Source organism: Pedobacter sp. ok626 (assembly GCF_900100435.1).
Classification (GTDB): Bacteria; Bacteroidota; Bacteroidia; order Sphingobacteriales; family Sphingobacteriaceae; genus Pedobacter.
The window spans coordinates 1-57671 of the sequence record NZ_FNEX01000020.1 but is presented as its reverse complement, the minus strand read 5'-3'; the positions used below and the strand labels follow the sequence as shown (position 1 = coordinate 57671).

Genomic DNA, 57671 nt, shown 5'->3' with positions numbered 1-57671 from the left:
AAAAGGGTATAAGCATTTTTTAAGGACGAAAAGATATTGGCCATAGTAAACTGTTTAAAATAGAACAGTTTAAATCGGTTTTTGTTGGCCAAAAACCGACATTAGCAAACAACTACCTCAAGTTAAACAGGTTATCTACCCCCAATAATTTGCGGGAAGTAAACCCTTCACCATAGGTAGCACCAACGGTTTTACCAAATTCTCTGGCACGACCAATCACACTTTCAAAAAACTCCGGCGAGGAAATATAAGTATCAGGCTCATCCAGTTCAGGATTGAAAAACTGAGTCTTAAATGCTTTAATCGCGGCTATTTTAGTTTCAAAATAAGGGGTAATGTCGATGATTACATCAGGCTTGATATAGCGATCCTGAATATATTGCAATACCAATCTTGGTCGCCATGCCTCTTGCTCAACACCATCAATTTGAGTACTTACTTTAGACAGGCCCGACAAAAAGCAGGCATCATTGGCCAGATCTCCTGCCTTGCCATGATCAGGATGTCTGTCATGTAATGCATTAGTTAACACTAGCTCTGGTTGATATTTGCGAATCATTTTAACCACCTCTAATTGATGTGCTTCGTTATTTTCAAAAAAGCCATCTCTAAATCTCAGGTTTGCACGCGCATGTAAGCCCATGATTACTGCCGAATCAGCAGCCTCCTGATCACGCATTTCTGCCGATCCGCGAGTTCCTAACTCACCTCTTGTGAAATCAATTATTCCAACTTTCTTTCCTAACGCGATATGCTTTACAATAGTTCCAGAGCATCCCAGCTCTGCATCGTCCGGGTGGACGGCAAGTACCAATATATCTAACTTCATACAATCTTTAAGAATTAATTAACCGTTGTATTTTCTTCTTTACTTTGGAAGAAATCGGCTTTGTAAATGGGAAAAAGTAATCGACAACTTCTCCATTTTTATTAATGAGGTATTTATGAAAATTCCACCTTGGTGTGGATGTTTGTGTCAGGAATTTAAATAAAGGATGGGCATATTCGCCACGCACCATGATTTTTTCAAATACAGGAAACTGAACGCCAAAGTTCACTTCACAAAAAGTAGTTATGGCAGCGCCCTCCAAAGGCTCCTGTCTGCCAAAATCATTTGATGGAAAACCTAGAATTTCAAAATGTTCTGTTTCAATTTCATCTCTTAACTGCTGCAGTTCCTTTAATTGGGGTGCAAAACCACACCCGGATGCAATGTTAACAACAAGTAATACTTTGTTTTTATAGTCGGAAAGCTTCTTTTCAGTTCCATTAATGAGCTTCACCTTAAATTGATGCACGCTTTTAGATTGGTCAGACATAGTTTTATTGATAAAACCCTGAAGAAATGATAATAGACTCAATGTCTCTATCCTCTTGCGGGCTGTATGTACTTTTCAGGTTATGGCCTACTACTCTCGCTACAGATTGGTAGACAAACGCAGTAACACCACCTTTTGTTTCCTTTATAATATCGTAAGTGGTTCTGCCCACCTCACGGTCTATTAATTTAGTTAAGATTTGTCCTTGAGTAATGGTCAGTTCTTTGATCTCTCGATTAAACATTTCCTTAATCTCTTTATCGCATTGTTTAACGAGTTTCTTTTGTTCTTTTTTGTCGCCAGTTACCGCAAGATCCCGCTCCAGTTGCTCATATCTTCTTTTAGCAAATAAGGCATAAGGCATCACTTTCATCACATTGTAACGTAAGCGGTTAAAAGCTGCCTGATCTGCGGCAGATTTGAAGATCCTGGTACCATAGATAATTACCTCATTTAACGGGATCCAAGGGATCATTTCGCCATCTACATTGGTTGAAGCTACCCTTATGGTATCATTTTTTCCCATTACCGGCATTTTGACAGGCAGGGGGCTTACCTGCGCTTTAACAGAAGCGCCTGTAATCATGACAATTAAAGGAATAAACAACCTATAAAAATTCATAAATTTATAACTCCTTCAAAGTTAGGCCTAATTTTATATTTTTGTTCCATTACTAATCTAATATACCCATTTAACCATAAATTGATATATTTTTTACGTAAATAATACAAAGATCCAAGCCTGATTGCAATGATCTTGCAACTATAAATACTTGTCTTATGGATTATTTTATACATTCATAAATGTCAGCATATGACAAACATTTATTTGGTAGAATTATTGTATATTAAAGGAATAACGAAAATATGATGAAACCATTATGTATAATGGCTTTATCGCATTAAAAAGAGAAAGAGGAGACCAATGAAAAACGCATTAGTGATAGATTTAGAAGCGGAAAAACAAGAGATACTGAAAAGATACCGTGCCCTTTTGCGTGCCTGTAAACCAACCATGCAACGTGGTGATAAAAAGGAGATTAGAAAGGCTTTTGACATGGCACTGGAAAGCCATAAAAACATGCGACGCAAATCAGGAGAACCTTATATCTACCATCCAATTGCTGTAGCACAAATTGCTGCAGAAGAAATTGGACTGGGAACCACATCAATCGTTTGTGCCCTGTTGCATGATGTGGTAGAGGACACTGACATTACTTTAGAGGATATTGAACGCGAGTTTGGTAAGAAAACCGCCAAAATTATTGATGGACTGACCAAAATATCTGGTGTTTTTGACTACAACAGCTCCTTACAGGCAGAGAATTTCAGAAAAATGCTGCTTACCCTTGCTGATGATGTTAGGGTAATTCTAATCAAACTCGCGGATCGCTTGCATAACATGCGTACCATGGATTTTATGCCAAGGCAAAAACAACTTAAGATTGCTTCGGAAACCATTTACCTGTATGCTCCCCTGGCCCATCGTTTGGGTCTATATACCATTAAATCTGAACTGGAAGATCTCTCGATGAAATATCTGGAGCCAGATACCTATAAATACATTGCCACCCAACTTAATGAGAAAAAAGCGGAAAGAACGCTATTTATCAAAAGGTTTGTGGAACCAATAAATGAAATTCTGGCCGAACAGGGACTAACGGCTGATATTTATGGTCGCCCGAAATCCATTCATTCGATATGGAATAAGATGAAAAGCAAAAACATTCCTTTCGAGGAGGTGTATGATCTTTTTGCGATCAGAATTATATTGGACAGTCCACCTGAGAATGAAAAAGCCGACTGTTGGAAAGCCTATTCAATTGTAACCGATCTTTATCGCCCTAACCCCGATCGTTTGCGCGACTGGGTATCCTCGCCAAAAGGAAACGGCTATGAGTCGCTACACACGACCGTAATGGGCCCTAAAGGACAATGGGTTGAAGTACAGATTCGTACACAACGCATGAATGAAATTGCTGAAAAAGGTTTTGCTGCACACTGGAAATATAAAGAGTCAAGTAACGACAATGGTCTGGATCAATGGATCATGAAAGTGAGGGAAATGCTAAACAACCCAGAAGCCAATGCATTAGACTTTCTGGATGATTTTAAAATGAACCTCTTCTCGGATGAGATCTTCATTTTCACGCCTAAGGGTGCATTACTCCAACTGCCTCTTGGTGCAACGGCTTTAGATTTTGCTTTTGAGATTCACACGGATGTAGGTGCAAAATGTATTGGTGCAAAAGTGAACCATAAGCTGGTTCCTTTATCGTACAAACTACAAAATGGCGACCAGGTAGAGATCATTACTTCCAGCAAGCAGTCGCCTAAGGAAGATTGGCTAAACATTGTGGTGACGGCCAAAGCGAAGTCTAAAATCAAATCTTCCCTAAAAGAAGAAAAGCGGAAAGTTGCCGAGATCGGTAAGGAAACACTGGAGCGTAAAATGAAGTCGCTCAAGATTACCTACAATACCGACAATTTAAATAAGCTGAGCTACTTCTTTAAATTGCCTTCGACTCAGGAGCTCTTCATTGCGGTTGCAAAAGGGAAGATCGAGTTAAAAGACTTGAAAGATTACCTGGCCAGCGAAAAAGAAATAGAAAACCGCGGTGCCGAAAAAAGCGACAATCAGCAAATTGACGCCTTATTGAACAAGGTAAAAGGTCCGGAATCAGACATTTTATTAATTGGTGAGGATCTTCAAAAAATCGATTACACCTTAGCCGCCTGTTGTAACCCTATTCCGGGCGACGATGTTTTTGGCTTTGTAACAGTTAATGAAGGCATAAAAATACACCGGACCAATTGTCCGAACGCTGCACAGTTGATGGCCAATTATGGTTACCGTGTAGTGAAAGCCAAGTGGAACAGACAAAAAGAGCTGACCTTCTTAACCGGATTGCATATTATCGGTATTGACGATGTTGGTTTAATCAACAACATTACTAAAGTTATATCAAACGATTTTAAGGTAAATATGCGTTCTATAACTGTAGATACGGATAATGGTATTTTTGACGGTTCGATAATGATCTTTGTAAATGACAAAGAACATCTGGATAACCTGATTAAAAATCTGTTAGAAGTAAAAGGTGTAACGGGCGTTACCCGTTTTGATGCCTAAAAATAACAATAAATGGTACCGTTTATATAAAAAATTGATACCTTTGAAAGGAGTTTAAAAACTATGTCGACAAATCACAACAGCGAGTTGGTTAGGAAAATATTCGAAGCCTACCTCGAAAATAAAAATCTGAGGAAAACACCGGAGCGTTTTGCCATCTTAGAAGAAATTTACTCAAGAGATGACCATTTCGATGTAGAGACCCTCTACATCCACATGAAAAATCAAAAATATCGTGTGAGCAGGGCTACGGTGTACAATACATTAGAGTTATTGGTTTCATGTGACCTGGTTACCAAACATCAATTTGGTAAAAACATGGCTCAGTTTGAAAAGTCTTACGGCTATCATCAGCACGACCATATTATCTGCATTGATTGCGCAAAAGTTGTAGAGTTCTGCGACCCACGCATCCAACAGATACAAAGTATGGTTGGTGAGCTATTGAAATTTGAGATCAAACACCACTCTTTAAATCTTTATGGCGTTTGTTTCGATTGTGCGGCTAAAGCTGCAATGAACAATCAGAATGCTGACATAAAACATGCAAGTTAACCAATATAATATTTCCATTTTTAAATTTAAATAATGACGCAAGTAGACGTGCTTCTGGGCCTACAATGGGGCGATGAAGGCAAGGGAAAAATTGTTGATGTACTAAGTCCACAATATGATTTGATAGCTCGTTTTCAAGGCGGTCCGAATGCCGGCCATACTTTAGAGTTTGATGGCAAAAAATTCGTTTTAAATACTATACCATCAGGTATCTTTAATGAAAAAACAATGAACCTGATTGGAAATGGTGTGGTAATTGATCCCATCATTTTAAAAAGGGAATTAGATAACCTGAAAAAAGCTGGTCATGATCCTGTTGCTAAAGGCAAACTGGTAATTGCCCGTAAAGCACACCTTATTTTACCTACTCACCAGTTGTTAGATGCAGCAAATGAGCAAAAAATGGGTAAAGATAAAATTGGTTCTACGTTAAAAGGAATTGGCCCAACTTATATGGACAAAACCGGTCGTAATGGACTAAGAGTTGGGGATACTACCCTACCTGATTTCAAAGACCGTTACAATAAACTGGTAGAGAAACACAAAGAAATCCTTTCTCATTACGAGTTTGAATATGATCTTACTGAAAAGGAAGCTGCTTTCTTTGAGGCGATTGAATTCATCAAAACTATACCTCATGTAGATAGTGAGCACTATGTAAATGGTTTCCTTAAAGAAGGCAAAAAGGTATTGGCTGAAGGTGCACAAGGTACATTATTAGATATCGATTTTGGTTCTTATCCTTTTGTAACTTCCTCAAACACAACTACTGCTGGTGCATGTACTGGTTTAGGTATTGCGCCTAATAAAATCGGTCATGTTTACGGTATCTTCAAAGCTTATTGCACTCGTGTTGGTGGTGGTCCTTTCCCTACTGAACTGGATGATGAGGTTGGAGAAAACCTACGTCAGGTTGGTCACGAATTTGGTGCAACTACAGGCCGTGCCCGTCGTTGTGGATGGATTGACCTTCCAGCATTAAAATATGCAATCATGTTGAACGGTGTTACTGAACTGATCATGATGAAAGCAGACGTATTGGACGGTTTTGACACCATCTATGCCTGCACACATTATGAGCACAATGGTGAGACTATCGATTATATGCCATACGACATCATTACTGTTAAACCGACTCCGGTATTGAAAGCAATTGATGGTTGGAAAACTGATGTAACCAAAGTAAACAAAGTAGCAGACATTCCTGCTAAGCTTGCTGACTACATCGCTTTCCTTGAAAAAGAACTTGAAGTTCCTGTTAAATTCCTTTCTGTTGGACCAGACAGGGTTCAAACATTGGAATTAAACTAAGGTTTTTATTCTATTGAAAAAGGGTGGTATGCTGAATAAGTTTACCACCCTTTTTTACTATTAACTCCCTTGTATAAATAAATGCGCTACATTTGCGCAAATTAAAATGAGAGTTCCGGATCTACCATCGTTTAAACAAAAAGCCTTAAAATGGGCCGCTGCCGCTGAGGTATGCTGTGTGCTCGATTCCAATGACTACACAGATCGCTACAGTAAATTTGATCTGCTACTGGCTGTAGGGACTAAAGAAGTACTAAATACCAATTCGACTCATAAATTTGATGATCTAAAGGCTTTTTATGATCAACATCAGACATGGATGTTTGGTTTGTTGAGCTATGAGCTAAAGAACGATGTAGAACAGCTGGAATCTGCTAACCCCGACGGACTCCAGTTTCCTGAGTTATTTTTCTTTATTCCCCAATACCTACTTATTATTAAAGGTGATGAGGTAGAAGTATTAATCGGTGGAATCGAGGTGATGGGTGCCATCGACCAATTTAACCAGGAAATTGAAATAAATAAGACCCGTATCAACATACAAAACAGAATCTCAAAGGAAGTATACCTTAAGACTGTCGAAACCCTACAACAGCATATTGTTCGTGGTGACATTTATGAGATTAACTTTTGCCAGGAATTCTTTGCCGAGCATGCTGTTATTGATCCTATTGAGATTTACACGCAACTTTGTAAGCTCTCTCCTACTCCATTTGCCGGGTTCTTTAAAATAAAGGACCAGTACATCCTTTCGGCCAGTCCAGAGAGGTATTTATGCAAAAGAGGAAACAAGTTAATTTCTCAGCCTATTAAAGGCACAGCCAAGCGTAATGCAGACCCAGCAGCTGATTTACAAATCAAAAACGACCTGAGGTTAAATGCTAAAGAACAGGCCGAAAATGTAATGATAGTAGACCTGGTAAGAAATGACCTGACCAAAACAGCAGTAAGCGGCAGTGTTAAAGTTGAGGAACTTTTTGGAATCTATGGCTTTCCACAAGTATACCAGATGATATCAACCATCAGCTGTGAGCTAAATCCGGATATTCATTTCATAGATGCGATAAGACATACTTTCCCGATGGGCTCTATGACTGGCGCGCCTAAGATAAAAGCGATGCAACTGATAGAAGCCTATGAATTTAGCAAACGTGGCGCCTACTCAGGTGCATTTGGGTACATTACTCCTGAAGCCGACTTTGATTTCAATGTGGTCATCCGCAGCATCTTGTATGATGCCGCTAAAGAATACCTATCCTTTCAGGTTGGCGGGGCAATTACCTATGCTGCTAATGCACGTGCTGAGTATGAAGAATGCAAGCTGAAAGCCTCCGCTATTATCCAAACTTTGAAGCAATAAAAAAGGCCACCATAATTGGTAGCCTATATTTATAATTTCAATCTTTTTTAAGGTTTATAAAACTTCATTGCTTCTGGTATATCCCTTTGTATTTGGGCAATACGTGTCGCGTCACTTGGGTGAGTACTTAAAAACTCAGCAGGTTTCTGACTGCCAGCTGAAGCACTAGCCATTCTTTGCCAGAAAGCAGTTGCATTATTAGGATTATAACCAGCCATAGCCATAAAGATCAAACCCAGTTTATCCGCTTCCAACTCCTGATTACGTGAATACTTAAGCATTACTAATGGTGTACCTACTCCATACAATGTATTGAATACGCCCTGCGATTTAGGATTGTTTGACAAAAGTCCAGCACCTAAAGCGCCGATACCTTGAGAAGCCATCTCTTGCGACATACGTTCTGCACTATGTCCCGCAATAGCATGCGCAATCTCGTGCCCCATTACTGTAGCTAAACCTGCATCATCCTTAGTAACAGGTAGAATCCCGGTATAGACAACTATTTTCCCCCCCGGCATACACCAGGCATTCAGTTCTTTACTATCAACAAGGTTTACCTCCCATTTGTAATCCTTGATCAGATTACCATAGTTATTATTGTTCATATAGGTTTTTACAGCAACAATAAGCTTGTTGCCAATCATTTTAACCCTTGATGCCTGTGCATTAGATGCAGGCAATACAGCATTCTTATTTTCGGTCAGGAAGGTGCTATAAGCTTGAAATGCCATTGGCAAAACCTGATCATCACTTACCAGGTTCAATCTGCTACGTCCAGTTAGAGGAACTGTAGAGCAGGATGAGAAGGCCAACCCTATTACGGTTACACCTACAATGAGTATTCTTTTCATAAGTTTTAGTTTAATTCGTTTTCTTCTTAAACAGGTATACTTTGGATTCTTTGCCTTTTAATAGTCTCTCCAGATTTTTTTGATGTGTTACCAAAATGAGCACACAAACGCACATACCGTATAAAACCTCAGATTTTATTGATGAATGTAATAGGAACACAATGCTCAACGGGAAGGTAAAACCAGCACATATTGAGCTTAATGATACATATTTTGTAATCAATAGCACCGTCACAAACACCAGAACACAAAGCATTGCTGCTGGGAAGTTAACTGCCAAAATCATTCCAAAAAGTGTAGCCACACCTTTACCTCCTCTAAAACCGGCAAATATTGGGAACAAATGGCCCATAACAGCCGTAACACCTAATGCTAGTTCGTAATTAACAAATTGCGCAGAATTTTGTGGACCAGTAACGGACAGTCCTATAAAATAGGCCAATTTGGTTGCGGTGTATCCTTTTGCGATATCTATGGTCATCACGGCAATACCGGCTTTTTTACCCAAAACCCTAAAGGTATTGGTCGCACCAGCATTTCCACTTCCATACTCTCGTACATCAACACCATAAAATGCCTGCCCCAGCCAAACCGCTGTAGGTATAGAACCAAATAAATAGGCTAAAATAACCGCCGAAATAGAATAGATAGAAATCATAACCTAATAGGCTTTTAAACTCATGTCTAAACTCTTAACAGAATGCGTTAATGCGCCCATAGATATATAATCTACGCCACAAGCTGCATATTCTGTTACATTTTCTTCTGTAATACCGCCAGACGCTTCTGTAATATACTGTTTATTGATCTTATTAACTGCTAATTTCAGATCACTGAAACTAAAGTTATCAAGCATGATCCTGTCTACATGACCCGTTAGGAGTACCTGATCAAGTTCTGCAAGATCCCTTACTTCTATTTCGATAGCTAATTGTTTGTTCTTATCCTTTAGATATTGATTAGCCGCATTGATGGCATTAGCAATTCCACCAGCATAATCAACATGATTGTCTTTAATCAGGATCATATCGTATAAACCAATTCTATGGTTTACTCCGCCGCCAATGCGTACTGCCCATTTTTCTAAATACCTTAAACCTGGTGTGGTTTTACGGGTATCCAACAATTGGGTATGGTAGCCTGAAAGCATTTTCACAATATGATTGGTCTTGGTTGCAATACCGCTCATCCGTTGCATACAATTTAACACTAAGCGTTCTGCAAGCAGGATGGATTGAGAATTCCCTGAAACGGTTAAAGCAATATCCCCCACCTTAACTTCAGCGCCGTCATTAATAAATACTTCGGTAGTTAGGTTTGCATCTACTTGTTTAAAAATTTCGACTGCAAGTTCCACACCTGCGATGATGCCCACTTCTTTAATCAGCAGTTTTGCTTTGCCTTGTGCATCGGCAGGGATGGTAGAAAGAGAGGTATGATCGCCGTCGCCTAAATCTTCGGCAATAGCATTTTTTATAAATTGGTCTATGAGTTGTTTATCCAAAATTAATATTTAAACCCAAAAATAGCATTTTTACTATTATTTATCAGGCTCTATCCTTAATTCTGTAATAAAAAAAGCATTTGATGATTTTTTTAAGGTGATGGAGACTCTAAATTTCCCATTCTTAGTAACCAGAGAAAGTATGCCAAACCTGAAATTTGGGTTGGTATTGATGAGGTGAATAACTGATGATTTAATTGGCGGATTCTTAGTGAAAAAATTTCTTAAGATTTGCTCTGCCTGAGCTTTAGAGTATACATCTTCGTCGTCGATGACGATTAATTCTACAGATGAAGCGAAATTTGCGGCAATCTCTTTTGCATTTCCTGCCTTAAAATGTGCAGATAAATTATCTATAATATCGCCTTGGAGCGTATAAGAGGAAGGGAATTGAGTAAAAAAAACAAATAAAAAAAGTAAGGGCTTCATCATCTCTTTATAGCTAAACGAAGGAGTCCGCATAAATTATGCCATTAATAGATCATAAAAAAGAAATTGGTTCTAAAAAAAGCCGTAATAGACTTATATTTGCTAAGTTCAATAATACATTAAAACAAAGCGAACCACGAATGAACAACAAAAAAGTAGTACTACTAATTCTTGATGGCTGGGGATATGGAAAACAAGATAGCTCTGATGCAGCTTATGCAGCCAACACCCCGTTTTTTGATTCCTTAATCCAAAATTATCCAAACTCAAAACTTGAAGCGTCTGGTGAAGCCGTAGGTTTACCGGCTGGACAAATGGGCAACTCTGAAGTTGGCCACATGAACCTGGGCGCCGGCAGAATTGTATATCAGGAATTGGGAAGGATCAATAAAGCGATCAGCGACAGAACGCTTCATCAAAATCCTGTACTACTTGATGCTTTCAATTATGCGAAAGCCAACAATAAGTCGGTTCATTTTATTGGATTGGCTTCTGATGGTGGTGTTCATGCCCACATCAACCACCTAAAGGCTTTGTGTGATGCGGCAACTGAACAAGGATTGAAAGATGTATTTGTCCATGCCTTTATGGATGGAAGAGATACTGATCCAAACTCGGGCCTTAATTTTATCAAAGATCTTGATCATCACCTGGAAAGTACTTCTGCTAAAATTGCCAGTTTAATTGGCCGTTATTATGCAATGGACAGGGATAGTCGCTGGGAAAGAGTTAAACAAGCATACGACTTGCTAACTAAAGGTGTTGGACAATCAACAAGTGATCCCGCCACAGCTATTGAACAATCTTACAAAGACGGAATAACCGACGAATTTATAAAACCTATAGTAGTTACTCAAGATAACGGCGCACCAGTTGCCACCATACAATCGGGTGATGTGGTTATTTGCTTTAACTATAGAACAGATCGTGGTAGAGAAATCACAGCTGTACTCACCCAAAATGATTATCCTGATTTTGGTATGCACAAGCTCCCTCTTTATTATGTAACCATGACTACTTACGATGAGAATTTCGAAAACGTAAAGGTGATGTTTACAAAAGACGATCTTTCGGAAACCTTAGGTGAGGTGCTCGAAAAACACCATAAAAACCAAATCCGAATCGCTGAAACGGAGAAATACCCACACGTAACGTTCTTCTTCTCTGGAGGCCGCGAACAGGTATTTGAAAACGAGAAAAGGATTATGATCCCTTCTCCAAAAGTTGCGACTTATGATTTGCAACCAGAAATGAGTGCTGCCGGAATTACGGAAGCGATTTGCAAAGAACTGGAAACCGGATGGCCTGATTTTGTATGTTTGAACTTTGCCAATCCAGACATGGTTGGACATACGGGTGTTTTTGACGCTGTTGTTAAAGCAGTTGAAACTGCAGACAGCTGCGCACAAATTGTAGTGAACAAAGGAATTGAAAATGGATATTCGTTTATCATCCTGGCCGACCATGGTAATTCGGAGTATATGATAAATAACGACGGATCAGTTAACACAGCTCATACCACTAATTTGGTGCCTTGCATTTTAATTGATAAAGATTATACAAGTGTAGCAGATGGTAAACTTGGCGACATCGCTCCTACCATCCTGAGCATAATGGACATTCCTAAACCGGCAATTATGACCGGTAATAGCTTGGTATAATGAGAAAAACCTTTTGGCTATTGGGTATCGTTTTGATTTTTTACAGCTGCAATCCTGCTGTAAAAAATCAAAATGATGCTTTAAATTACTTCGATATTAAAGGTTATTTTAAAAAGGAAGCGTCGCGACTGAATAAGCGTAATCCTTTGCTAACGAAAACTGTGGAGGTGAACGGTGCTAGCGAAACCAAGAAGATCCATATACCAGACTGGGAAAAAGAGCTTTCTATCTTTTCTGAGTCAGAAATTAACAGAAATGCATGGAAGGGTTTGTTTAGCATCAATACTACCAATACACAAGAACTTTACACCTCGGACAATAAAAAAGTACCGGTAAAGGAGGTCTCGATCACCAAAAGAGATGGTCGTGTAGCTAGTATCCGGATCCTGATAAAAAACAGCAATATGCTTTACAGTTCGACTGATACGCTTACTTATTATCCTGATAGTCTATATCGGATCAATAAAAAACAGCACATTAAGCTGATGGCAGAAAAGAATTACAGTATTACCGGAAGGCTTAAATAAAAAAAGGATGTTCAAACGAACATCCTTTTTTTATAACTACTGCGAAATCTACCGAATTATTTCAAACTGGTAATTTGTGCTTTTACGTAGTCAATTAGGGACAGAATATCTTTACGTTGAGGTTGAACTAATAAAACCTTTTGAAAATCAGCAACAGAATTATTAAATAAAGTTACACAACCTGTTTTTTCTGCTTTGGTTTTAATTTTATAAGATTTATAAATCGCGTAATCTTTATACGCCAGTGCCCTATTTTGTAACAACTGAGCATCCTCTTCCCCATTGATCTCTATAGCTTTTGTGAAATCTTTAATGGCAGCCTGATAAAAACTATCACGCATATTGTTTAAAGATTCCTTAGGATCATTTGCTACATTTAGCCTGGCCTTACCGCGGTAGTAATAGGCTGAATAATCTGAAGGTTTTACAGTAATCAAACGACTGTAAGTATCTATAGAGTTTTCAAAATCACCACACTGAAAATAAGAGTATCCCAACATTTTCAACACGTTAGCGTTATTAGGACTCTTTGTATCTGCCTTTTCAAGCTGATTCACGGCGCCTTTATAATCTCCCTTCATCATGGCCTGCATGCCTAATTTATCATAGCCACTATTTTGTGCAAAAGTGGTGGTTGCAGAAAAAACAAATAACAATAAGACTGTTTGCTTGAAGTAGTTCATTAACTTTTATTTAAAAAATAAATATATTTAAAAGGTTAGACATAGACAACTATCATACCATTTGCAAATATCTAACTTAAACGCTAAATAATTCAAATTATGATTTAATAATTAATTATTATTGAGGCATGACTTTTTAACAGGGAAATGCCGCCAATTTCGTTTTGGCACAGGAGTTGAAAATATCCCTATATCATACAATTAATAATTTTTAAACGACATGCTGTCAGATTGTCGTTTTTATTTAAGAAAGACTTATTTTAATGAGTAAAAGAGATCAATTCGATTTTAGCAACGCACTACCCATCATAAATGAAGATACTGAATTCTTTCCGTTGATGTCTCAACAAGATGAAGATGAGATGAACAATGAAGAAACTCCAGAAATTCTACCAATTCTTCCACTTAGGAATACTGTACTTTTCCCGGGTGTAGTAATCCCTATTACTGTAGGTAGAGATAAATCCATAAAACTAATCAAAGAGGCTTATAAGGGCGACAGAATCATTGGTGTTGTTTCTCAACGCGATGTTTCTATCGAAGATCCAACATTCGAGGAATTGAATAGTGTAGGTACGGTAGCGCATATTATCAAAATGCTGCAAATGCCTGATGGCAATATTACTGTAATTATACAGGGCAAGCAACGCTTCCGGGTATTAGAAGAGGTACAGTCTGAGCCATATATTAAAGTAAGTATCAGCAAATTCGAGGAGTCCAAATTTAAAGCTGATAAAGAATTTAAAGCCTTGGTAGCCTCTATTAAGGAAATGTCCAGTCAGATCATCCAGTTATCACCTAATATTCCAAGTGAAGCGGGTATCGCGCTTAAAAACATAGAAAGCACTTCTTTCCTGATCAACTTCATCTCTTCAAACATGAATGCAGATGTTGCTGATAAGCAAAAAATGCTGGAAATGACAAATTTGCGCGAACGTGCAATGATGGTAATGGAGTTGTTGACGCTTGAACTTCAAATGCTTGAGCTGAAGAATCAAATTCAGAGCAAAGTACGTGTAGATCTTGATAAACAACAAAGAGATTATTTCTTAAACCAGCAGCTAAAAACTATTCAGGAAGAACTAGGTGGCAACTCATCAGACCTGGAATATGAAGCGCTGGAAACCCGCGCGAAGAAGAAAAAATGGGGACCTTTAGTTGCGACGCACTTTAATAAAGAACTAGAGAAATTGGGTCGAATGAACCCTGCTGCACCTGATTATTCGGTACAGATCAACTATCTGGAACTACTATTAGACTTGCCTTGGAATGATTTTACCAAAGACAATTTCGACTTAAAACGCGCACAACGTGTACTTGATAAAGATCATTTTGGATTAGAAAAAGTAAAACAGCGTATTATAGAATATTTAGCGGTGCTAAAATTAAAACGCGATATGAAAGCCCCTATCCTTTGTTTGGTAGGCCCTCCGGGAGTTGGTAAAACCTCTTTAGGAAAATCCATTGCCAAAGCACTAAACCGCAAATACGTACGTATGGCGTTGGGCGGTATCAGAGATGAGGCTGAAATCCGTGGTCATAGAAAAACTTATATCGGCGCTATGCCGGGCCGTATCATTCAATCCATCAAAAAAGCAGGTGCTGCCAATCCAGTTTTTGTACTGGATGAGATTGATAAAGTAGGAGCTGACTTTAGAGGCGATCCTTCTTCTGCATTGCTTGAGGTATTAGATCCAGAACAAAATAGTGCGTTTAATGATCATTATGTAGAAGCTGATTATGACTTGTCTCATGTTTTATTTATAGCCACTGCCAACTCACTAAGCTCTATCCAACCGGCCTTGTTAGACCGTATGGAGATTATTGAAGTAAATGGTTATACGATTGAGGAGAAGATAGAAATTGCTAAAAAATACCTTTTACCTAAGCAAAAGGATATACACGGCATAAAGAACAAGGATATTGCTTTAAAAAGCTCCTTAATTGAAAAAGTAATTGAGGATTATACCAGAGAATCTGGTGTACGTGGATTGGAGAAAAAGATTGGATCGCTGGTAAGAGGTGTAGCTACTAAAATTGCTATGGAAGAAACCTATGATCCAAACCTGACTAATGATGACGTAGAACGTATTTTAGGCGCTCCAATATACGACAAAGACTTATATGAAGGCAATGAAGTTGCTGGTGTGGTAACTGGTTTAGCCTGGACATCTGTAGGTGGTGATATCCTATTTATTGAAGCTAGCTTAAGTCCGGGTAAAGGAAAATTAACCCTTACAGGAAATCTGGGTGAGGTGATGAAGGAGTCGGCTGTTATTGCACTTGCTTACTTACGTGCTCATGCTGATACTTTTGGTATTGAATACGCACTATTTGATCAGTTTGATGTACATGTTCACGTTCCTGCAGGTGCTACGCCTAAAGATGGCCCTTCGGCAGGTATAACGATGCTTACTGCGCTAACCTCAGCCTTTACTCAACGTAAAGTAAAATCTAACCTGGCCATGACTGGTGAGATTACACTTAGAGGTAAGGTATTACCTGTGGGTGGTATCAAAGAAAAAATACTTGCTGCTAAGCGTGCAAACATAAAAGATATCATTTTATGTAAATCAAACAGGAAGGATATTCTAGAAATCAAAGAAAGCTACATCAAGGATCTTAATTTCCATTATGTTACAGAAATGAAAGAGGTGATTGAATTGGCTTTGACTAAAGAGAAAGTGAAAAATCCTCAGAATCTGAGCATTAAATTAAGATCGGAAGAAAAATAATTCTTTTTACTATTATTGTTCCCTAATCAAACAACAAATTAATGAAAAGGATTTTATTATTAATGCTCTTGGGGATGTGTGCCTTATCAAACTCGGCAGAAGCTCAGGAAAGTACTTCAAGAGCGCAAAATGTATTTGTAGAAATTGGTGGCCAGGGAATCCTGTTCTCCGCCAATTACGATACGCGCTTTGGCAATAGACGCGATGGTCTGGGCGGAAGGGTAGGTATCGGATATGTAGCTATTGACGGTACCAGTGTAACCACTATACCAGTTTCGCTGAATTATCTGCTTGGAAAAGGAAAAAACTTTTTTGAGATCGGCTTGGGAACAACTTATGGCTCTGCAAAGCTTGGTGACGACTTCTTGTCTGATGATGACAATAACGAATCAGGAAGTGCTTTTATTGGTACCATGAGTTTCATGTACCGGTTACAACCGGTTGATTCAGGGTTCGCGCTACGGGCAGGTTTCACACCTGTTTTTACCAGCAACTACTTTATTCCTTATTATGTAGGAGTAAGTCTTGGCTACACATTTTAAGTATTCATATAAAACAGCATAAAAACTTCGGTACATTTACCGGAGTTTTTCTTTTTTAAATACGTCAAATGATCTCCAAAAAAATATTTTTCGCACTGTTGGGTACCTGTCTTTTTTTCAATACTTACGCCCAAACTTATAAGAATGAATTTGGCTTCCGTAGCGACAATGACTCCTATCTGGCACAGGGTTCCGACAGGTATTATACCAACGGATTATTTATACATTTCAGGAGAGCGTTGAACCAACAGCAGTTAAAAGAAGGATTAGAAAAAAAGACTTATGAAATTACTGCTGGACAAGAAATATACAACCCCTACTCTGGCTATGCACCAGATCCGGCCAGACAAGACCGTCCATTTGCAGGTTACCTATACGCGGGCGGAGCCTTAAGCTGGTTTCATACCAATGAGCGTATTCTAAAAGTTAGTGCAGAAATAGGCGCCACAGGTCCTAATTCGCTTGCTGAAGATGGACAGAAATTATTACACAATACCGTTGGCTTTTACGAACTGGGCGGTTGGGAATACCAAATCAAAAATGCGGTAACCTTAAACCTTTCTGCTCAATACACCAGGTTGCTACACCGTTCTTCAAACAATGCAACAGATTTTTCATTTGAAGGCTATGCCAATGCGGGAACTACATTTAACGGTGCGGGTGCCGGTATTTTATTCAGAGCAGGTGGACTTAACCAGCTTTTTAACTCGGCCTATACCAATGCCGTGATTGGCAACAATCCAAAAACTAAAGCGCTGGTAAAAAGAGAGGTATTCTTTTATGCAAAACCTCAGTTAAACGTTGTGGCTTACGATGCCACTATTCAGGGCAGTATGTTTAACGACAATGATCCGGTTACTTTTGGTATTAAACCTATTGTATTTGCACAACAAATTGGTTTCAATTACAGCTCACAGCGGTTTACTTTCGATTTCGGGATGATCTTTAAAACTAAGGAGGTAAAGAGTACTGCTAAAGCACATCAATACGGCTCAATCAGCCTATTTTATCGCTTTAACTAATACTTGGACGCCAATGCTAATTTTAGTCTAACTGAGGACGTTTTCTCGATTCTTTTTTAGTAGCCATAGATTGCTTGTTTTCTAGTCTTTTCCTGATTACAGCTTTGGGGATTTTAGTCGGCTTCCTCTTTTTCTGTACATGCAAGCCTGCCTTAAGTAAAATGAGCAATTTGGCAATCGTCTTTTCCTTGTTTAAGAGTTGACTTCTGTCTTCTTGCGATATCACATGGATATTGCCATCCTGATCCATGCGTCCTTCCAGTCTTTCGGTTAGTAATATGCGCTCTTCATCTGTAAAAAATGGTGCTTCAGCTATGTTAAAGATTAGTTCTACTTTGCTGGAAACCTTGTTTACATTTTGTCCACCTTTGCCCCCACTACGTGAAGTTTTGAACGTAACGGCTTTTAATATGTCTTCTCTACTAGGTAACATGTTGCAAACATAAACATATGTTTAGGATTTAATAAAAATTTCATACTAAACAATTCCCCAAAATATTAACTTTGCTGGCCTATGAGAAAAAACCTCGTTGTAGCTATAGATGGCTATTCATCTTGTGGAAAAAGCACACTGGCCAAAGCACTAGCTAAAAAACTGGGCTTTATTTATATTGACAGCGGAGCGATGTACCGCGCCGTAACTTTATACTTTATTCGTAATCATGTTAATGTAAATGATCCGGAAGCAGTAGCTTCTGCTCTTGAACATATAGAATTGAACTTTCATTCTCAAGATTATCAGTCACACATTACCCTTAACGGTGAAGAGGTATCTGAAGAAATCAGACAAATGCCAGTTTCCGAAACGGTAAGTGAAGTTTCAGCAAACAAACGTGTGCGCAAGGAAATGGTAAGACAGCAACAACGGATGGGAAAATCCAAAAACATAGTGATGGATGGTCGTGATATTGGTACAACTGTGTTTCCTGATGCCCCGGTTAAATTTTTCATGACTGCTGATCCTAAAATAAGAGCAGAACGTCGTTATAAGGAGTTAAAGAGCAAAGGTGATACGACTACTAGTCTGGAAGATGTTTTTGAGAATCTTGCACATAGGGATTATGCTGATACTACTCGTGAGGAAAGTCCGCTAACCAGGGCTGATGATGCGATTATCTTAGATAACACCGAGCTTACAGAAGCAGAGCAGCTTGATTTTGCACTGGATATGGTGCATCAGCAGTTGCCTTAAAGTTTTCGATCTACTTCTTGTTATCTACTGATGTTGTTTTGTTTAAAAAGACGATCAAATCGAAATTCTCCAAGATTGACAGTTTGATTCTTATAAGACCGTCTGTTCCCCCTACCATTTTCATACTCAGATTTTTTGAGAAAAAAGGAACCAAAACTTCATGACCATTTAAAGCACTGATGTTAATCATAAAATTCTGAAATTTGCATTGATTAAAATAATATTCATAAGCATTTGCTGAAGTAACCTCTGGATAAAATTTACTTCCCAAAGTTATGCGCCCGTTTTTTTTAACAAATACACTTGCTTCTCCCTGATTAAAGTCGGTTGCAATCGCAAAGTATCCAGTATTGTACTTCTGATATAAGTACGTTCCTAATGATGCTCCTCTAAATAGGGCAGATTTGGATATATGGCCATTGTGTGCCCAAATTATAAGATTATCACTATTTGTATTTTCCAATATCCAGGTAGCATTGGCAGCCATAAACTCGTCTCGCTTACCAAATTTACGATTTAAGTAATTGTCTGCAACCTGGTCTAACATTGTCACACAATGTCTGTTTAACCCATTTTTATCTTTATCAGTTTCATTGTAAAGATAGGGAAGGATCGCTCTAACCCCGTTAATATCTTTTGTACTTAAATCAAAGTACTTTGTCTGTTGAATTCTTCTTAATAATTCCCTATTTTCTGAAGGTAAACTTATTAAGGAATTTAGGATCTGTCCACATATGTTACTAAAGCCCCTTGCCTCTAATCCGTAAAGATGAACCCGATTTTCAGGTGCTTTGGATTGATTATAGGTCCTTAACCAGCTTAACATACTTCTGGTTTCTTGAATCAATGGAAAGCCCCCCTGCCCTGTATTTATACTTTCTGTTTTACTATTGATATAATCATCCAGGTTCTGTACGGCTGAGAAGTCAGCTTCAAATGCTATCGCCTTATAACCAAGTTCAGAAACAAGAAAACGGATTAACCCATCTTTATAAAGAAAAAATTCTCTGGTTCCATGAGTAGCCTCTCCTAAAGAAATAATGGTTTTATCCTTTAAGCTTTCTCTTAATACTTCAAGGTCAGAAAAGTTACTGTCAGGACTGATTGTTTTTATTGGATTTATAAATTCATTCAAACTGCTTACAATCCTGGAAGTAGATTCCTGAGCTTTAGATTTTCTTATCGAAAAAAATATTAAGAGAAAAGTCGCTACAATGATAGTCTTTAGAAGATACATAGGGTTTGGAAAATTTCTTTAATATGCTTTAACTTTTTCATATATGCAGAATAAAAATATATGGAACCCGGAAAAAGATCTTCATTTCTGCCCCCCTACTTCTCTGCAATTATTTAGTTACAAAACCGATCATAACCTAAACATTACATTCCTATGTTTTAATCTAAATACTGGATTAATACTTTTGTTTAACAATTTTGTCAAACTCATTTTAATGACCAATAGAGATACCGGTACTGAGCAGTTAATTAAGAATACGGCGAAGCACCTATTTTTTGCCGAAGGTAAGTTTCACGCTACTACACAAGAGATTGCTGACGCCGCCGGTGTAAATCGTACGCTTGTAAATTATTACTTCCGATCACGGGATGCCTTATTCGACCAGGTATTTAATGAAGCCCAGGAAGCCTTTTTAAAGATGATCGACGAGGTAATGGACGCTCCTGTCCCATTTAAGCAAAAGATAGAGAACCTCATTTCGATGTTCCTTCAAGAAGCCATGCATTTCCCATACCGCGAGCTGTTTATCATTACTGAAATGAATAGACACGATATCATCAGTGCAAAAAGATCAAGGGCTCAAAAGGCAAATGCTTTTTTAGAAGAGATACAACGGGAAATGGACAAAGGAACGATAAAAGCCATGAACCCAAGACATTTCACCATTAATCTTTTCTCTTTAATGGCTTACCCATTGGTTACTGCCCCCCTAAATAAAATTTTATTTGGCATGAATGATGAAGAATATACCGCCTTGATGGAAGAACGCAAACAATTAATTTTTGAACTAATATTCCCTTAAATACTACAATATATAAATATGAAAACTAGAATCCACTCTCTTTACCTACTACTTCCTGCATTGCTGATTATCGCTTCATGTGGAAATGGCGATCAAAAAAAGGCCGGGCCTCCCGCCCCTCAGGTACAATCATATCCTGTTGTAGCTTTAGCTGCTCAATCTACTTCATTAGAGACAGACTATCCTGCAACATTAGAAGGAATTCAGAATGTAGATATCAGACCAAAAGTTGACGGCTTTATCGAAAAAATATTCGTTGATGAGGGGGCTACTGTTAAGAAAGGTCAGCCGCTTTTTAACATCAATGCGCCACAATACGAGCAGCAAGTTAGAACTGCATCTGCAGCAATAAGCAGTGCTGAAGCCGATGTAAACGCAGCACAACTACAAGTGAATAAAACAAAACCACTGGTAGAGAAAGACATCATCAGTAAGTACGACCTTGATGCAGCTATGCTAACCCTGCAAAGCAGAAAAGCGGCATTGGCACAAGCTAAAGCCGAACTGGTAAATGCAAAAGTAAACCTAGGCTATACCCACATTACTAGCCCTGTTGATGGAGTAATAGGAAGCATTCCTTTTAAAACTGGAAGTTTGGTAAGCAGTACTAGTGCCAGCCCGTTAACAACAGTCTCAAACATCTCTAAAGTATATGCTTATTTCTCTTTAAATGAGAAGCAGCTTTTAGACTTTTCTCGTCAATACAAAGGCACAAGCCTGGAAGCAAAGCTGAAAAACATCCCAGCAGTTTCATTGGTACTGGCCGATGGAACAACTTATGCTGAAAACGGCAAAGTGCAATCTATAAACGGATTGATCAACACAGGGACAGGTTCTGCAAGCTTAAGAGCTACATTTCCAAACCCAATAAATCTTTTAAGAAGCGGAGCAAGTGCATCTGTACGCATCCCTCAACATTTGGAAAACGCAATTCTTATCCCTCAAAAATCTACTATCGATTTACAGGGTAAAAAATTCGTGTACGTACTGGATGAAAAAGGACTGGTTAAAAACACAGAAATTGAAGTAATGGAATTGACAAAAGGTAATTTCTATGTAGTAACCAAAGGCCTGAAAGTTGGCGATAAAATCGTACTAGAAGGCTTCCAATCTCTAAAAGACGGTTCGGAAATTAAACCTGAAGAGAAAAATGCAGACTCAGTTTATGCTGACCTTAACAATAAATAATCTGGTTTTTATAACCTGCTGAAATAGAATATATGTTTAAGAAATTCATAGAAAGACCAGTTTTATCAACGGTAATATCCATTATCATTGTAATACTAGGGGTATTGGGCTTAATCACCCTGCCAGTATCCCAATATCCAGAAATTGCACCACCAACAGTACAGGTATCAGCCTCCTATCAGGGTGCCAATGCCGATGTGGTACTGAATAGTGTGGTTATCCCGCTGGAAGAGCAGATTAACGGTGTTGAAGACATGACTTACATGACCTCATCTGCAAGTAACGATGGTACAGCTACCATCACCATCAACTTTAAACTGGGTACAAACCCCGATCTGGCAGCAGTAAACGTGCAAAACAGGGTAGCCAGAGCAAGTAGCTTATTACCTGCAGAGGTAACCCGTTCAGGTGTAGTCACTGCAAAACGTCAGGCCAGTAACGTACTGATCTTTGGTATTTATAGCGACAGTGCTTCTTACGACCAGAAGTTTTTACAGAATTATGCCAACATCAACTTGATTCCACAAATCAAGCGTGTTAACGGAGTTGGTGATGCAACTGCATTTGGATTAATGGATTACTCGATGAGAATCTGGCTTAAACCAGATGTAATGGCCACTTACGGATTGGTTCCTAATGATGTAAGTCTAGCCCTTGCAGAGCAAAATGTTGAAGCTGCTCCGGGTCAGTTTGGAGAACAAGGTGACCAATCGTTCCAATACACCTTAAAATACTCGGGACGTTTAAAAAATGAAGTTGAATTTAGCAACATCATTATCAAAACAGCAGAAAATGGTCAAATACTAAGATTAAAAGACATTGCCAGAATTGAATTAGGTGCACAAAGTTACGCCAGTACAGTGCGCTTTAATGGCAAACCTGCATTGGGTATTGCCATTAACCAAACAGCTGGTTCAAACGCAAAAGATGTAATCGAAGGTTCGATAAAAATTCTGGACCAGGCATCGCTCACCTTTCCTAAAGGCGTATATTATACCTCATTGGTAAACGTGAACGACTTCCTTGATGCATCCATCGAAAAGGTAATTCACACCCTAATCGAGGCATTTATCCTGGTTTTCATTGTTGTATTTATTTTCCTTCAGGATTTCCGTTCGACCTTAATCCCAGCCATCAGTGTACCGGTTGCTATTTTAGGTACTTTCTTCTTCCTTAGTTTATTTGGATTTACGATTAACCTACTTACGCTTTTCGCATTAGTATTGGCTATTGGTATTGTGGTGGATGATGCCATTGTGGTCGTAGAGGCCGTTCACGCCAAACTCGATCATGGATACAAGTCGGCAAAAAAAGCGACTATTGATGCAATGGAAGACATTACAGGTGCCATTATTTCCATTACACTGGTTATGGCAGCCGTATTTATTCCGGTAAGTTTTATTCAAGGTTCATCAGGTGTATTCTATAAGCAGTTTGGTTTAACCCTGGCCATTGCCATTATCCTTTCGGCAATCAATGCCTTAACGTTAAGTCCGGCTCTTTGTGCTTTGTTATTGAAACCTCATGCCGATGATCACGGCAAGAAAAAGAACTTCATGCAACGTTTTTATGCCGCATTTAATACTTCTTTTGATACCATGACCAACAGATACAAGCGTTCTGTAAGCTTTTTAGCAAGAAGGAAATGGCTTGCTGGTGCAGGACTTGCCTTGTTTACGGTTGTTTTGATCTGGACAATGAACACCACGCCAAAAGGTTTCGTACCTAACGAGGATTTGGGTACCATTATGTCCGATATTTCACTACCTCCAGCTACCTCACTAGAGCAAACTGCCATAGTGATTAAACAAATTGACAGCATTGCCCATACCATCCCAGAGATTAAAAACTCTTTGACAGTAGTTGGTCGAAGCATGATTAGTGGTTCGGGAAGTTCGTACGGTATGGTAATTGGAAAACTATTACCTTGGAATGAACGTAAACGTGATGTAAAAGCAATTATTGGTGAATTATTTGCCAAAACTGCCAACATCAAAGGTGCTAGAGTGATCTTCTTTGCCCCTCCTACTATTCAGGGATTTGGTACCAGTGGTGGTTTTGAATTCCAGTTACAAGATAAAACGGGTGGTGACATCAATAAATTCAATACCGTTGGAAACGAATTCCTGGCCGCATTAAGCAAAAGACCTGAAATTCAATATGCCTCAACATCATTTAACCCTAATTTCCCTCAATACCAAATTGACGTAAATGTAGCTACAGTAAAACAAGCTGGACTAAGTGTTAGTGATGTATTGGCTACATTGCAAGGTTACTATGGTGGTGTTTATGCATCCAACTTTAACAAATACGGAAAACAGTACCGTGTAATGTACCAGGCTGATGCGCCTTACCGTGCTAATCAGGAAACATTAAACAATATATACGTTAGAAATTCAAGTGGTAAAATGGCTCCTATCAGCAATTTCATCACCTTGAAAAAGGTTTACGGACCACAAGCGATATCACGTTTCAACCTATTTACTTCTATTGCAGTAACAGGAAGTCCGAATCCAGGATACAGTTCAGGTGACGCGCTAAAGGCAGTACAAGAAGAAGCAGCTATCCACTTACCTAGTGGATTTGGATACGAGTTTTCTGGTTTATCACGTGAAGAGATGTCGAGCGGTAGTCAGACCATATACATTTTCTTGCTTTGCGTAATATTCGTTTACTTCCTACTTTGCGCGCAATACGAAAGCTATATACTACCATTAGCAGTACTGATTTCATTGCCGATTGGTTTAGCAGGCGTATTTATATTCGATAAAATATTTGGCGTAGATAACAACATCTATACACAGATCACGCTGATCATGCTGGTAGGTTTACTCGCCAAAAATGCCATTTTGATTGTGGAGTTTGCTGTTGATAGACGAAGAAAAGGAATGAGCATTGTAAGTGCGGCCATTAGCGGCGCGACAGCTCGTTTACGTCCAATCCTTATGACCTCTTTCGCTTTTATCCTGGGACTATTGCCATTGATGCTATCGACCGGAGTAGGTGCGGCAGGTAATAAATCAATTGGTACAGGAGCTGTAGGTGGTATGCTTATCGGAACCATATTCGGGATATTTGTAATCCCTACCTTATTCATCGTGTTCCAAAGTCTACAAGAAAGAGTAAGTAACAAATCGCCTTTTGATGAAGGATATGGCCCAGTACAGGAAACCATTGCATTTCCTGAAGTAGACACCCGCGAACATTAATTTAAAGAACATGAACACCAGATATCATAAATATTATTTCATCATCGGCTTTTCCGTACTGACCTTATCGGCCTGTGTAACGAAGAAGTACGAACGCCCGGCCGTAATCAGCAATGATCTATACCGCGGCAATACCAGTACAGACAGCACTACAATTGCGAATCTGCAATGGAAAACGCTATTTGTGGATGCAGGATTGCAATCCCTTATTGAAGAAGGCATAGGCGGAAACCTTGACCTGAAACAGGCCATTGAAAGAATTAAAATAGCTGAAGCTACGCTACTGCAAAGTAGAGCAGCTTTATTGCCAAGTTTAACGGCCGATGTTTCGGTAACGGATGCTAAGCAATCAAGAGCAGCATTAAACTTTCCTCCAGGCATCAACATCAATACTGAAACTCAAACTTATAAAGCCCAGCTAAGTACAAGCTGGGAAGCTGACATTTGGGGTAAACTAAGCAGTGCAAAACGCTCTGCTTATGCTTCTTTATTGCAAAGCGATGCAGCAAAAAGAGCGGTACAGACTCAGCTTATTGCCAATATAGCCAATGGTTACTACAACTTGCTGGCACTGGATAAGCAATTATCTATTACTGAGCAAACCGTCAAAATCAGAGAAAAGGATGTAGAAACCATGAAATCCTTAAAAGAAGGTGCAGTGGTAAATGGTGCAGCAGTAGTACAAAGTGAGGCCAATTTATATGCCGCACAAGTAACACTTCCGGATTTAAAAAGAAGCATCAGAGAAACTGAAAACGCATTGAGCATCCTTTTAGGAAGAGGCCCGGGAAAGATAGACCGTTCTACACTTGATCAGCAGACTACCTATAGCAATTTACAAACTGGCGTATCAGCACAATTGTTGCAAAACAGACCTGATGTACAAGCAGCAGAATTTGCTTTCAGAGCTGCATTTGAGAATAAAAATGTAGCCAAAGCATATTTCTACCCTGCTTTAACCTTAACTGCAAATGCTGGTTTATCTAGCTTAAGCTTAAAAAACTTTTTCGACAATTCGCTATTCTACAATTTAATTGGTGGTATTACCCAACCGATTTTTAATAAAGGTCAGAACAAGGCCCGTTTAAAAACAGCGCAGGCACAGCAACAAATCGCATTTTACAGCTTCCAACAAACCTTATTAACAGGTGGACAAGAAGTATCTGATGCCCTATTTGCTTACCAGACAGCGGCTCAAAAAGAAACGACAAGAGCAAAACAGGTTGCCTCTTTAACTAAAGCAGTTGATTTTACGAAAGAATTGTTGCGCTACAGTTCGGCAACAAACTATACTGACGTATTGACATCTGAACAAAGTTTATTGGCAGCTCAGCTTAGCAGCATCAACGACAGACTTCAAAAATTACAGTCTGTGGTTAATTTATATAGAGCATTAGGTGGCGGTTGGAAATAATAGAATAACAAAATCTAAATAACCAGAAACAGAAAGGTATGCGATGGAGAAATCGTATACCTTTTCTTTTATCAGTTCTTTTTACCTAGCTTCATCTTCTAATACGATTAAGCTTTATTTTATCCAATGAACATCCTGATAGTTGAAGACGAAAAAACACTGGGTTTAGAAATAGCCGAATTTCTGGGCAAAGAAGGTTACACCATTGAACATGCCTGGAAAAAGTCATCTGCTGAAGAGAAAATCTTTGTCAACACCTACGATTTTATCCTATTAGATCTTAGCTTACCTGGTGGAGATGGTTTTGAACTTTTACATCAGTTAAAGAAAATACCAGGACGGGAAGATGCAGTCATAATACTCACTGCCCGCGGTGATGTGGACGACCGGATTAAAGGTCTGGAAGCAGGTGCCGACGATTATCTACCAAAGCCTTTCTCCTTAACAGAACTTTTGGCCAGAATGCACGCCATCATCCGCCGTAAACATAAGCTGGTGATGAATGAAGTGAACGTTCATGGTTTTACACTGGATATCAAAAATCATAAAGTGAGTTTTAATGGAGAGCGCATTAATCTAACCAACAAAGAATTTGAGATTTTTAATTACCTAATATTGAGCAAAAATAGGGTTATATCAAGGGTAAATCTCACTGAGCACGTTTGGGGAGATATACTAGAGGTAAACTCTGACTCTAACTTTGTGGATGTTCATGTAAAAAATCTTCGTAAAAAACTGGCTGCACATGCTCCAATAGATTGGTTTGAAACCGTTAGAAGCATAGGTTACCGCATTAATTTTTAAAAAATAAAAGCTAAGTTTTATACAAGCAATGCCCATATGAAATTACAATTCAAACTTGCTTTATACAACACCCTAACCAAAATCGCCATTATTACCATATTGGGCATCCTGATATTGGTCTCTATCAACCACATCTCGATAAACCACATCCAAAGGCGGCTATTACAAAAAAAGGTCAGACTCATTTCCAATCTTTCCAACATAGAGATAAATGACCTACTCTCCCAAAAAACATTTACAGACTACAACCTCTTGCGTGAGGAATACATCATTCTTAAGGAAATAAAAAAAGAGGATCACCCCATAAAGCAGAAATTTATACAGGAAATACGCAGTATTGAAGGGACACAAGAGGACTTTCAAATCCTGATTACTGACTTTAGCTACGAAGGAAAAAGCTATAGACTCGAACTTGGTGAAACCATGTCAACCTTAGCCCAATTGGAACGTACTATTTCCATGTTTACTTTTGGGATCTTGATTGCAGCCGTTATCCTTACCTTAATTATTGATCTCGGCTTTATGCAGTTTTTGCTTGCCCCTTTCTACCAAATCATTGATCAAAAGCTGAACAAGGTAAACGACCCCATTAATTTTAATTATCAACCTGTAAAGACAAGTACAGACGATTTTAAAATACTGGATCGGAGCATCAGTGTGCTGATGAATAAAATTGCGACACTTTTCCTTACCGAAAAAGAGTTTATCGCTAATGTATCACACGAGCTGCTTACCCCTATTTCCATCCTCAATACCAGGCTCGAAAACCTGTTAAATGATGAGCAACTAAGTCCCGAAGGGGAAAATAAACTATTTGCCTGTTTAAAAACATTGAACCGCCTAAAAGCAATAATAAACAGCTTGTTGTTAATTTCGAAGGTCGAGAACCAACAGTATGGGAAAACAGATATCATCTCGGTAAAACATACTGTAGAAGAAGTACATGAAGAACTGGAACATCGACTGCTCATGATGAAGCTTAAAATGCACATCGATCTGCGTGATGATTACAGCTTCACTGGAAATAGGTCACTCTTTCATACGCTGTTGATGAATTTAATCAACAATGCGATAAAATATAATAAGCCATCAGGCTCCGTAAATATCTATAGCGAACCTTCTGCCGAAGGTTACACCCTTGTAATTGCTGATACCGGTCTTGGAATGGATCCTGAGGTAGTCCAAAATGCCTTCATTCGTTTTGAAAAACTTCAATCAGAGAAAGAAGATAGCCACGGATTGGGTTTGGCGATCGTAAGAAGTATCGCTGCTTTTCACGACATTAAGGTTGATATAAGTTCAGAAAAGGGCCAGGGAACACAGGTACGCATTATTTTCCCAAACTGAATTGTTCTTCATCAAATCTTCATTTAGTGTGTGCAACTTTGATATAACAAAAAACACTAAATAAATTATAACATGAAAAGAACAATTTTAGCGCTAGCATTAGTTGCAACAACTTTCGGCGCATTCGCACAAAACACTACTCCAGCTGCCAAAACTGCAACTGCTACAACTGCAACTGCTAAACCTAAGCACAAAAAAGCAGCTAAAAAAGCTGTTGCTGCGACTGCTAAAGCTGAAGTAAAACCAGTAGAAGCTAAAAAAGCTGGCAAATAGTAATTCGTTAAGTTTTTAGTAAAGGCCATCTGTTCCATCACAGATGGCCTTTCTTTTTGTGGGAGATTTTTTACTGCAAAGACGTCATATTAAAGTAGTCTCGGTGCGTTTCGCCCTGACTCTTATCAAAAGCAATTTAATTCACCATTAATTAAGGGACATTAACCGGACACTGACCGGCTTAGTCCGGAGAGTGTCCGGAGAATGTCCGGCTATATGCCGGTTATATGGCGCTTATGTAGAGTTAACTATAAGGTAACTTTCCCGAAGCAAGGCCAGCATTTTAAGTTTTAATGCTTCAGTTTTTCTTTTTTGTATAGAAAGCAGGTTGATAAAATAAGCCCAAATTTATCCAACAACATACATTAACTAGAATAATTCTAAATAAATTTTGTTTATAAAAAAATAGATGTAATATTTGCCGTAAGATAGAATTAATCTAAATAAGCACATGAGTAAACTTCGACTACTGAATTTAATAACACTGCTCTCTCTCTTCTCCATAACAGCTATTGCCCAACAAAGTAATAGTATAAAAGGAAAAGTATTAACCGCCGATGGGCAAGCCGCAGCTTATGTTAGTGTAGGATTAAAGGGAAAAGGGATTGTGGTAACTACTGATAACAAAGGCGAGTATAGTTTCGTAAAAATAAAGGATGGCCATTACACCATCCGGGTTTCTGCCATAGGTTTAAAAAGTGCTGAAAAAACAGTAACCGTTTCTGGCAATCAAACCGTTAATATAAATTTCAGTTTATTAGAAAGTGCTGATCAATTAAAAGAGGTAGTTGTTTCGGGTAATAAAAAGAAGTATAAGGTAGACACCCCTTCTTCTTCCCTAAGATTAGATGCTCCACTATTAGAAGTACCGCAAAATATTCAAATCATTACTTCTGCTACACTTGCCGATCAGCAAATTACCAGTATGAGTGACGGAGTAATCAGAAATGTAAGTGGTGTAACCAGATTAGAGCATTGGGGCGATATTTATACCCGCGTAAATACGCGTGGTGCAAGGGCCGCAGCTTTTAGAAACGGGATAAACTTAACATCTGACTGGGGACCACTCACAGAAGATATGAGCTTTGTAGACCACATTGAATTTGTAAAAGGTCCATCTGGCTTTATGATGTCTAACGGTGAACCAAGTGGTATTTATAATGTAGTAACTAAAAAACCTACCGGAAAAGATTTTAATGGAGAAGCCTCTTTTACATTAGGCAGTTTTGATATGTACCGCAGTACACTTGACTTGGATGGCAAACTAAATAAATCTGGCAAACTTTTGTACAGGTTAAACTTAATGGGACAAACTAAAAACTCACACCGCCCATACGAGTATAACGACCGTTATAGCATTGCGCCCGTGATTAGCTATCAAATTGATGATCAAACTTTGTTAACGGCTGAGTATAATTATCAGCATGTTAATTTATCTGACCTTGGATCTGCTTATGTTTTTGCACCTGATGGCTATGCTACCCTACCAAGAAACTTCACCATGTCTGAACCTGGTTTAGATCCAAGCATTGCCAAAGAACATAGCTTGTTTCTAAACATGCAACACCATTTTAATGCCAATTGGAAACTTACAGCACAATTGGCCTACGTAAGTTTCAATCAAAAGTCGACCGATATATGGCCCTCATCTGTAGCAGCCAATGGCGATGTAATTCGTGATCTTTATCTTTTTGATGCCGCATTGAACTATAAATTTGGTCAGGTATTTTTAAATGGCAACGCCACCACGGGAAGTATTAATCATCGCATTTTGGTGGGTTTAGATGTAGGTGATAAGGAACGTTATTATGATTTTGGACAATCATTCGCGCTTGATAATGCGACTAAACCCTTTAACATTTATAATCCAGTATATGGTACCCCTATTAATGGCATACCACAATTTGATCGTAGCAAAAGCTTATATCAAAGAGGTGCAAATAGTCGTGTAAATCAATCCTATACAGGCTTGTACTTACAAGATGAGCTTGGTTTTCTGGAAAACAAGATTCGGTTAACACTTGCGGGAAGGTATACTTTAGTAAAACAATCTGAATATGGTTCTGATACCGACGACAAAAAATTCACCCCACGAGTTGGTTTAAGTGTTTCTATTGATGATCAAACTTCTGTATATGGTTTATATGATCAAACTTTCATTCCACAAACTGGCTCCATTAAAAGTGGGGAACAACCTAAACCAATTACAGGAAACAACATTGAATTTGGAATAAAAAAAGATTGGTTTGATGGCCGTTGGAACACAACCATTGCTGCTTACCGTATTCTTAAAAACAATGAATTATCACCCGATCCAACCAGCACACCTGCTGCCCCATTCTCTTTACAATTGGGACAAAGCACAACAAAAGGTATTGAGTTCGACCTTCGTGGAGAGATCTTACCTGGATTAAACCTTATAGCCAATTATGCACTTACAGATTCGAGAGTAAGTAAAGAAACTGAGGTTTATGGAGAGATCATTCCGGTTGGAACTAAAATAACAGGATATGCTAAACACAATGCCAATGCATGGTTGAGCTATAAAATTCAAAAAGGAGAATTAAAAGGTGCCGGAATATCTGGTGGTTTCAGTTATCTGGCTGACCGTAGTACATGGTCATGGGGTGGTTCCGGAAGTCAGGAATTGCCTAGCAACTTTAAACTGGACGGTGGTATCTTTTGGGAAAAGGATAAGATACGTTTAACAGCAAATGTATATAACATTCTAGACAAGTACCTTTATAGTGGCGCTTCTTATGGAGATTATTATTACTGGCAAAGTGATCCACCAAGAAACTACAGACTAAGCATTGCTTACAAATTTTAATAGCAGCAATGGTGAGTAAAAAGAAAAATAGGTTCAAATATTGGACCGGACAAGTACACTTATGGCTCGGATTAACATCCGGGCTATTTGTGTGTTTTTTAGGGATCACCGGCTGCATATTAGCCTTTGAACGTGAAATTGAAAACATCACACAACCTTATCGTTTTGCTAGTGTAGAGCAACATGCTTTGCTGGCTCCCTCCTTGCTTAAAAAGATTGCTGATGCGGAATTGCCCGGTAAGCATGCCCATAGTGTAGGGTATCAACAAGGAAAAGCCTCTCAAGTTGTTTATTTCGCTGAAAACCCTTCGTATTACTGGATTGTCTTTTTGAACCCTTATACCGGTAAGGTACTAAAGGTTAAAAACATGGATGATGACTTTTTCAGGATTATGATTATGGGGCATTATTACCTATGGCTTCCACCAAATATAGGGCAACCCATTCTGGCTTCAGCTACCTTAATGTTTCTGTGCTTGCTCATTTCTGGACTGATATTATGGTGGCCAAAAAACAAAGCGGCTAGTAAAAAAAGATTCAGCATTAAGTGGAACGCAAAATGGAAACGGGTAAATTATGACTTACATAATGTACTGGGTTTTTACATGACCTGGATTCTCATTTTTATTGCTATAACTGGTTTGGTAATGGGCTTTCAATGGTTTGCAAAATCTGTTTACTGGCTTTCCTCTGGAGGCGACCAAATGAAACCATTTGCAGAAAGTTATTCGGACACCACTTCAGTAAACTTGGCTATAAGTAAGAAACCAGCCATAGACATTCTATGGGCACAAACTTTAAACAACTTACCTGGCTATACAGGCGGTATTGAAGTTCATGTTCCTGAAAATGCTAAGTCGGCTATAGAAGTAGCGCTAAATCCAGATACGGATACTTATTGGAAAGCTGATTATCTCTACTATGATCAATACAGTTTAAAAGAAATGGAAGTAACGCATAGCTATGGTAAATTGGCAAATGCGAGTATGGCAGATAAAATAACAAGGATGAACTATGACATTCATGTTGGAGCTATTGTAGGTTTACCGGGCAAGATAGCAGCCTTTCTTGCTAGTTTAATTGCAGCAAGTTTACCCATCACAGGTTTCATGATTTGGCGTGGTCGTAAAAGAAAAAAAGCAGCTCAGGTTTAAGCAATTACGAATTTCAAAACCAAAGGACATTCTTTTTTATTTTATATTTTTTCTAATTTGCATTCTCCCCAATCGAAAAAATAATGACACAAGTAGCTTTGTTATTAACCAATAGATACCGCTTGTTAAGTGTGGCAGCGATATTAGATGTATTTGATACAGTAAACAGCTATTATGAAGCCAATGGTGAAGAACCGTTGTTTAAACTAAATGTGCTTTATGCCGAAAATAGCAACAACCAGATTCCTGTATTTGACAACCATATCCCTCAACCATTAAAATCAGTGAACGAGCATGACCTGGTGCTTATACCAGCTTTTGCTTCATCTGATTTAGCTGTTGCAATCCAGGAAAACCTTGAGTTTTTACCTTGGTTGCGCAAACAACATCAGAACGGAGTTGAAATTGCTTCATTTTGTACAGGAGCTTTTTTACTTGGCGCAAGTGGCTTATTAAATGGGAAAAGTGCTACTACGCATATCCATGCCAGTACCTCATTTGCGGCTAGCTACCCTGATGTATTTTTAAGAGCAAACGAAGTCGTTACTTACGATCATGGTATATATACCAGTGGTGGTGCGACCAGTACCTTTCATTTATTGCTAAGACTGATTCATAACTATGGCAATAGAGAAATTGCGGTAAGAATGGCTAAAGTGTTTGCTATAGATATGAACCGTGGACAACAAAGCTATTTTGGTACTTTCATTCCATCCAAAGATCATGGTGATGAGCTGGTTACACAAACGCAACTTTGCATCGAAAACCTATACAATAAGGCTGCTACCGTTGATGATATACTTCAACAAATACCAGCAAGCAGACGAAACATTGAACGCAGGTTTAAAATGGCAACTGGAAATACAATGATCGAGTATTTGCAGAAAACAAGAATAGAAGTAGCAAAGAAGCTATTGGAACAAACCAACCAAAGTATCCTTGAGATCATGCTAAACTCTGGTTATAACGACCTAAAAGCATTTAGACAGCTTTTTAAGAAAAGCTCGGGAATGACTCCTAAAGACTACCGCGATAAATTTAAAGCGCGGGTTGCATAGCTTTCTTCTCGCTAGCCTTAATCTTGGCTTTAGCCTTGTTTTTCTTTTTAAGCTTATTTAGCCAAATGATCGTGCCGGTAATAGGCAAACTAGTGGCGATTAAGCAAGCGAAGAAATAGATAATTTTGGTAAACATGCCATATACATCACCCAGGTGTAATGCTTTTATTGAGCCCGAAACACGCTCATTGAAAGGTTTATCCTTAAAGACTTCAATCTTTAATACAGAGGCCGTATACTGATCAAGCAGCAACTTATCCCCTGCTGATGGCGCAAAGAAACCCGTTTGATTTTTTGTAATTGCAATAACAGAAGTTGAATCTTTTGGCAAATTAACACTGTAATCACCTTTGTAAGGTAGTACACGATCTGCTGCCTGGATATAATCAGTAATACTTAATGGTTTAATCGCGGCTAAAGTCAATTTTGATTCGGGATCTTTTGGTGCTTCAAAGTCTTCAGGCTGATACGTACCTAATGTTTTTTTTAGGGCTTCACGATACCATGGGAAGGACCATTGTGGGCCAGTGATTCCCATTAAAAAAAGGAAAATACAAGCGTAAAAACCCAGACTATTGTGTAGATCATGGTTTTTTCTTTTCCAACTACCACTCCATTTAACTTTCAGACCTTGTTTCCAAGCTCTGATCTTTTGAGGAAACCAGATCACCATCCCAGTAATTACACCAAGAGTGAACAATATAGTTGCCGTACCGGAAATATAACTACCCAGTTTACGGTTTTCTAATTCGCCAATTAAAGGTTTCTCTATTTTATCTAACAACAACCAACGGTGTAAACTAAACATCGTTTGCATAAAAGATGCAGTAGCAGTTTTAGATTCTGATATATTACCCAGTATTTCTCCTGTATATTGATTTACTGCAAATGCCGATGGGCGTTTTCCACCGCCTGGGCCTTCCCTACCCTTTTCTGGCTTCTTACCTCTTTCTCCTTTATGCTCGCTTTTTCCAGCAGCTTTGTTTTCGCCTTTTTCGCTGCCCTTTTTACCTTCTTCTTTATCTCTTAACCTTACCATAAACTGATAAGATCTATTCGGATCAGCTGATATTTTTACCGAAGCTACTTTTCCACCAGTAATAGCCTTTACCTTAGCGATCAACTCCTCCACAGGCATTGGTTTAGCACCATTGTCACTTTTCACCTTATACAATTCTGGCGAAGCCATTTCCCGTAATTCAGTATTGAATACATATAAGGTACCACTTAAACAAATCAATATGACAATGATTCCACTGGCTAAACCAATCCACAAGTGAATATCGTTAAAGAACTTACGAATGTTTTGCCAGGTTGATTTTGTTTTTTGTGCTGCCATTTCGATTTTTTTGAGGTCGCTAAAATACGATTATTTAGATACAGTCTAATTAACGAGAATAAATTTTATAATTAATTATTATTGATGGGTCCAGAATTCTGGCTATTTTTCTTCTATGCCTAGCAAAAGCTGTGCAATCCTTTTACAATCTGTTCTAAATCAACAACATTTATATAAAATTTCTTTGCTGAAAAAATAATTATTATTACCTTTGCCGTCCCACACGGGAAAAGGAGATTAAATTTTAATGGCTAAAAAACAAGTAGCAGAAAAAGAACTAGAGGCTAAAACAGCCGAATTACAAGGCGCAGACGCTCGTCTGGCTGAGAAAGAAACCATTGAGTCAGAAGCTGATTCAGTGTCGATCGAACAGATCAAATCATCATTAGCAACACCAGATCAAGATTTTGACTGGGATGCAGACGACAAAGCATTCGGAAATTACACTGACGAAGACCGTAAGAAGTTTGAAGACATGTATACCGATACTTTCAATCAAATCAACCAGGGTGAAATCATCAGTGGTACTGTTGTTTCAATTAACAACAAAGACGTAGTATTAAACGTAGGATTTAAATCTGACGGTTTAGTATCAACTTCTGAGTTCCGTGATACACCTGATTTGAAAGTTGGCGACAAAGTTGACGTTTTCGTGGAAGCCCCTGAAGATGCTAACGGCCAGTTAATTTTATCTCGTAAAAGAGCTAAAACCCAAAGATCATGGGAGTCTATTAATGAGGCTCTTGATAATGACAGAATCATCAACGGATTTGTTAAAAGCCGTACTAAAGGTGGTCTTATCGTTGACATCATGGGTGTTGAAGCTTTCTTACCTGGTTCTCAAATTGACATCAAACCTATCCGCGATTACGATGTATACGTGGGTAAAACAATGGAATTCAAAGTTGTTAAGATTAACCACGAATTTAAAAACGTAGTTGTATCTCATAAAATCCTTATCGAGGATGACTTAGAAAGCCAAAAAGTTGAAATCGTATCTAAACTTGAAAAAGGCCAGGTATTAGAAGGAACTGTTAAAAACATTACTGACTTCGGTGTATTCATCGATTTAGGTGGCGTTGACGGTTTACTTCACATCACTGATATTTCTTGGGGCCGCATAGAGCATCCAAAAGAAGTATTAAGCTTAGATGAGAAAATCAATGTTGTTGTTCTTGACTTTGATGACGAGAAAAAACGTATTGCTTTAGGTTTAAAACAATTGACTCCTCACCCTTGGGAATCTTTAGATGCTAACTTAGCTGTTGGTTCTAAAGTTAAAGGTAAAATTGTTACTGTAGCTGATTACGGAGCTTTCTTAGAAATCATTCCTGGTGTTGAAGGTTTAATCCACGTTTCAGAAATGTCGTGGTCTCAAAACTTACGCAGCCCACAAGAATTCTTGAAAGTTGGCGATGAGATCGAAGCTGAAGTTTTAACTTTAGACAGAGATGATCGTAAAATGAGCTTAGGTATCAAACAATTAACTCAAGATCCTTGGCAAAATGTTGCTGAAAGATATCCTATCGGAAGCAAACATACTGCTGTAGTTAAAAATATGACTAACTTCGGTGTATTCGTTGAAATCGAAGAAGGCATCGATGGTTTAATCCATATCTCTGATCTTTCTTGGTCTAAAAAAGTTAACCACCCTAACGAATTCACTAAAGTAGGTGATACATTAGACGTAGTTGTATTAGAATTAGACGTTGAAAGCCGCAAATTAAGCTTAGGTCACAAACAATTAGAAGAAAACCCTTGGGATACTTTTGAAACTATCTTCACATTAGATTCAATCCACCAAGGAACTGTTGTTAAAGTAACTGATAAAGGTGCTGTTATTGCTTTACCATATGGTGTAGAAGGTTTCGTACCAACTAAACACATGGCTAAAGAAGACGGTGGTACCATCAAAGCTGAAGAAACTAATGACTTCAAAATCATTGAGTTTAACAAAGATGCTAAACGTATCGTTGTTTCTCACGCCCGTATCTGGGAAGAGGCTAAAGCTGAAGCTGTTGCAGAAGAGCGTAGTGCTAAGAAAAAAGAAGCTAAAGCTTCTAGCAGTGCAGTGAAAAAAGTTAAAGATTCAGTTGAAAAATCGACATTAGGTGATTTAGGCGTGCTTGCACAATTAAAACAACAAATGGAAGGTGAAGAAAACAAAGCCAAAAAAGGCGAGTAATCTTTAAAGCTTATATATTAAAAAGCATCCCCTAACCGGGATGCTTTTTTTTTGCCCCGCATTTTTTAGTATTTTGCGGCATGATGAAATCTTTGTTAACATTCGTATTTGGTCTGCTGATTATCAATAACACAGAAGCTCAGCTGCCGGCAATCATCCCTCAACCTGTCCAGATGAGACCTGGCCTTTTCCCCCAGGATAAATTCACTATTGACAAGAATACCGTTATCCTAATTTCCGAGACTTCTTTAAGCCCCTCAGCAAAGTTCCTCGCCGATTATATATTCAAGTACTATAATTTAAAACTCAAAATAACGAATGATCTAGAGGCTGCAAAGAACGCGCACTCAATTAACCTCGTTCTTAACCAGAAACTATATACAGATATAGAGAAATATTTCGTTTCTGTATTAAAAAATCAACTCAACGCCGGGGCTTCTTCCCCACAAGGTATATTCTATGCTGTGCAAACCATTATACAGCTCTTGCCTGTAGAAACTACAGAACCCGCACAACTATACATTCCTTCAATAGATATCATAGACTACCCTCGTTTTGCTTACCGAGGTATGCACCTTGATGTGAGCAGACACTTCTTTGATGTGGCCTTCATAAAAAAATATATTGACTACCTCGCCTACCATAAACTAAACAACTTTCATTGGCATTTAACGGATGATCATGGTTGGAGAATAGAGATAAAAAAACACCCTAAGCTAACCAGTATCGGTTCGTGGCGCAATGGTAGCATCATCGGCCTATATCCTGGGACAGGAAATGATGGAATAAGATATGGCGGATTTTACACCCAGGAAGAAGTTAAAGAGGTGATCAAATATGCAGCAGAGCGCTACATCAATATAATTCCTGAAATCGAAATGCCGGCACATAGCATGGCCCTATTGGCGGCCTACCCTCAGTTTGGCACCGAGCCAAATAAAAAGTATGAAGTGGCCCAGACTTGGGGAATCTTCAATAAATTCAATAATGTACTCCAACCTACCGACCAGACCTTTAAATTTCTGGAAGAAGTGCTAACAGAAGTCATGAACCTGTTTCCATCCAAATACATCCATATTGGCGGTGATGAAGGTTCGAAAATCTGGTGGAAACAATCAACAGTTTCGCAACAGATCATGAAAGCAAATGGTATAAAAGATGAAAGTGGTCTACAAAGCTATTTCATTCACCGTATAGAGAAATTTGTAAACAGTAAAGGCAAAACCATAATTGGCTGGGATGAGATCCTGGATGGTGGATTGGCTCCGAATGCCATCGTCATGAGCTGGCGCGGAGAAAAGGGCGGCATTGCCGCTGCAAAGCAAAAACATAAGGTAATCATGACACCGGAGGACATGATGTATTTTAACCATAGCCAGTTTGTGAAAGACGACTCGCTTACAGCAGCCAAATATCTGCCGCTTAAAACAGTATATGATTACGAACCAGTTCCTGCTGTATTGAATACGGAGGAAGCGAAATACATTTGGGGTGGACAAGGTAATTTATGGTCTGAGTACATTACTAATCCGGCCAAAGTGGAGTATATGCTATTCCCAAGACTGGATGCCTTGAGTGAGATTTTATGGAGCCCTAAAGAGAAAAAGAACTATACTGATTTTCAGAAAAGGCTAAAAACTCAGTTCAAAAGGTACGATCTGATGAAGGTAAATTATAGTAAACGATATTTAGTAAACTAACGAATATGTGCCCATAAATATAGGACCTTCAATTTAAATACATAACCTATTTAAGCACAAGCTGCTACAATCGCATTTTACATTTTTTTAATTTAAAAGCGTTTTTATGTATTTAGGGTTCCAATTTTTGGCTATATTTGCATAATCTTTAAGTCAATGCAAAAACGAACACTGCTAGACGGTCAAAAATTCCAGATCACAATTAAGCGACTTTGTCATCAATTAATTGAGAATCACAACGATTTTTCTAATACTGTTTTAATTGGCATACAGCCAAGAGGCAGTTACTTTGCCGATAGAGTTAAACACGAACTCTCGGAAGTCCTGAAAAAAAGCGTCATTCAAAAAGGTAATTTAGATATTACTTTCTTTAGAGACGATTTTAGAAGGAAAGACGGAATCGTTTCGGCAAACAGCAATACCATAGATTTTATTATTGAAGGCAAAAACGTAATCTTAATTGATGATGTATTGTGGACAGGGCGGACGATCCGCGCTGCACTTGATGCATTATTGGCTTACGGAAGACCGGCAAAAGTAGAGTTGATGGTGCTAATTGACAGACGCTTTTCAAGACACGTACCTATTGAGCCGGATTATATCGGGTTACAGGTAGATACGCTTTACTCGCAGCAAGTGCGGGTAAGTTGGAAAGAAACAGAAGGAGAAGACAAAGTTATCTTAATATCAGAAAGCAATAAATAATATGGCAGTAGAAAAATTATCAACCCGACATCTTTTAGGAATCAAAGATATTAACCGGAATGATATCGAATTAATCCTCGAAACTGCAGACCATTTTAAAGGTGTAATTAACCGGACCATCAAAAAGGTTCCTTCGTTAAGAGACCTCACCATTGCCAATATATTTTTTGAGAACTCTACCCGTACCAAACTTTCATTTGAGCTGGCTGAAAAACGACTTTCGGCAGACGTAGTTAATTTTGCGGCTTCCTCTTCCTCAGTAAGTAAAGGAGAAACCTTAATTGATACGGTAAACAATATCCTGGCCATGAAAGTGGACATGGTGGTGATGAGGCATCCTTATGCGGGTGCTGGTCAGTTTTTGAGCAAACACATCAAAGCCCAAATCATTAATGCAGGTGATGGTGCACACGAACATCCTACACAAGCTTTACTAGATGCTTTCTCTATCCGCCAGAGATTGGGTGATGTAGCAGGTAAGAAAGTAGTAATTGTGGGTGACATACTTCACTCAAGAGTAGCCATTTCTAATATCCTTTGTCTGCAAAAATTAGGCGCAGAGGTAATGGTATGTGGCCCTACTACCCTAATTCCCAAGCACATTGAAAGTTTAGGTGTAAAAGTAGAGCACAACTTAGTTAAAGCACTAAACTGGTGCGACGTGGCCAATATGCTACGTATACAACTGGAGCGCCAGGACATCAAGTATTTCCCTTCTTTAAGAGAATATGCCATGATGTACGGGTTAAATAAACAGATCCTCGACAACCTGGATAAAGAAATCATTGTAATGCACCCAGGCCCTATCAACAGAGGCGTGGAGATTACCAGTGATGTTGCTGACAGTAAGCAATCTATCATCCTGGAACAGGTTGAAAATGGTGTAGCAGTACGCATGGCAGTACTGTATCTTTTAGCCGCTCAGAACGACTAAAAAAGCCTGCTTTACGCAAATTAATTTCATAGTTAGCGGATAATTTTAAAGGATCGATACGAACTTTCTTTTAAAATCGTTAAACCTGTGTTATCAACACATGTTAATTTCTTATGTTAATAAGACGCATTACTATATCTATATTAGGACCAACCATATTTGAAATCAGATGTCAAAAAAATACCTTTTTATTCCGCTACTGCTAGCAGGCGGCTTTACGGCCGGTTATGCGCAAACAAGTGTACTCGTAAACCTGAACAAGAATTACCAAAGTGGTTTGGAACTACTCGATAATGAAAAATATGTAGCTGCAGCGCAACAATTTAGATTGGTGGAGCAACAGCGACAAAAGCCAGGTACCCAACCAGAAAGCAATGCTGAGTTATCATTGCTAAAAGAAAATGCCAAGTTTTATGCTGCCGTTTGTGCTTTAGAATTAGGCAACCGGGACGCTGAAGGCTTATTTCAAAACTTCATTAAAGATTACCCCTTAAATCCAAATACAAAACTTGCGTATTTTCACGTAGGTAAATCGTACTTCGCACAAAAAAACTACGAGAAAGCACTAGAATGGTTCGAAAAAACTGACCCTTCTACCCTTTCTGCCAAACAACGATTAGAATATCAGTTTAAACAAGGCTATGCCTATTTTGAACTGAAAAACATGGAAAAAGCAGAGCCTTTGTTTGAAGCGGTGAAAAAAGAAAAATCACCTTTCCAGGAAAGTGCCACTTATTACTTTGCCTATATCAATTACCTGAACAAGGAATATAAAACTGCCTTAAGCAATTTTGAAAAACTAAAAGGCTCACCTACCTACGAAGCGAGCTACCCATATTACATCACTTCGATGTATTACCTGGACGAACGCTACGATGATGTGATTAGCTATGCTATTCCTATTTTAAAAACTTCTAAGCAGCAATACGAAGCAGAAATGTTGAGTCTGATTGCCGCTTCTTATTTTGCAAAATCTGATTATGTAAACGCAGAGAAGTATTTCAAAGATTTTTACGCAAAAGATAAATCAAACAATAAGAATAACCTTTTCATCTATCAGTACGGTTATTCATTATTTGAATTGAAAAAGTACAGTGAATCAGTCGCTATTTTAGAGAAACTGAATACTGATGATACTTACTTGCAAAGCGGGATGTATACACTAGGTCGCGCTTTCTTACAGTTGAAAAATAAAGAAAAAGCGAGAAGCGCTTTCTTTAGGGCCTCCAGACTTGATTTTGATAAGGTAGTACAGGAAGAAGCCTGGATTAATTATGCAAGGTTAAGTTATGAGCTTGAATTTAACCAGCAAGCATTAGACGCAACTCAAAATTTCTTAAAGTTGTTTCCGACCTCGCGTAAATTAAATGAGGCTAAAACACTATTAGGAGAAATCCTGTTAACCAGTAAAAATTACCAGGCTGCAATAGATATCCTAGAGCCTATTCAAAACAAATCGGAAGAGGCCAAAGAAGCTTATCAAAAAGTAACTTACTTCAGGGGTCTTGAGTTTTATAATGAAAGGGCATTCCCAAATGCATTATCTATGTTCCTTCGCTCAGAGAAATTCCCTCAAGATGAAGAGATTCTTGCCTTAAATACTTATTGGAAAGCGGAAGCTAGCTATGAGTTGAGAAAGTTTGGTGAGGCAGTAAAACACTTTGAAACATTTTTGGATATGCCGGGCGCCAGCAAAACGGGTGTTTACAATTTTGCAAACTATGCCCTTGCCTATTCTGCTTTTGAAGATGAGCGTTATGGCAAAGCAGCAACGTACTTCGAGCGCTTTTTAAAAGGTAACGATAAGGATCAAAAAACGGTAAACGATGCGACCATCAGGTTGGCAGATTCTTACTTTGTAAACAAGAGCTATACCAATGCCTTAGCTAACTACAACAAAATTATAGGTAACAAATCCACTGGCGAAGATTACGCCTTATTCCAACGTGGTATGATCCAGGGTCTGGAAAATCAAAATGATGCAAAGATCAGTACCATGCAGAGTTTGCTTAAGCAATTCCCCACTTCAAATTATGCAGATGATGCCGGTTTTGAAATGGCCTATACTTATTTCAACAAAGGTGATCTGGATAAATCGAAATCAGATTTGACCAGTTTAGTTAGCCAGTACCCTAATAGCAGTTATGTGCCACGTGCATTGGTAACTATTGGGTTGGTACAATACAACCAAAACCAAGACGATGCCGCGCTTGAATCGTTTAAAAAAGTAATCAGAGACTACGCCAGTACCGAAGAAGCTAAACAGGCTTTAGAATCGATCAAAAACATTTATGTAGATAAAGGAGATTCTCAAGGTTTTATCACTTATGCCGGTACTACCCCACTAGGTAACTATTCATCGGCAGAACAAGACAACATTTTGTTCCAGGGTGCAAACAACTTATACTTAAAAGGTGATGCTAAAGGTGCTTTTGAAGCCATCAATGCTTATTTCGATAAGTTCCCTAAAGCTATACACGATAAGGAAGCTAAATTTATAAGAGCAGAATCGCTAGTTAAATTAGGTCGCCCGAATGAGGCTATTCCTGATTATGAATATATTTTGAACGACTGGACTAGTGATTATACTGAACGCTCCCTGGTAAGTATTTCCAAATTATTCCTTGATCAGAAAAAATACAATGAAGCCATCGTATATCTGAAAAGATTGGAAACAACAGCTGATTATAAAGTGCATTATACTTACGCCTTGAACAACTTGTTGAAAGCTTACAATGAGCTGAATATGCCGGATGATGTGTTGAAATATGTGCAACTGATTAAAGAATCGGACAAAGCCTCTGAAGAAGAGAAAAACAGTTCGGACCTGTATGCAGGTAAAGCTTATTTATTAAAAGCGGATACAACACTTGCGGTAAAATCGTTTAACAACGTAGTGAGCAAAACCAAAACACTCGCTGCTGCCGAAGCAAAGTATAACCTGGCGGCTGTACAGTATGCTAAACACGAGTATAAGACATCAACTAAAACATGTTTTGATTTGATCAATAATATGCCTTCTTATGATTATTGGGTAGCTAAGGCTTTCATATTACTATCTGATAACTATGTAGCCTTAAAAGACAATTTACAGGCAAAAAGTACGCTATTGAGTATCATAGATAACTATGATGGCAAGGATGATATTGTGCCTACTGCCAAAGCTAAATTAGAAAAAATTAAATAAGACGAAGCGACATGAGATTGACGAAATTAATATATACAACCCTATTTTTTATTGCAGCAGGTACTCTAAATACTATAGCGCAAGACAAAAAAACGACAGAGAAGAAAACGGAAGAAAAGAAGACAGAAGATAAAGCAGTAACAGAGGAAATTGAAGTAGTAAGACCTTACAAACCTGTTTTAGCGGAAGCCGTTAAACTAAGAAGAAGTCCGGATTTGAACGATGTTAAAACTTATAAAGCAAAATTCAATTACAGCTTAACTGATAGAAAGCTTGAGCTAAACTCTGACATCAATAAACTACAAGCACAACAATTAGCAGCAGAGAAAGAAACCGAGCTGATTAACAATTACGTTAAAGGTGGGTTTGGTAGTGCATCAACCACGTTAGCCGAAGCTTATATCAACATCGGCAGAGATGAGGCTTTGCAGGCTGGCGCGTTTTTTAGACATTTCGGACAATCGGGAAGTTTAAATAAACAAAGTGCAAACCAGCAACAGCTTAGTGCTTTTGGTAGAAGCATTGGCGATTTAGTAACTTTAAGTGGTCGGCTAAACTTTCAAAGAAACGGATTATACTTTTATGGGATTGACAAAGCCAACCCTACTTTAAATCCTAATCCGGAACAGCAGGCATTGAGCTTCCTTGAAGCTGAAGGTGAACTGGTAAATAAATTCACCAATGATCCTGATGCCTTAAGTTACGCAGCTAAATTAAACGGATACGTTTGGAGCGATAAATTTGACGCAAAAGAGAGTTCAATCGTATTAAATGGTTACCTGAACAAACGCATCAGCAGTTTAAATTTGGGACTTGCTGCCTCAGCAGAATTTGGCAAAACAAAGGATGCACTGACTAGTGTTGGTAATAACCTACTAAGGCTAAACCCATATATTAGGTTACAGACCAATGGCGTTAAAATTAATGCAGGAATTAATTTTGTACAGGAATTTGGAACCGTTTCTTCTACCAGAATATTCCCTGCAGTAACTGCAGATTTTACATTGATACCTGATTACTTAGAAATTTTTGGAGAAGTGAAAGGTGATGTAAATCGTAATTCATTGAAACAATTAACAGATGAGAATCCATTTTTAAATAGCAATATCGCAATCAAAAACTCCATTGAAAAACTAAGCATCAGTGGTGGTATCAAAGGAACAGGTGGTCCAGGATTTGGCTACAAAGCGAGATTCTATCACAAACGAATCGAAGATATGCCTTTGTTTGTAAACAACTTTGCCAGCTTCAACAAGTTTGATGTGATCTACGATTTTGGCACCATGAAATTAACAGGTATTGAAGGTGAATTATCGATACAGGTGAGTGATGCCTTAAAGTGGACAGGTAAACTAAATTTTGAGGATTACAAGCCTGCAGCGGAAACACAAAGCTGGTTTAAACCTCAATTGCGTTTAAGTTCTGATTTAATGTACGCCATTACTAAAAAAATCACTTTAAATGCTGCTGTTGCCCTTCAGGATGAAAGCAAAGCTAAAGTTTACACTGCTGCTCCTGCTAGCCCTTACCTTATCCCTGACTTAGCAAATGAAACTGTAGTTACAGTAAAAGGCTTCGTAGACCTTGGTGTAGGAGCAACTTATAAGATCAACAACAAGTTTTCGGCTTTTGGTAGAGTGAATAATTTACTGAACACCAAGTACAGCAAATATTTACATTATGAGGCAATTGGCTTGAATATATTTGGTGGTGTTGCCTATTCGTTCTAATGCATTTCAATTAATAATTGCTTGGTACGGAATTAAAATTTAATTTTACCAGAATGGATATCTTATCATACCTGACAACGCTTATAAAAACCCACAAAGAAGTGGGAATTCCCGGATTGGGAACCATTTATAAAAGGAAATCTCCTGGGAGGTATGATATTGATACGCACTCGTTTTTGCCACCAAGCTATTCGTTGAGCTTTACTTCTGATTTAAAGGAGCAAACTCTCCTCACTAATTTGATCAGTAAGCAAAAGAATATATCCGTAGATGCTGCAACATATTTTGTCGAACAATTTGCTCAGAATATACTTGATGAGCTTTCTGGTCATCAGGAGTCTGATTTTGGTGATTTGGGTACCTTTTCAACTACAACAGGTAGTTTAACTTTTATCCCTAAACAGGAAAGCAATCTGGGCTTTGATTTTTACGGATTGCCGACCTTAAAGGCCGAGCTGAATACAGAGAAAGAAGACGCGCCTTTGCAAACAGCAGAATTACCAATAGAGGAAGAACAACAGCACGTACCTGAAGCGCAATTGGATCTGGAAAATAACAATGCTGATCTAAGTGATGGAAGTATTGATGAAGAAGAACCCTTAGCTTCACCTCCTACTGATGATGTATTGATTTCTCATTTAGACAGTACAGAATTACCTGAACAGGAGGAAGAAATTGTGCAGGAGCAAGAAATTGTGGCGGAACAAGACGAGCAACCTGTGTATGAGGAAATAGCTGAAGTTGTTGCCATACCTGAGCCTGTAACTAAGCCTGAAGTGCCAGAAGAAAAGCCAGCAATGATTATAGAAACTCCTGAAACTTTACATGAAGCTGAAATTAAGGAACCTGTTGCTGTTATTGAAACCGTTGAACCAAAAGGAGCTGGCCATTTTGAATTAGATTATACTGATCCTGAAAAATTGGGGATGCCAGCCTATCTGAAAGTAATCATTGCCCTGGTTAGCATTATCGTACTTGCTGGAGTTATTTATTTGGCAAAGCCTGAGTTGTTTGATAGCATTCTTAAGGCGCCTTCGGCCCTACCTGTTGTACAAACGGATACAATACCAACTATTAACAATAACGCACAACTAAAAATAGATTCTCTTGCAAAAGTTGATAGTGCTAGAAAAAGCAATGAAAAAGCTATTCTCGCTGTAGACACTGTTAAAAAAGATACAGTAGCGACAGCAGTTGCAACTCCACCATCTGTAGAAAAACCAACAATCATTTCTTATGAAATTATTGCTGCATCTCTATTAAATCAGAAAGAAGCAGACAACTTCCTTGCTCAGATGAAAAAGAAAGGCATTCCAGCTAAAGTTGCTGATATGCCAGGTAGAAGAGTAAAAATCAGTATAGGTTCATTTACTGATGAAGCGACTGCAAAAAAACAACTTGAAATCCTGAAAGAAACAACAAAACTTCCAGGAATTTACATTTACCCGGTTAGACACACAAACAATCCTAAATAATTATGATCGCATTAATTCAAAGTGCCACTGATACTATTCAACAACTTACCGATACCGCGAACGCCTTAAATCAGGCTGTTACAGCTCCTACTCCAGAACTACATTTTATAGATCTATTGTTAAAAGGAGGCTGGGTTATGCTTCCCCTCGCCTTTTTAGCATTTGCAGGTCTTGTTATTTTCGTTGAAAGATACATTACTATCAGAAAAGCATCTAAAACAGAATCAAATCTGATGCTTCAGATTAAGCAATATATACACGATGGCAGATTAGATAACGCCATTGCCTTGTGTAAAAACAACAATTCTCCTTTGGCCAGAATGTTGGAAAAAGGATTAAAACGTATCGGAAGACCTATTAAAGATATCGAGGCTGCTATTGAAAACAATGGTAAACTAGAAGTATCTAAACTGGAGAAAAATATTGGTATTCTTGGTATTATTGCCGGTATTGCGCCGATGCTTGGTTTCGTAGGAACAATTATTGGAGTAATTACCATTTTCCACGATGTTTCCATTAAAGGAGCAATCGAAATCGGAACGATCTCAGGTGGTCTTTATACTAAAATGATTACTTCAGCAACTGGCTTGATCATTGGTATTATCGCCTATGTATTATACCATATTTTAAATATGATGGTTGAACGCATCATCTTAAGAATGGAAACTGATGCAATTGAATTTATTGATTTATTAGAGGAGCCAGGTAAATAATGAATCTACGCAAAAGAAATAAAGGGACTGTAGAAGTTCATACCTCTGCCCTGAACGATATCATGTTCTTTCTGCTGCTGTTTTTCCTATTGGCTTCAGCCGTAGTAAATCCGCAAGTAGTAAAGCTATTGTTACCTCGTTCTGAATCCGGACAGCAATCTTCGGCGCAAAAAACCGTTACTGTATCTATAGATGAGAAGCTAAATTATTTTGTTGACAAACAAAAGGTTTCGTTGGATCAAATGCAACCGATGATAGAGACGCTTCAAAAAGCCTCACCGGATCTGACTATTGTACTTTATGTGGCCAGAGGTGTTTCTATAGAGAATACCATGCAGGTATTTGATGTGGCAAACAAATTGAAACTGAAAGTTGTACTAGCTGTAGAACCTAAGAAATAATGACCTATCCTAAAGAAGAAAATAATTATCCTAAAGCACTGGCGATATCAACCGGCATCATGGCCGTTCTGCTTGCATTAAGCTTTTTTATCGCTATTGGTACCTTTAAGCCCGAAGTTGAGGCCGGTATGGGCGGTATGGTAGTCAATTACGGAACTTCTGTAGAGGGTATGGGGACGGATTACACAAGTATTGAGGAGCCATCGGCCGATCCGAATGCGAATAAACAAGCACCAGACAAAGTGGTGCCGGACGAACCCACTCCTCAAAAATCTACTGCACAAACCAGTGATAAGGAAATTGTAACTCAAAGCACTGAAGATGCTGTAAGTATAAAGACAAAAGCAACCAAAAGCACATCCACTCCTGTTGCTACTACAACAGAAAGTAAACCTGCCAAGCCTACCATCAACCAAAATGCGCTCTATAAAGGGAAAGCCAATAAAGGTACTGGCGGTGGTGATGGAACAGGCGCTACACCGGGTAATCAGGGAAGTGTTAATGGTGACCCACTTGCCAACAATTATGGTGAGGGTGGTTCTGGTTTTGGAGAAACACCAATCGCTCTAAGGAAATTTACCAACCTCGTAACTCCGCAAGATGATGGACAAAAAACAGGAAAAATTGCAGTAAGGATAAGTATCAATAAGAGTGGAATCGTAATCGCTGCCACTCCTGGAGTTAAAGGAACGACCCTAAATGACAGAGAATTATGGCAAAAATGTAAAGATGCGGTAATGGGCGCACGCTTAACACAGTCAGAATCTGCTCCTGATGTTCAAATTGGTGTAGTTGTTTTCAACTTTAAAGTGAAATAATTCGTTCGCTTTGGTAATTTTGCCACCTCAGGCTTTACAAATGAATTATAAGCAAACACTAGACTATTTATACAGCAAGCTGCCAATGTTTACACGCGTTGGCGCTGTTGCTTTTAGAAAAGATCTGCACAATACAGTAGCCATGTGCGAAAATCTGGGCAATCCACAAACCAAGTTCAAAACCATCCATGTTGGTGGTACAAATGGTAAAGGATCCACATCTCATATGCTGGCTGCTATCTTTCAACAGGCGGGTTATAAAACCGGCTTGTATACCTCTCCTCACCTTAAAGACTTCAGGGAGCGCATCAGAATCAATGGAGAAATGATTCCCGAGAGCTTTGTTACTGATTTTGTAAATCAACAACAGTCAATTATGGAGGAAATCAGTCCTTCCTTTTTTGAGGTTACGGTAGCTATGGCCTTTTCCTTTTTTGCTACAGAGAAAGTAGACATCGCTATTATAGAAGTGGGATTAGGTGGTCGCTTAGACTCCACAAACATCATTACTCCCGAATTATCAGTCATTACCAATATCAGTCTTGATCATACCAATATATTGGGCAATACATTGCCTGAAATTGCACTGGAAAAAGCAGGAATCATTAAGGCTGGCGTACCCGTAGTTATTGGAGAAAAACAAGCAGAAATAGATCAGGTATTTATTACAAAAGCTATAGAAACTGGCAGTGCAATTGTTTTTGCAGACCAGGAACTCCACCTAGCAAATACAAGCAGAGAAAAGGAATACCTCAATACTACAGTTTACAAGGATACAGTTCCTCTTTATAAGAACATTGAACTTGACCTTAATGGCCTCTACCAATTAAAAAATGTGCTTACGGTATTACAGGCCATCACCATTTTAAAAGAAAAAGGTTATAAAATTGCAGATGATCATGTCTACCATGCGCTAAAACATGTTAAAGATTTAACAGGGCTTCAAGGCAGATGGCAGAGATTAAGTGATCATCCGCTTGTTATTTGCGATACTGGACATAATAAAGCTGGCATTACAGAAGTGATGCAAAACATCAATACAACGGATCATGAGCAGTTGCATATGGTAATTGGAATGGTGAAGGATAAAGACATAAGTGGTGTGTTAGCCCTACTACCAGTAAATGCTATTTATTATTTCTGTCAACCACAGCTAGAAAGAGCATTACCCGCTGCTGATTTAGCTGCTGAAGCTAAAAAGTATGGGCTAAATGGTCGGGTCTTTGACACCATTAACCTGGCAGTGGAGGCCGCAAAAAAAAATGCAGCAACCAACGACCTCATTTTCATAGGCGGAAGTACATTTGTAGTCGCAGAAGTGCTATAGAATCTTTACATAACGTTAAAGAATACTTATCATCAAGTATTTATATTTATAGGCTAATCACGTAAAGATTTCACATCTTTAAATGAAACCTTAAAGCGTTGCATAAGCACGCTAACCAATAAATAACACACAATGAAAAAAACTTATTTATTATTTACCGCATTTGTGCTGATCAGTCAATTATCAACAGCACAAAAAAAAGTGGTAAAAAGCGGATCGAAAGAAACCGCCGTTGATGTCAACAGACCCAAAATAGTAGTGGGGCTGATTGTAGACCAAATGAGATGGGATTATTTGTATAGGTACTACAGCAGATATTCTAGTGGTGGTTTTAAGAGATTAATTAACGAAGGATTCTCTGCCGAAAACACTTTAATCCCCTATACCCCTACCATTACGGCTTGCGGACACTCCAGTATTTACACCGGATCCACTCCGGCAATCAATGGAATTGTAGGTAATGACTGGTATGACCGTAAATTAAAAAGGGATATGTATTGTGCGGAAGACACCACCGTAACTACTGTTGGAAGCACTTCAAGGGCAGGCGTAATGTCGCCCAAAAATATGTTGACCACTACCATCACCGATGAACTTCGTTTAGCGACCAATTTCAAAAGTAAAGTAATAGGAATTTCGCTTAAAGATCGCGGTTCGATACTGCCAGCTGGACATGCTGCTAATGCAGCTTACTGGTTTGACTCTCAAAGTGGCAACTGGATTACAAGTACTTATTACATGAAACAGCTGCCAACCTGGATTCAGGATTACAACAAACAAAAACCAGCAGATCAGTTTTTTGCAAAAAACTGGAACACGCTTTATCCTATTGAAAGCTATACACAGAGTACTGCTGATAATAAAATATATGAAAGGAAAACAAGAGGCGAAGAAACACCTACTTTCCCTCACCCATTAAAGCTTTACATAGGCAAAAACTACGAAATCATTAAAAGTACGCCTTATGGAAATACGATGACACTTGATTTGGCTAAATTGGCTATCGCGTCAGAGCAAATGGGGCAAAACAATACAACAGACTTCTTAGCAGTAAGCTGTTCAGCCACAGATTATGTAGGTCACCAATATGGTCCTAACTCTATAGAGGCCGAAGATACCTACTTGAGACTCGATAAGGATCTGGAAGATTTCTTTAATTATCTGGATAGCAAATTTGGTAAAGGAAATTACTTGTTCTTCCTTTCTGCAGATCATGGAGCAGCACATGTTGCTGGTTTTATGACTGAAAATAAGTTACCCGGAGGAACATTTAGTGAAGGTCCTGTTCTAAAAAAGATAAATGCCGAGATAGCCGAAAACTTTAAAGTAAAAAATGCAATCGAATCCTCTGCAAACGGTCAGCTTTACTTTAACCTTGAAGCGATAAAGTCTACAAAAGCAGACTTTGATGCCATAAAATCATTAGCGATAGATATACTGAGAACTCAAGATGAGGTTTTTGATGCTGTTGACTTGAGTAAACTTGCTGTAACCACCTTACCTGAACAGCTAAAAAAATCACTCACTTATGGTTACAATTATGGCAGAAGTGGCGACGTCTACTACGTGTTAAAATCAAACTATTTTAGCGGTAGTGGCACAGGTACGACACATGGTGCTTGGGCTCCGTATGACGCACACATTCCTTGTGTGTTTATGGGATGGAATGTAAAGCCAGGAAAAACCAATAAACAACACTACATGACGGACATTGCAGCGACTTTAGCTGCTATGTTACACATACAAATGCCTAGTGGCTGCATTGGCGAACCAATAACGGAGCTTACCAACCCATAAAAAGGGCTATTCTACTAGCATTAAAAGGCTGTTCTGGAACAAAAACCAGAACAGCCTTTTTGTTTACCGACTTCATGTATTTGATAGGCCTATTTCTATCGCCCTCCGGCCAGTTTTTGTTACCTTTGCCTACCAATTATAAAACCTATTATGGAGCAAGTTGAAATCTATAAACCCAAACATAAAATCCGTTTTGTTACCGCTGCCGCACTTTTTGATGGGCACGACGCTACAATTAACATCATGCGCCGTATCCTACAATCTTCAGGTGCCGAAGTTATACACTTAGGCCACAACCGCTCTGTGGATGAAGTTGTGAATTGCGCAATACAAGAGGATGTTCAGGGTATTGCCATGACGTCTTATCAAGGTGGTCATATAGAGTATTTCAAATATATGTACGACCTGCTGCGAGAACGTGGTGCCACCCATATTAAAATATTCGGCGGCGGAGGTGGTGTAATATTACCTTCAGAAATAGAAGAACTTCAGGCCTATGGCATAACAAAAATATTCTCTCCTGATGATGGTCGTAAAATGGGACTCCAGGGCATGATCAATAGCATGCTGGAGCAAACTGATTACATCACTACAAAATCGTTAAACGGAGAACTTAAATCTATCCCTCAGAAAGACGTTAAAAGTATTGCTGCTGCTATTACAGTGGCCGAAAATGATCCAGAGGCCGCACTAAAATTCGTAAATGAATTAAAAAAGCTAACCTTAAGTAACCAGGCACCCGTATTGGGTATTACAGGAACCGGTGGTTCAGGAAAATCATCCCTTGTGGATGAACTGGTAAGAAGATTCTTGGTAGAAGTGAAAGATAAAACGTTGGCAATTATATCTGTCGACCCTTCTAAACGTAAAACAGGCGGTGCATTATTGGGCGATAGAATTCGTATGAACGCCATCAATAACCCACGCGTATATATGCGCTCGCTCGCCACAAGACAAGCCAACCTTGCCTTATCTAAAAATGTACAGGAAAGTATTGACATCTGCAAAGCTGCCGGGTATGACCTTATCATTGTTGAAACCTCAGGAATTGGTCAATCTGACACCGAGATCACCGAACATTGTGATGTATCCTTATATGTAATGACACCAGAGTTTGGTGCGGCTTCACAGCTTGAAAAAATCGATATGCTTGATTTTGCTGATTTGGTAGCAATAAATAAGTTCGACAAAAGAGGTGCTCTTGATGCGTTAAGAGATGTACGTAAACAGTATAAGCGCAATCACAACCTCTTTGATGCCAAAGATGAAACCATCCCCGTATATGGCACTATGGCCTCTCAATTCAATGATCCAGGCATGAATAATCTGTTTACATCTTTGATGGATAAAATTAAAGAGAAAACAGGCGTTAAATTTGATGCCCAGATGGAACTGACAGCTGAGCAGTCCGAAAAGATATACATCATTCCGCCAGACAGGATCAGGTACTTGGCAGAAATTACTGAAGCTAGTCAAACCTATAATGAATGGGTAGAAAAGCAAAGTTCCATTGCCCGAAAATTATATCAATTACAAGGGGTAATCAAATTATCACAGGAAGAACGGACCACAAAAGATGTTCCTGCAAGTGAAAACCTTACAGAAACACTTCAAGATATATATAAACACCTGGAGGAGCAATTAGATGGAGAATGCAAGCGCCTACTCCGTCAATGGCCTGAAACGAAACTAAAATACAAGCAAGAGTATTTCGTTTACAAGGTAAGAGATAAGGAAATCAAACAGCCATTATTCTATGAATCCTTATCTAAACTGCAAATCCCAAAGGTATCATTACCTAGATACGAAGACTGGGGAGATATCCTTCGCTGGCTCTTAACAGAAAATGTACCGGGAGAATTTCCTTATGCTGCTGGTGTATTTCCATTAAAGCGTGAAGGAGAGGATCCAACACGTATGTTTGCCGGAGAGGGCGGTCCTGAAAGAACCAATAAAAGGTTCCATTATGTTTCCTTAGGTCAGCCTGCGCATCGTTTATCTACAGCCTTCGACTCCGTTACCCTATACGGTGAAGATCCACATATCAGACCAGATATCTATGGTAAAATTGGTAACTCAGGCGTAAGTATAGCAACTATTGATGATGCTAAAAAACTGTACTCCGGTTTCGATCTGTGTGCACCATCAACATCCGTATCCATGACTATCAATGGCCCTGCTCCTATGCTACTCGGCTTTTTCATGAATGCTGCAATTGATCAGCAATGCGAAAAATACATCGTAACACATGGACTGGAAAAAGAAACTGATGAAAAGATAAAGCAGATTTACAAAGCCAAAGGACTAGAAAGGCCAACTTATAGTGGCTCACTTCCTGAAGGAAATAATGGACTTGGCTTAATGCTTTTAGGTGTTACCGGTGATCAGGTTTTACCTGCCGACGTTTACGCCAAAATACGTGCGCATGCCATCAGTACTGTGCGTGGCACCGTTCAAGCTGATATTCTAAAAGAAGATCAGGCCCAAAACACCTGTATCTTTTCTACAGAGTTTGCCTTAAGGATGATGGGCGATATCCAAAGCTATTTCATTAGCGAAAAGGTACGTAATTTCTATTCTGTATCCATTTCGGGGTATCACATTGCAGAAGCAGGTGCAAACCCAATCTCACAGCTGGCCTTTACACTAAGTAACGGTTTTACATTTGTTGAGTACTATTTAAGCAGAGGGATGAATATTGACGATTTCGCGCCCAACCTATCGTTCTTCTTCTCTAACGGCATTGATCCCGAGTATTCTGTTATTGGTCGCGTAGCGCGCCGCATTTGGGCTAAAGCCATTAAAAACAAGTATAAAGGAAACGACAGATCGCAAAAGCTAAAATATCACATTCAAACATCCGGTCGCTCACTTCACGCTCAAGAAATAGACTTTAACGATATTCGTACCACATTGCAGGCTTTGTATGCCATATATGACAATTGCAATTCCCTACATACCAATGCCTATGATGAGGCCATTACCACCCCTACCGAAGAATCAGTTCGCAGGGCCATGGCTATTCAGCTGATTATTAACCGTGAACTCGGTCTTGCTAAAAATGAAAATCCTTTACAGGGAGCTTTTATAATTGAAGATCTTACTGATCTGGTAGAAGATGCCGTATTGCAAGAATTTAAGCGTATCAACGATAGAGGAGGGGTATTAGGTGCTATGGAAACCATGTATCAACGAGGCAAAATCCAGGAGGAGAGTTTATACTATGAAACTTTAAAGCACACCGGAGAATATCCCATTGTTGGAGTTAATACTTTCCTAAATAAGAATGGTTCGCCTACGATTGTCCCTGGAGAAGTTATTCGTGCTACGGAAGAAGAAAAACAATACCAAATCACTGCACTTAAATCCTTTCAGGAGAGAAATTCAGACAAAGCTGAAGCCGCATTAAAGAACCTGCAAAAATCTGCAATAGCAGGAGATAATATATTCGAACAACTGGTGGAAGTTTGTAAAATATGTAGTTTGGGTCAAATATCCAATGCACTTTATGAAGTTGGCGGCCAGTACCGCAGAAATATGTAATTGGTACAAGTGCTTTAAAACAAGAAAGCCTGAATAAATATTTATTCAGGCTTTCTTGTTTATTGATGTCTTCTAATTAAGCATGTATCCAGCTAAACTTATAATCCATTGTTGGAGCTTTCATACGATCGGCAACACGTAATAGCCTCGAAGGAAGAGCCATGATATAATCACGGGCTTTTTCTCCAGCCTCATTTAAGTCGCGCATGCTATCTAATTTCCACTCTTCAATTAGTTGTTGCATAATCTCTACATAATCTACAGCGGTATAAACACCTAAGCGTTGTGCTGCATCTGTAAAGTGTCCAAAAGTTTGTCCAATTTTCAAGCCCATCTCACGAAGGAAATGTGCAGGCATTACGATCTTCTGGCGCATCATATCCTCAAAAGCGATCATTGCTTCGCTAGGGTCCACTTCAAATATCTTACTCATAAAATCTTTATAAGCTTTTGCATGACGAGCCTCATCAGAGGCAATTACACCACACATTTTAGATAACAATGTATCACCATCCCTTTTCGCTAACGAAGCTACCCTTCTGTGTGAAATATTGGTTGCCATTTCCTGGAAACTAGTATAAATAAAGTTTCTATAGGGATCATGACCAGTGCCAATATCAAAACCATCAGCAATCAGATACTGTGTAGAAATTTCCATCTGCCGCATATCAACACGACCCGAAAGGTAAAGATACTTATTTAGCAAATCACCGTGCCTATTCTCTTCTGCAGTCCAATGACGATTCCATCTCATCCAACCACCATCTTCTTTACGACTTACACCCTCTACCATGGCCAACCATGATTCATAAGTAGGTAAAGCTTCTTCTGTAATGGTATCACCAATCAAAACCGCTACTAAGTCATAAGAAAGGTCATTTGCTTTCTCACGTAATGCTTTTATATCCTGGAAAAACGTATCGCTTGTAGAATCAGGCAAAAAATCAGATGGCTGCCAATTTGTATCAATCGGTTTTAAGTAGGTATGCATCATATCAAGCATATACTTCTCAATGTGCACCATTACTTCCCCTCTTTTCTCTGCGAAAAAATTCATTAGTTTATGTTTTAATTTTGTATCAAAGATAACCAAAAAATAGACAAAATAAGTGACCCCCGTCACATATTCGCAATTTAGTTCTATATAATTAGCACAAATAAGATAATATTTGGCTTTGTTTACAAAACACGGTTAGGCAATTCAAAAATCTCAAATAGCAACGTTATCCGATGCCTAAAATTCTGGTAAATAGGAGTTGATAAAGAATGTTATTCTCAATAAAAAACCTCACAAACGAAATTCCTATAACAAGAAAAGCCGATAGTCATTATGACTACCGGCTTTCTTTTAAGATTTGGCACCGACCTACTCTCCCACGTGTTACCGCAGTACCATCGGCTCTGGTGGGCTTAACTTCTCTGTTCGGAATGGGAAGAGGTGGACACCACCGATATAGGCACCTAAATATTTTTAAATATCTAGTATATATCGTTTCGCTTTTATTGCCTGATTAATATCGCTATTAACCCTGCTCGATTTGTTACTAAACAAATGACATATTATTGAAAGAAGTTAGTTAGGAAGAACAAACAACAGTTTATTGCTCTTGAAAGCTTCGGATGATTAGTATTACTCGACTTTGATCTCACAACCTTTACATCTGTAACCTATCA

Annotated in this window: 46 protein-coding genes and 1 rRNA gene (1 of these 47 running past the window's edge); 33 read left to right on the top strand and 14 right to left on the bottom strand. The window is 38.7% G+C overall.

The window, feature by feature from the left end; genetic code table 11:
- The 4 genes from BLS35_RS23340 to BLS35_RS23325 all read right to left on the bottom strand — a co-directional run.
- Nucleotides 1–44: the 5' portion of an acyl-CoA dehydrogenase family protein gene (locus BLS35_RS23340; protein WP_090786019.1), read on the bottom strand. 1318 nt of this gene lie to the left of the window's left edge; the window shows 44 of its 1362 coding nt (coding positions 1–44); its start codon is at nucleotides 42–44; its stop codon lies off the left edge, out of view.
- A gap of 68 nt (nucleotides 45–112) precedes the next feature.
- Nucleotides 113–829 (bottom strand): bacillithiol biosynthesis deacetylase BshB1, encoded by a 717-nt coding sequence (gene bshB1 / locus BLS35_RS23335; protein WP_090785894.1) that lies wholly within the window; start codon nucleotides 827–829, stop codon nucleotides 113–115.
- A gap of 7 nt (nucleotides 830–836) precedes the next feature.
- Entirely contained in the window at nucleotides 837–1319 is a 483-nt protein-coding gene (locus tag BLS35_RS23330; RefSeq protein WP_090785892.1) for a glutathione peroxidase, read from the bottom strand.
- 4 nt (nucleotides 1320–1323) lie between these two features.
- Nucleotides 1324–1941 (bottom strand): DUF4294 domain-containing protein, encoded by a 618-nt coding sequence (locus tag BLS35_RS23325; RefSeq protein ID WP_090785889.1) that lies wholly within the window; start codon nucleotides 1939–1941, stop codon nucleotides 1324–1326.
- 303 nt (nucleotides 1942–2244) lie between these two features.
- Between BLS35_RS23325 and BLS35_RS23315 the strand changes: the two genes are divergently transcribed.
- The 4 genes from BLS35_RS23315 to BLS35_RS23300 all read left to right on the top strand — a co-directional run bounded on the left by BLS35_RS23315 (nucleotide 2245) and on the right by BLS35_RS23300 (nucleotide 7678).
- Nucleotides 2245–4452 (top strand): RelA/SpoT family protein, encoded by a 2208-nt coding sequence (locus tag BLS35_RS23315; RefSeq protein WP_090785886.1) that lies wholly within the window; start codon nucleotides 2245–2247, stop codon nucleotides 4450–4452.
- Nucleotides 4453–4515: 63 nt separating this feature from the next.
- The gene (locus tag BLS35_RS23310; RefSeq protein WP_090785884.1) at nucleotides 4516–5007 is read left to right on the top strand and encodes a Fur family transcriptional regulator; all 492 of its coding nucleotides are present in this window, start codon (nucleotides 4516–4518) and stop codon (nucleotides 5005–5007) included.
- A 33-nt stretch (nucleotides 5008–5040) separates the two neighbouring features.
- Nucleotides 5041–6318 (top strand): adenylosuccinate synthase, encoded by a 1278-nt coding sequence (locus tag BLS35_RS23305; protein ID WP_090785882.1) that lies wholly within the window; start codon nucleotides 5041–5043, stop codon nucleotides 6316–6318.
- A 106-nt stretch (nucleotides 6319–6424) separates the two neighbouring features.
- Entirely contained in the window at nucleotides 6425–7678 is a 1254-nt protein-coding gene (locus tag BLS35_RS23300) for an anthranilate synthase component I family protein (RefSeq protein WP_090785880.1), read from the top strand.
- 47 nt (nucleotides 7679–7725) lie between these two features.
- Here the strand turns inward: BLS35_RS23300 and BLS35_RS23295 are convergent, their stop codons facing one another.
- Genes BLS35_RS23295 through BLS35_RS23280 form a run of 4 tightly spaced genes read right to left on the bottom strand, consistent with a single transcriptional unit; the run spans nucleotide 7726 to nucleotide 10468 of the window.
- Entirely contained in the window at nucleotides 7726–8532 is an 807-nt protein-coding gene (locus BLS35_RS23295; RefSeq protein ID WP_090785878.1) for a M48 family metallopeptidase, read from the bottom strand.
- A gap of 10 nt (nucleotides 8533–8542) precedes the next feature.
- The gene (gene plsY / locus BLS35_RS23290; protein ID WP_090785876.1) at nucleotides 8543–9190 is read right to left on the bottom strand and encodes a glycerol-3-phosphate 1-O-acyltransferase PlsY; all 648 of its coding nucleotides are present in this window, start codon (nucleotides 9188–9190) and stop codon (nucleotides 8543–8545) included.
- A gap of 3 nt (nucleotides 9191–9193) precedes the next feature.
- Nucleotides 9194–10036, bottom strand: coding sequence for a carboxylating nicotinate-nucleotide diphosphorylase (gene nadC / locus BLS35_RS23285; protein WP_090785874.1), 843 nt, complete (start codon nucleotides 10034–10036; stop codon nucleotides 9194–9196).
- A 36-nt stretch (nucleotides 10037–10072) separates the two neighbouring features.
- Complete coding sequence (locus BLS35_RS23280; RefSeq protein WP_254779074.1) at nucleotides 10073–10468, bottom strand: DUF4783 domain-containing protein; 396 nt, start codon at nucleotides 10466–10468, stop codon at nucleotides 10073–10075.
- A 137-nt stretch (nucleotides 10469–10605) separates the two neighbouring features.
- Here BLS35_RS23280 and gpmI point away from each other — a divergent pair, with 137 nt between their 5' ends.
- A complete protein-coding gene (gpmI, locus tag BLS35_RS23275; protein ID WP_090786018.1) occupies nucleotides 10606–12126 on the top strand; it encodes a 2,3-bisphosphoglycerate-independent phosphoglycerate mutase in 1521 nt (506 codons plus the stop codon).
- On the top strand, nucleotides 12126–12653 hold the full coding sequence (locus BLS35_RS23270; RefSeq protein ID WP_090785870.1) for a hypothetical protein: 528 nt from the start codon (nucleotides 12126–12128) through the stop codon (nucleotides 12651–12653). The genes gpmI and BLS35_RS23270 overlap by 1 nt, the downstream gene beginning before the upstream one ends.
- Nucleotides 12654–12709: 56 nt before the next feature.
- Here BLS35_RS23270 and BLS35_RS23265 read toward each other — a convergent pair whose 3' ends face one another.
- On the bottom strand, nucleotides 12710–13336 hold the full coding sequence (locus BLS35_RS23265) for a tetratricopeptide repeat protein (protein WP_090785868.1): 627 nt from the start codon (nucleotides 13334–13336) through the stop codon (nucleotides 12710–12712).
- Between the two features lie 263 nt (nucleotides 13337–13599).
- Here BLS35_RS23265 and lon point away from each other — a divergent pair, with 263 nt between their 5' ends.
- The 3 genes from lon to BLS35_RS23250 all read left to right on the top strand — a co-directional run bounded on the left by lon (nucleotide 13600) and on the right by BLS35_RS23250 (nucleotide 17635).
- Nucleotides 13600–16071, top strand: a complete 2472-nt coding sequence (lon, locus tag BLS35_RS23260) for an endopeptidase La (RefSeq protein ID WP_090785866.1) — start codon at nucleotides 13600–13602, stop codon at nucleotides 16069–16071.
- Between the two features lie 41 nt (nucleotides 16072–16112).
- Nucleotides 16113–16613: a hypothetical protein gene (locus tag BLS35_RS23255; protein ID WP_090785864.1), complete on the top strand. Its 501-nt coding sequence runs from the start codon at nucleotides 16113–16115 to the stop codon at nucleotides 16611–16613.
- A gap of 68 nt (nucleotides 16614–16681) precedes the next feature.
- Nucleotides 16682–17635 carry a lipid A deacylase LpxR family protein gene (locus BLS35_RS23250; RefSeq protein ID WP_090785863.1) on the top strand — a complete coding sequence of 318 codons (954 nt, stop codon included), beginning with the start codon at nucleotides 16682–16684 and terminating at the stop codon, nucleotides 17633–17635.
- A 22-nt stretch (nucleotides 17636–17657) separates the two neighbouring features.
- Here BLS35_RS23250 and arfB read toward each other — a convergent pair whose 3' ends face one another.
- Entirely contained in the window at nucleotides 17658–18068 is a 411-nt protein-coding gene (gene arfB, locus BLS35_RS23245; protein WP_090785861.1) for an alternative ribosome rescue aminoacyl-tRNA hydrolase ArfB, read from the bottom strand.
- A gap of 81 nt (nucleotides 18069–18149) precedes the next feature.
- Here arfB and cmk point away from each other — a divergent pair, with 81 nt between their 5' ends.
- Nucleotides 18150–18827 (top strand): (d)CMP kinase, encoded by a 678-nt coding sequence (gene cmk / locus BLS35_RS23240; protein WP_090785859.1) that lies wholly within the window; start codon nucleotides 18150–18152, stop codon nucleotides 18825–18827.
- Between the two features lie 10 nt (nucleotides 18828–18837).
- On the opposite strand, the gene BLS35_RS23235 is transcribed toward cmk, so the two are convergent.
- Nucleotides 18838–20064, bottom strand: a complete 1227-nt coding sequence (locus BLS35_RS23235; protein WP_090785857.1) for an erythromycin esterase family protein — start codon at nucleotides 20062–20064, stop codon at nucleotides 18838–18840.
- A gap of 214 nt (nucleotides 20065–20278) precedes the next feature.
- Between BLS35_RS23235 and BLS35_RS23230 the strand changes: the two genes are divergently transcribed.
- The 10 genes from BLS35_RS23230 to BLS35_RS23185 all read left to right on the top strand — a co-directional run bounded on the left by BLS35_RS23230 (nucleotide 20279) and on the right by BLS35_RS23185 (nucleotide 34143).
- Nucleotides 20279–20866, top strand: coding sequence for a TetR/AcrR family transcriptional regulator (locus BLS35_RS23230; RefSeq protein ID WP_090786016.1), 588 nt, complete (start codon nucleotides 20279–20281; stop codon nucleotides 20864–20866).
- 18 nt (nucleotides 20867–20884) lie between these two features.
- Nucleotides 20885–22054, top strand: coding sequence for an efflux RND transporter periplasmic adaptor subunit (locus BLS35_RS23225; protein WP_090785855.1), 1170 nt, complete (start codon nucleotides 20885–20887; stop codon nucleotides 22052–22054).
- Between the two features lie 32 nt (nucleotides 22055–22086).
- On the top strand, nucleotides 22087–25263 hold the full coding sequence (locus BLS35_RS23220; RefSeq protein ID WP_090785853.1) for an efflux RND transporter permease subunit: 3177 nt from the start codon (nucleotides 22087–22089) through the stop codon (nucleotides 25261–25263).
- 10 nt (nucleotides 25264–25273) lie between these two features.
- Nucleotides 25274–26677 carry an efflux transporter outer membrane subunit gene (locus tag BLS35_RS23215; RefSeq protein WP_090785851.1) on the top strand — a complete coding sequence of 468 codons (1404 nt, stop codon included), beginning with the start codon at nucleotides 25274–25276 and terminating at the stop codon, nucleotides 26675–26677.
- A 126-nt stretch (nucleotides 26678–26803) separates the two neighbouring features.
- Nucleotides 26804–27481 (top strand): response regulator transcription factor, encoded by a 678-nt coding sequence (locus BLS35_RS23210; RefSeq protein WP_090785849.1) that lies wholly within the window; start codon nucleotides 26804–26806, stop codon nucleotides 27479–27481.
- 36 nt (nucleotides 27482–27517) lie between these two features.
- Nucleotides 27518–28828 carry a sensor histidine kinase gene (locus tag BLS35_RS23205; RefSeq protein ID WP_090785847.1) on the top strand — a complete coding sequence of 437 codons (1311 nt, stop codon included), beginning with the start codon at nucleotides 27518–27520 and terminating at the stop codon, nucleotides 28826–28828.
- 72 nt (nucleotides 28829–28900) lie between these two features.
- Nucleotides 28901–29101, top strand: coding sequence for a hypothetical protein (locus BLS35_RS23200; RefSeq protein WP_090785844.1), 201 nt, complete (start codon nucleotides 28901–28903; stop codon nucleotides 29099–29101).
- Between the two features lie 451 nt (nucleotides 29102–29552).
- Nucleotides 29553–31931: a TonB-dependent siderophore receptor gene (locus tag BLS35_RS23195; protein ID WP_090785842.1), complete on the top strand. Its 2379-nt coding sequence runs from the start codon at nucleotides 29553–29555 to the stop codon at nucleotides 31929–31931.
- Between the two features lie 8 nt (nucleotides 31932–31939).
- Complete coding sequence (locus BLS35_RS23190) at nucleotides 31940–33085, top strand: PepSY-associated TM helix domain-containing protein (protein WP_090785840.1); 1146 nt, start codon at nucleotides 31940–31942, stop codon at nucleotides 33083–33085.
- Nucleotides 33086–33168: 83 nt separating this feature from the next.
- The gene (locus BLS35_RS23185; protein WP_090785838.1) at nucleotides 33169–34143 is read left to right on the top strand and encodes a GlxA family transcriptional regulator; all 975 of its coding nucleotides are present in this window, start codon (nucleotides 33169–33171) and stop codon (nucleotides 34141–34143) included.
- On the opposite strand, the gene BLS35_RS23180 is transcribed toward BLS35_RS23185, so the two are convergent.
- Nucleotides 34124–35482: a PepSY-associated TM helix domain-containing protein gene (locus BLS35_RS23180; protein ID WP_090785837.1), complete on the bottom strand. Its 1359-nt coding sequence runs from the start codon at nucleotides 35480–35482 to the stop codon at nucleotides 34124–34126. The two genes, BLS35_RS23185 and BLS35_RS23180, sit on opposite strands and share 20 nt — an antisense overlap.
- Before the next feature lie 247 nt (nucleotides 35483–35729).
- On the opposite strand from BLS35_RS23180, the gene rpsA reads away from it, so the two are divergent.
- The 13 genes from rpsA to BLS35_RS23115 all read left to right on the top strand — a co-directional run bounded on the left by rpsA (nucleotide 35730) and on the right by BLS35_RS23115 (nucleotide 55997).
- The gene (rpsA, locus tag BLS35_RS23175) at nucleotides 35730–37667 is read left to right on the top strand and encodes a 30S ribosomal protein S1 (RefSeq protein WP_090785835.1); all 1938 of its coding nucleotides are present in this window, start codon (nucleotides 35730–35732) and stop codon (nucleotides 37665–37667) included.
- Between the two features lie 80 nt (nucleotides 37668–37747).
- On the top strand, nucleotides 37748–39367 hold the full coding sequence (locus BLS35_RS23170) for a beta-N-acetylhexosaminidase (RefSeq protein ID WP_371328258.1): 1620 nt from the start codon (nucleotides 37748–37750) through the stop codon (nucleotides 39365–39367).
- Nucleotides 39368–39523: 156 nt separating this feature from the next.
- Nucleotides 39524–40072, top strand: coding sequence for a bifunctional pyr operon transcriptional regulator/uracil phosphoribosyltransferase PyrR (gene pyrR, locus BLS35_RS23165; protein WP_090785833.1), 549 nt, complete (start codon nucleotides 39524–39526; stop codon nucleotides 40070–40072).
- A 1-nt stretch (nucleotide 40073) separates the two neighbouring features.
- Nucleotides 40074–41006, top strand: a complete 933-nt coding sequence (locus BLS35_RS23160; protein ID WP_090785831.1) for an aspartate carbamoyltransferase catalytic subunit — start codon at nucleotides 40074–40076, stop codon at nucleotides 41004–41006.
- A 169-nt stretch (nucleotides 41007–41175) separates the two neighbouring features.
- Nucleotides 41176–44193: a tetratricopeptide repeat protein gene (locus BLS35_RS23155; RefSeq protein WP_090785829.1), complete on the top strand. Its 3018-nt coding sequence runs from the start codon at nucleotides 41176–41178 to the stop codon at nucleotides 44191–44193.
- Nucleotides 44194–44204: 11 nt separating this feature from the next.
- Nucleotides 44205–45923 (top strand): TonB-dependent receptor, encoded by a 1719-nt coding sequence (locus BLS35_RS23150; RefSeq protein WP_090785827.1) that lies wholly within the window; start codon nucleotides 44205–44207, stop codon nucleotides 45921–45923.
- 53 nt (nucleotides 45924–45976) lie between these two features.
- On the top strand, nucleotides 45977–47398 hold the full coding sequence (locus tag BLS35_RS23145) for an HU domain-containing protein (RefSeq protein ID WP_090785824.1): 1422 nt from the start codon (nucleotides 45977–45979) through the stop codon (nucleotides 47396–47398).
- Between the two features lie 2 nt (nucleotides 47399–47400).
- Nucleotides 47401–48111, top strand: a complete 711-nt coding sequence (locus BLS35_RS23140) for a MotA/TolQ/ExbB proton channel family protein (RefSeq protein WP_090785822.1) — start codon at nucleotides 47401–47403, stop codon at nucleotides 48109–48111.
- Nucleotides 48111–48512 carry an ExbD/TolR family protein gene (locus BLS35_RS23135; protein ID WP_090785820.1) on the top strand — a complete coding sequence of 134 codons (402 nt, stop codon included), beginning with the start codon at nucleotides 48111–48113 and terminating at the stop codon, nucleotides 48510–48512. Before BLS35_RS23140 ends, BLS35_RS23135 begins: the two co-directional genes overlap by 1 nt.
- Nucleotides 48512–49330: an energy transducer TonB gene (locus BLS35_RS23130; protein ID WP_090785818.1), complete on the top strand. Its 819-nt coding sequence runs from the start codon at nucleotides 48512–48514 to the stop codon at nucleotides 49328–49330. The genes BLS35_RS23135 and BLS35_RS23130 overlap by 1 nt, the downstream gene beginning before the upstream one ends.
- A 40-nt stretch (nucleotides 49331–49370) precedes the next feature.
- Nucleotides 49371–50657, top strand: coding sequence for a bifunctional folylpolyglutamate synthase/dihydrofolate synthase (locus tag BLS35_RS23125; protein WP_090785817.1), 1287 nt, complete (start codon nucleotides 49371–49373; stop codon nucleotides 50655–50657).
- Between the two features lie 132 nt (nucleotides 50658–50789).
- Nucleotides 50790–52454, top strand: a complete 1665-nt coding sequence (gene pafA, locus BLS35_RS23120; protein ID WP_090785815.1) for an alkaline phosphatase PafA — start codon at nucleotides 50790–50792, stop codon at nucleotides 52452–52454.
- Nucleotides 52455–52604: 150 nt separating this feature from the next.
- A complete protein-coding gene (locus BLS35_RS23115; protein ID WP_090785813.1) occupies nucleotides 52605–55997 on the top strand; it encodes a methylmalonyl-CoA mutase family protein in 3393 nt (1130 codons plus the stop codon).
- Nucleotides 55998–56073: 76 nt separating this feature from the next.
- On the opposite strand, the gene BLS35_RS23110 is transcribed toward BLS35_RS23115, so the two are convergent.
- A complete protein-coding gene (locus BLS35_RS23110; RefSeq protein ID WP_090785811.1) occupies nucleotides 56074–57054 on the bottom strand; it encodes an acyl-ACP desaturase in 981 nt (326 codons plus the stop codon).
- 296 nt (nucleotides 57055–57350) lie between these two features.
- Nucleotides 57351–57462, bottom strand: a 5S ribosomal RNA gene (gene rrf / locus BLS35_RS23105).
- Nucleotides 57463–57671 lie beyond the last annotated feature (209 nt).

Coding starts and splice junctions, on each gene's coding strand:
- BLS35_RS23270 (WP_090785870.1), top strand. CDS start 12,126: ATGAGAAAAACCTTTTGGCTATTGGGTATCGTTTTGATTTTTTACAGC.
- BLS35_RS23295 (WP_090785878.1), bottom strand. CDS start 8,532: ATGAAAAGAATACTCATTGTAGGTGTAACCGTAATAGGGTTGGCCTTC.
- arfB (WP_090785861.1), bottom strand. CDS start 18,068: ATGTTACCTAGTAGAGAAGACATATTAAAAGCCGTTACGTTCAAAACT.
- BLS35_RS23150 (WP_090785827.1), top strand. CDS start 44,205: ATGAGATTGACGAAATTAATATATACAACCCTATTTTTTATTGCAGCA.
- BLS35_RS23110 (WP_090785811.1), bottom strand. CDS start 57,054: ATGAATTTTTTCGCAGAGAAAAGAGGGGAAGTAATGGTGCACATTGAG.
- rpsA (WP_090785835.1), top strand. CDS start 35,730: ATGGCTAAAAAACAAGTAGCAGAAAAAGAACTAGAGGCTAAAACAGCC.
- BLS35_RS23125 (WP_090785817.1), top strand. CDS start 49,371: ATGAATTATAAGCAAACACTAGACTATTTATACAGCAAGCTGCCAATG.
- BLS35_RS23200 (WP_090785844.1), top strand. CDS start 28,901: ATGAAAAGAACAATTTTAGCGCTAGCATTAGTTGCAACAACTTTCGGC.
- BLS35_RS23220 (WP_090785853.1), top strand. CDS start 22,087: ATGTTTAAGAAATTCATAGAAAGACCAGTTTTATCAACGGTAATATCC.
- BLS35_RS23115 (WP_090785813.1), top strand. CDS start 52,605: ATGGAGCAAGTTGAAATCTATAAACCCAAACATAAAATCCGTTTTGTT.
- BLS35_RS23315 (WP_090785886.1), top strand. CDS start 2,245: ATGAAAAACGCATTAGTGATAGATTTAGAAGCGGAAAAACAAGAGATA.
- BLS35_RS23310 (WP_090785884.1), top strand. CDS start 4,516: ATGTCGACAAATCACAACAGCGAGTTGGTTAGGAAAATATTCGAAGCC.
- pafA (WP_090785815.1), top strand. CDS start 50,790: ATGAAAAAAACTTATTTATTATTTACCGCATTTGTGCTGATCAGTCAA.
- BLS35_RS23210 (WP_090785849.1), top strand. CDS start 26,804: ATGAACATCCTGATAGTTGAAGACGAAAAAACACTGGGTTTAGAAATA.
- BLS35_RS23235 (WP_090785857.1), bottom strand. CDS start 20,064: ATGTATCTTCTAAAGACTATCATTGTAGCGACTTTTCTCTTAATATTT.
- BLS35_RS23230 (WP_090786016.1), top strand. CDS start 20,279: ATGACCAATAGAGATACCGGTACTGAGCAGTTAATTAAGAATACGGCG.
- BLS35_RS23170 (WP_371328258.1), top strand. CDS start 37,748: ATGATGAAATCTTTGTTAACATTCGTATTTGGTCTGCTGATTATCAAT.
- BLS35_RS23325 (WP_090785889.1), bottom strand. CDS start 1,941: ATGAATTTTTATAGGTTGTTTATTCCTTTAATTGTCATGATTACAGGC.
- bshB1 (WP_090785894.1), bottom strand. CDS start 829: ATGAAGTTAGATATATTGGTACTTGCCGTCCACCCGGACGATGCAGAG.
- cmk (WP_090785859.1), top strand. CDS start 18,150: ATGAGAAAAAACCTCGTTGTAGCTATAGATGGCTATTCATCTTGTGGA.
- BLS35_RS23300 (WP_090785880.1), top strand. CDS start 6,425: ATGAGAGTTCCGGATCTACCATCGTTTAAACAAAAAGCCTTAAAATGG.
- BLS35_RS23160 (WP_090785831.1), top strand. CDS start 40,074: ATGGCAGTAGAAAAATTATCAACCCGACATCTTTTAGGAATCAAAGAT.
- BLS35_RS23130 (WP_090785818.1), top strand. CDS start 48,512: ATGACCTATCCTAAAGAAGAAAATAATTATCCTAAAGCACTGGCGATA.
- BLS35_RS23190 (WP_090785840.1), top strand. CDS start 31,940: ATGGTGAGTAAAAAGAAAAATAGGTTCAAATATTGGACCGGACAAGTA.
- BLS35_RS23145 (WP_090785824.1), top strand. CDS start 45,977: ATGGATATCTTATCATACCTGACAACGCTTATAAAAACCCACAAAGAA.
- BLS35_RS23265 (WP_090785868.1), bottom strand. CDS start 13,336: ATGAACTACTTCAAGCAAACAGTCTTATTGTTATTTGTTTTTTCTGCA.
- BLS35_RS23140 (WP_090785822.1), top strand. CDS start 47,401: ATGATCGCATTAATTCAAAGTGCCACTGATACTATTCAACAACTTACC.
- BLS35_RS23330 (WP_090785892.1), bottom strand. CDS start 1,319: ATGTCTGACCAATCTAAAAGCGTGCATCAATTTAAGGTGAAGCTCATT.
- BLS35_RS23135 (WP_090785820.1), top strand. CDS start 48,111: ATGAATCTACGCAAAAGAAATAAAGGGACTGTAGAAGTTCATACCTCT.
- BLS35_RS23280 (WP_254779074.1), bottom strand. CDS start 10,468: ATGATGAAGCCCTTACTTTTTTTATTTGTTTTTTTTACTCAATTCCCT.
- gpmI (WP_090786018.1), top strand. CDS start 10,606: ATGAACAACAAAAAAGTAGTACTACTAATTCTTGATGGCTGGGGATAT.
- BLS35_RS23215 (WP_090785851.1), top strand. CDS start 25,274: ATGAACACCAGATATCATAAATATTATTTCATCATCGGCTTTTCCGTA.
- BLS35_RS23250 (WP_090785863.1), top strand. CDS start 16,682: ATGATCTCCAAAAAAATATTTTTCGCACTGTTGGGTACCTGTCTTTTT.
- BLS35_RS23205 (WP_090785847.1), top strand. CDS start 27,518: ATGAAATTACAATTCAAACTTGCTTTATACAACACCCTAACCAAAATC.
- BLS35_RS23185 (WP_090785838.1), top strand. CDS start 33,169: ATGACACAAGTAGCTTTGTTATTAACCAATAGATACCGCTTGTTAAGT.
- plsY (WP_090785876.1), bottom strand. CDS start 9,190: ATGATTTCTATCTATTCTATTTCGGCGGTTATTTTAGCCTATTTATTT.
- BLS35_RS23255 (WP_090785864.1), top strand. CDS start 16,113: ATGAAAAGGATTTTATTATTAATGCTCTTGGGGATGTGTGCCTTATCA.
- BLS35_RS23195 (WP_090785842.1), top strand. CDS start 29,553: ATGAGTAAACTTCGACTACTGAATTTAATAACACTGCTCTCTCTCTTC.
- BLS35_RS23155 (WP_090785829.1), top strand. CDS start 41,176: ATGTCAAAAAAATACCTTTTTATTCCGCTACTGCTAGCAGGCGGCTTT.
- BLS35_RS23180 (WP_090785837.1), bottom strand. CDS start 35,482: ATGGCAGCACAAAAAACAAAATCAACCTGGCAAAACATTCGTAAGTTC.
- BLS35_RS23225 (WP_090785855.1), top strand. CDS start 20,885: ATGAAAACTAGAATCCACTCTCTTTACCTACTACTTCCTGCATTGCTG.
- BLS35_RS23305 (WP_090785882.1), top strand. CDS start 5,041: ATGACGCAAGTAGACGTGCTTCTGGGCCTACAATGGGGCGATGAAGGC.
- pyrR (WP_090785833.1), top strand. CDS start 39,524: ATGCAAAAACGAACACTGCTAGACGGTCAAAAATTCCAGATCACAATT.
- lon (WP_090785866.1), top strand. CDS start 13,600: ATGAGTAAAAGAGATCAATTCGATTTTAGCAACGCACTACCCATCATA.